Raw genomic sequence first — 54,187 nt, 5'->3', positions numbered from 1 at the left:
CATCTTCGAAAGCCGCCGGATCCTCGAATCCATTGGCTGGGCCGCGCTGCTGCCGCAGATGCTCACCACCCTGGGCATCCTCTTCACCAAGGCTGGCGTGGGCACTGCCGTGGGCACCCTCGCGTCCGGGCTGCTGCCCAAGGGCTCACTGATCGCCGGCGTGGTGGTCTACTGCGTTGGCATGTTCCTGTTCACCGTTCTCATGGGCAACGGCTTTGCGGCGTTCCCCATCATGACCGCGGCGATCGGCTGGCCCGTGCTGGTGGAGACCTTCCACGGAGACCCCGCCATCGTCTTCGCCATCGGCATGCTGGCCGGCTTCTGCGGCACGCTTTGCACGCCCATGGCCGCCAACTTCAACCTGGTGCCGTCCGCGCTGCTGGAAATGGAGAACAAGTACGGCGTCATCGCGGCGCAGGTGGGCACGGCCATCCCGCTGCTGGCGGTGAACATCGCGCTGATGTACTTCCTGGCCTTCCACTAACCCTGCTGTCCACCAACCCTGCTTTCCAAAGGAGCATGATGGACAACGACCTTCGCGCCCAGGCGGCGCCGGACTACGCGGCCGTGGTGCTGGGCAACCTCAGTGAGCCCTTCCCGCACTCGGCCCACCACACCCAGGTCTCCGCCGACGACCGGCCCACGCCCGAGCAGATCCACCCCGCCTTCTACACGTCCTTCGACTGGCATTCCTGCGTCCACATGCACTGGCTCGGCGTCAGCCTGCTGGACGGCGTTTCGTCGCCGGGAGCGTCCGACGGCGGCGCGGCAGCTTGGGTGGATGCCGCCACCGCCGCATCGCTCAGGGCAGCACTGGGAGCCAACCTGAGCCCGGCCAAGCTGGCGGTGGAACGCGACTACCTGCTGGCCAACCCGTCCTGGGAGCGGCCCTACGGGTGGGCCTGGCTGATGCGGCTGGCCGCCACCTGCTCAGCCTCGAACGATGCGGAGATCCGCGGGTGGGGCGCCGCCCTGGAACCGCTGGTGGACGCGGTGGCCGGGTTGAGCGCTGCCTGGATGGCCAAGGCGCAGTACCCCGTCCGGCACGGCCTCCACACCAATGCCGCGTTCGGGGTGGGGTACATGCTGGATGCCTTCCGCTCATTGGGCGGGGTTGATGCCGCGAAGGCGTGCGAGGAAGCCGCGCGCACCTGGTTCGGGAACGACCGTGGCTGGCCGGGTGACTGGGAACTCAGCGGCCAGGACTTCCTCTCCGCGGGCCTGAGCGAGGCGGACCTGATGCGCCGCGTGCTGACGGCTGACGAGTTCGCCGAATGGTTCGCCGCGTTCCTGCCGGGTCTGTCCAGCGATTCGCGGATCCTGCAGCCGGTGGCCGTGACGGATGAGACCGACGGCTACCTAGTGCACCTGCACGGGCTTAACCTCACCCGCGCCGGGCAGGTGGCTCGCCTCATCGCCACGCTTCGCCAAGCCGCCGGCCCGGAGGCTTCCGCCGCCGCGGCGGTGCTGTCCGAGGCGCTGGATCCGCTCCTCAAAGCCGGGTTGTCCGGGCTGGAAAGCGGCGACTTCATGTCCACGCACTGGCTGGCCAGCTTCGCCTGGGACGCACTGGGATCGGTCGCGGCGCTCGACTGAATAGTCGCTGGCCCGACTGCGCCCTCGGGACGGAGCAGTCACACTCTGTCCCGAGGCGCAGTCGCGCTAGTCTTGCTGCACCACGTGCCGAGCGCGTGACCTGGGAGCAGCGGGCAGGGTTGTAATGAGCTGACCATCCACCCGCGAGCCCAAGGAAGCCGATGCGCCAGCACTTCACACCCTGTCCGGAGACCCTGCAATGGTAGGGGAGGCAGCCACCCTTAGGCCCCGGAGGAAGCGGACCAGGCATCCACGGCTGGCGGTGGGGGACCGCGTCCGTTTTGCGGAGGGAACCGTTGCCGGCACCGGCGTGGTGGATGCCGTAACGTCCAACTACGCGATCATCTGGGTGTGGACGGACGATGGCCAGGGCCGGCGCATGTTCCTGCAGGGCTGCGGAAGCATCGTGTCCAGGCTCGAAATGGAACCCACAGCGCAGGAATCTGTCGCGCAGGAAGGCCCGGTCCCGGCTGCCTGCTGACTGCTACCGCCAAACCGGTGAGATCAGCCATTGGTGTTGTCCCCTTCCGGCCAGTACTGCTGAACGCCGTCAACGGCATCCCGCAACCGCCCGCCGTCGAGCATGATGGTGGTTTCTTCCAGGCCGAAGTCCGTCCACTGCGCAACCAGGCGAAGGTCGCCGGCCGGGGGAAGCGGCCACAGCCAGAGCGTGCCGGTGCCGGAGTACTCATCCTCGCCGCCGCTGCCGCCGCCGTTGTTCAGCGCCAGGACGGGTGGCTCGGGCTGCTGATCACGTTCCATGAAGACGTGGGGCCCCAGAGCGCCTGTGCTGGCTTTGGAACCATCGGGGAATTGGACACCGAACAGCTGACCCGTTTGCTGTCCACTGCCGGGGCGGGGGCCCATCCGTGGCTGGAAGAACAGGTGCTGCAGGTCGGCCCAGTCCTCGTCGGATTGCTCGCCCCGGCGGAAGAGCCAGGACAGGTTGAACACGCATCCGGTGGAGAACACGTCCGCGCTTTTGACGGACACCACCATCTCCGGAGTCCGGCTCACGAACTGGCCCAGGTGGACGGCGACCGGCAGTTCGTAGGCCGGGGCGGCGGCCCAGGGCGGCGGGACGTACCTCTGCGACCGTGGCCGGGGTGGCAGGGGAGGGACTGGAAAGTCCTGGAAGAAGGTCATGGTGCTCCTTGGGTCCGCTGGCGGCGACCGACCAGCGGAGCAGCGGCAGCGCCGCCGTGGATCCCCCAATCCGTCCTTACCCGGCCAGTCTAGCCCCGGGGTTTCGCGCGGTCGCCGCGTTGATGATGACCGGCCCACGGATTTCTCGCACCCTTTGGTGGGACAATAGGACAAGGACACTGTCACGATGCCGGTCCGGCACCGGCACGTCCCGCTCAAGAGACCAGGAGGGGATCCTGATGGACCCCACCACTATCGTCGTTATCGTTCTCGTCGTCCTGCTGCTCATCGTGGCGAAGATGTCCATCCGGATCGTGCGCCAGTACGAGAAGGGCGTACTGTTCCGGCTCGGCAGGGTCATCGGCGTCCGGGATCCGGGCCTTCGGCTGATCATCCCGATCGTCGACCGGCTGCCGCTGGTCAGCCTGCGGATCGTGACCATGCCCATCCAGTCCCAGGGCATCATCACCCAGGACAACGTGAGCGTGGACGTCTCGGCGGTGGCCTACTACCGCGTGGTGGACGCCGTGAAGTCCGTTATCGCCATCGAGAACGTGGCCGCGGCCATCGACCAGATAGCCCAGACCACTCTGCGGAAGGTCGTCGGCCGGCACACGCTGGACCAAACCCTGTCGGAGACCGAACGGATCAACGTGGACATCCGGGAAATCCTCGACGTGCTCACCGTCGAATGGGGCGTGGAGGTCACCCTGGTGGAACTGAAGGACATTCAGCTGCCCGAAAGCATGAAGCGAGCCATGGCCCGCCAGGCCGAGGCGGAACGCGAGAAGAGGGCGAAGATCATCGCCGCCGAAGGCGAAGCCATCGCGGCTGCAGCCCTGGGTGACGCCTCCGACACCATGATGGCCCACCCGCTGGCGCTGCAGCTCCGCAACCTGCAGTCCCTGGTTGAGATCGGCGTCGACAAGAACACCACCGTCGTCTTCCCCGCCCCGCTCATGAGCACCATCGGCGAACTCTCCGCATTCCTGGCGCGCGAGAACCAGGCGGCATCTTCAAACGGAAAGGCACCCATCAAAGCGGCCTGACCTTTCAGAGCAGCCGTGGCCGACCGATAAAGTCGTGCCATGACCAATGCTGCTCTGAACACTTCTGCTCTGCGGCCTGTCTACTTCTTGTCAGACAGTACCGGCATTACCGCGGAAACACTGGGAAACACGTTGCTCACGCAATTCCCCGTGGACAATTTTGACCGCATCACCATTCCTTTCATCACCACCCCGGAACAGGCGCGGTCCGTAGTACGCACCATCGACGGCCTGGCTGCCGCAGGGCCCAGGCCCCTGGTGTTTTCCACCGCGGTCAACAGCGAGATACGACAGATCCTGGCCAGCTGCAACGGTGTCATCGTGGACTTGATCGGCACCCACGTGGGCGTGCTGGAACAGGCGCTGGGCACGCCGGCCAGCGGAGAACCGGGCCGGGCGCACGGGCTGGGGAACGCCGCGCGCTACCAGTCCCGGATGGCCGCCGTCGAATACGCGATGGAGCACGACGACGGGCAGAGCCTGCGTGCGCTGGAAAAGGCCCAGGTGATCCTGGTGGCCCCGTCCCGGTGCGGAAAGACGCCCACCACCATGTACCTGGCGCTGCAGCACGGGATCTTCGCGGCCAACTTTCCGCTGGTCGATGAAGACTTCCAGCGGGACGGGCTGCCCAAACCTCTGCGGCCTTTCGTGTCGAAGTGTTTCGGCCTGTCCTCCAACCCATTGCGCCTGAGCCAGATCCGGACGGAACGGCGCCCCAGCTCGCCCTACGCGTCCCTGCGGCAGTGCGGATTTGAGCTGCGCAGCGCCGAGCAGTTGTACGTCTCCCACCGGATTCCGTACCTGAACTCGGCCACCGTCTCTGTAGAGGAAATGGCCGCCACTATCCTTCAGCGGATGAACCTCAAGCACTAACAAAAGTTTTAACAGATGTGGCGTGGGGCACATCATGTGGAAACTGTGCCGGGAACCTGCCACTGTTGACAGGAATTTTCTTCCGGCCGCCCACTACCGTGGGCGGCCGGTCCACGCCTACGCCACCCACTGCAAAGGAGCAGCAATTATGACGACAGACGTTCTCTGGTTCTCTGAACTTGGACTCAAGGACCTGGACAAGGTGGGCGGCAAGAACGCCTCCCTGGGCGAGATGGTGCAGAACCTGACCTCGGCCGGGGTCCAGGTACCCGACGGCTTCGCCACCACGGCGGACGCCTACCGCCGGTTCCTGTCCGACTCCGGCCTGGACCAGAAGATCGCCGACCGGCTCGTCGGGCTCGACACCGACGACGTGACGGCCCTGGCCTCGGCCGGCCAGGAAATCCGCGGCCTGGTCCGGGACACGCCCTTCCTGCCCGGCTTCGAAGCACAGGTCCGCGAGGCCTACCAGCAGCTGGTGGACAAGCACTCCGGCTCCGCGGACCTGTCCTGGGCGGTCCGGTCCAGCGCAACGGCCGAGGACCTTCCCGATGCCTCATTCGCCGGGCAGCAGGAGACGTTCCTGAATGTCCGCGGGATCGAGAACATCCTTCAGGCCATCAAGGACGTCTTCGCGTCGCTCTACAACGACCGCGCCATTGCCTACCGGGTGCACCACAAGTTCGAACACGCCGACGTGGCACTCTCGGCGGGCATCCAGCGCATGGTGCGCTCCGACGTCGGCGCTTCCGGCGTCATGTTCACCATGGACACCGAGTCCGGCTTCCAGGACGCCGTCTTCGTCACCTCCTCCTACGGACTGGGCGAAGCCGTGGTCCAGGGCGCCGTGAACCCGGATGAGTTCTACGTGTACAAGCCTGCCCTGGAAGCCGGCCGCCCGGCGATCCTCAAGCGCGGCCTGGGCGAGAAGGCCCTGCAGATGACGTACACCAACAACAGCGAGATCGGCCGCACCATCGACTTCGTGCCGGTGGAGGCTTCGCTGCGCTCGCGCTTCAGCCTGACGGACGACGACGTGGAGCAGCTTGCGCGCCACGCGGTCGCCATTGAGAAGCATTACGGCCGTCCCATGGACATTGAGTGGGGCAAGGACGGCACCGACGGCGGCCTGTACATCCTGCAGGCCCGCCCTGAAACCGTGCAGTCCCGCCGCGCGCCCGGCAGCCAGAGCCGCTTCCGCCTGAACGCCACCGGCCCGGTGCTCGTGGAAGGCCGCGCCATCGGCCAGCGGATCGGCGCCGGCAAGGTCCGGATCCTCGCCGCCATCGACCAGATGGCCTCGTTCCAGACCGGCGACGTGCTGGTGGCGGACATGACCGACCCCGACTGGGAACCGATCATGAAGCGCGCCTCAGCGATCGTCACCAACCGTGGCGGACGTACCTGCCACGCAGCCATCATCGCGCGGGAGCTGGGGATTCCCGCCGTCGTCGGTACTGGCAACGCCACCGACGCCCTGTCCGACGGCCAGGAAGTCACTGTGTCCTGCGCCGACGGCGAGACGGGGAGCATCTACGAGGGCCTGCTGGACTTCAGCGTGGAGGAAACCGGTGTCACCCACCTGCCCGAGGCGCCGGTGAAGGTCATGATGAACGTTGGCACCCCGGAGCAGGCATTCACGTTCGCGCAGCTGCCGAACCACGGTGTGGGCCTGGCCCGGCTGGAGTTCATCATCAACCGTCAGATCGGCATCCACCCCAAGGCCCTGCTGAACCTGGACAGCCAGCCGGAGGATGTGGCCGCCGACATCCGGGAGCGGATCAGCGCTTACGACAGCCCCCGCGACTACTACATCAAGCGGTTGGCCGAGGGCGTGGCCACCATCGCCGCCGCCTTTGCGCCGGAACCGGTGATCGTCCGGATGTCCGACTTCAAGTCCAATGAGTATGCCAACCTGATCGGCGGCCCGGCCTACGAGCCGCACGAAGAGAACCCGATGATCGGTTTCCGCGGCGCCTCCCGGTACCTGGAGCCGTCCTTCCGGGACTGCTTCGACCTTGAGTGCGAGGCCCTGTCCTTTGTGCGCAACGAGATGGGCCTGACCAACGTCAAGCTCATGATCCCGTTCGTGCGGACCCTTGACGAGGCGCAGGGCGTCATCGAACTGCTCGCCGAGAACGGGCTGCGCCGCGGCGAGAACGGCCTCGAGGTGATCATGATGTGCGAGCTGCCGTCCAACGCGCTCCTGGCCGACGAGTTCCTGGAATTCTTTGACGGCTTCTCCATCGGCTCCAACGACATGACCCAGCTGACCCTGGGCCTGGACCGGGACTCGGCGATCGTGGCCAACAGCTTCGATGAGCGGGACGCGGCCGTGAAGAAGCTGCTCAGCATGGCCATCAAGGCCTGCAGGGCGCGCGAAAAGTACGTTGGCATCTGCGGCCAGGGCCCCAGCGACCACCCGGACTTCGCCGAGTGGCTGGTGAAGGAAGGCGTCAACTCCATCTCGCTGAACCCGGACACCGTGGTGGACACGTGGCTTAGGCTCGCGGGCGCATCGGAGGATGCCCCGGACAGCGTTGCCAACGGCGCGCAAGTTGCCGCCGTAGCCGCCGCAGTCTGACCCGGTAACACTGCTGCTTTAAGGGGGCGGCTCCGTCGCGGCCGGAAGGCCGCGGGGGAGCCGCCCCTGGCGTCTGCAGGACCGGATACTTAAGGCGAGGGCGTCCTGCCGCCTCAGTCCACGCTTGTGCCCGCCAGGATCTGTTCGCGGAGGATGTCCGCGTGGCCGCAGTGCTGGGCCAGTTCGCGCAGCATATGCAGGTAGACCCAGCGCAATGGAAGCGGTCCCCGCCGGTTACCGGCCACTATGTCATCCAGGCCGAGAGGGGCGGCCGCCGCCCGGGACGCGGCGCAGGCGTCCCGGTGGGCTGCCCGGGCGGAATCGATGGTGTCGGCGTCATCCAGCGCGAACGATTCGTCCGGAGTGTTGGGGATGCCGATCTCGCTGCGGGGGCGGCCGGTGAAGGCTTCGTCGAACCAGACCTTTTCGACGAAGGTGGCATGCTTCACCAGCCCCAGCAGGGTGGTGCGGGAAGGAACCAGCCGCCGCCGGGCCTGCTCGTCGGTCAGCCCGTCCAGGCATTCATTGAGGGCGGCGCGGTGCTGGTCCAGGAAGAACTCGAACTGGGCGCGCAGAGGTTCGTTGATGACGTCCTCCATGGAACGGGGGAGGGAAACCATAGGCAGACCCTAGCAACCCGGCCCCTGACGCCTGCGTTATCGCCGCGGTTCCGGCGGCCGGCGGTGCCTGTGGTGGAGCTCGTAGTGGTCGAACACATCGGAGGAACTGCTTCCCAGATGGCCGAACTTCCCGCGCAGCACTTCGGCCAGGTCATCCAGCGCCGCGAAGAGCATCCGCCCGGCGAAGCGGAGTTCGGGATTGTCGCTGCCCTGGGCGTCCGAGGCCAGCTGGTGGGCATAGGTGATGGTGGCGGGAAGCGAGCCCCGTTGCTCCACATCCTGGAAGTAATACGTCTCGTGGAAGGACAGCAGATCGATGCTGACTGACGCCACGTTCTCCGCCATCGATTCCAGCAGCCCTGCTGCATGCCGGGCTTCCAGCGACGCGATGCCTGAGGGCCCTGCCGCTTCCCGGAACAGGTTCAACCGGTGAGCCAGCGTGCGCCGGCGGCTCAGTGCGGGGTAGGTCTGCAGGATCCACGAGACCGTGGCGGTCAGCAGGCCAAAGCCGGCCACGGCCTGGAATGCCATCACCAGCCGAAGCAGCGGGTGTGTGGCCACGATCTCGCCAAATCCGGCGGTGGAGAGGGCCACCAGCGAGATGTACAGTGCCTCAGCGAAGTCCGCCTGCCGGGGCACGTTGGCCGAGTAGGAGAACCCGTCCGGCATATGGGGCAGGTACAGCAGCGCCCAACCCACGGCCGCCAACGCTGCCCAGGCGGCGATGACGGCAGCCATGGCCAGCGGGGCTGCGAGGGGGGAGGCCCCGCCCCTGAGCTTCCTGGACAGCAGCCAGAACCCGCGCATGATGGTCCGGCCCACCGGACCCGAGCCATGAGGGAACAGCAGCGTGTGGAAGACGTCGTTGACCATCAGCAGAATCAGCACGGCGCCAACCGCCGTCAGGAGCGCGTCCTCGAAGTTCATGCCTCATCTTAGGTGCGCAGGACCCTGGCCGGCGGGTGGGCCCGGCACAGGGTACGACGGCGGCATGGGGCTTAGTTGCTGCGCGGGCTTGGGAGCCTCACTGGTTAGGCTGGCGCTATGGACATCCAGCTTCGCCAGGCCACGCCGGAGGACGCCGAGGCCGTGGTGCTCATGCAGACGCAGGCGCACGAGGAGTGCTACCCGCACCTGCTCTCGGTGGAATTCTTCCGCCGCCTCAGGCCCAGTATTCGGGAACGGGTGGAACGCCGGCGTGCATTCCTGGCGCGGATCCTCGCGTGGGATGCCAACAACCATCTGCTGGGCTACGCGGACGCAGGCCCGGGCCGGGAGGGAAGGGAAGGGTGAGCCGGACTTATGGTTATCTTGCCGCGCTGGTCGGGACCATCTGCGTGGCATTCATCCTCTACATGCTCTTCTTTCAGCTGGCGCGGACGGTCCGCAGCGACGTGCTCCAGGGGTTCCTGGTCGGCTTTGGCCTGGCTTTCGTGACCGCCCAGGTCTTCGCCAGGATCAAGTCCCGCCGCGTCAATGGGTGGGTCACGATGCCCGGCCTGGGTGATCCCGGCAATGGGATGATGATGCGTGCTGCGTGCGCGCAGCTGTTCCCCGGCCCAGTGAACACTCCGGAGGAGGCGGTGTACTGGTGGACGAACTCGGATGCAACGGGTGCCGCGCTCAGCGGCCGGAACCGCTACGTCCTCCGGTTCCCGGCGGGCGGCCTGCCGCCGAACGACGCCTTTTGGTCACTGACCATGGGCGACGCCAGAAACCGCTTCGTAGCGAATCCCCTCCGCAGGTACAGCGTGGGCGACCGCTCCGGACTCATGCCCAAGCCTGATGGCTCGATTGAGGTCCACATCCAGACCACGCCTCCGCCTGGGCGCGAATCCAACTGGCTGCCCGCCCCCTCCGGAAAGTTCATTCTCTGGCTGCGTGTCTACGAGCCCGGCCCCGCAGTCCTGGACGGAAGCTATGAGGTGCCAGCCGTGGCCATGGTGGGAGTCACGGAACAGTGAGGGCGGAACATCTTCTGATCTTCGGCCCTGTCATGGCGGCGACCTGGTTCGCGGCCATCTACTTTTGGCCGCGCATGCTCCTGACCGTGTTCAGGCGGGCCATCCTGCGCAAGGGGTTCGGCGACGGGCCCATTCCCGTCAACACCCTGTACACACAGTCCGAGGCGCTTTTCGCAGACCCCCTTCAGGTGCCCGCCGGGGCTTCGAAGCTGGCCTCGGCCGGGGTCAACCGGGACACTCTCATGACCCTGGGCTGGCTGGACCTCGCAAAGGGCCCACTGCTCTTCCACGTGCCGGACATGGCAGGGCGCTACTACAGCGTGCAGTTCACCAACCCGTCCAACAACACCAATTTCGCCTACATTGGCAAGCGCACCACCGGCACCGGAGCAGGGGACTTCCTCATCACCGGACCCGGCTGGACCGGTGAAGTTCCCGGTGGGACGGGGCACATTGCCTCGCCGAACCGTTCCGTGCTTCTCATCGGCCGGGTGCTGGTGTACGACGAAGGCGATCTGGCAGCAGCGCACTCCTTATCGATGCAGATTCGCCTGGCTCCCCTGCCGTAAGTCCTACAGGGTGCGGGCCAGGGCCCGGCCTACTGTCAGCCCGGTGAAGAGGCAGCCGCCCAGGAACGTCCCTTCGAGCGCGTTGTAGCCGTGGGCGCCGCCGCCGCCGAACCCTGCGGCCTCTCCGGCGGCATAAAGGCCGGGAACGGGAACGCCGCTATGACCGAGTGCCTGGCCGTCAAGGTTCGTCTGGATGCCGCCCAGCGTCTTCCGCGTGACCACGTGCAGCCGGACGGCGATCAGGGGGCCGGCGGCTGGGTCCAGGATCCGGTGCGGCTTCACGGTTCGGAAGAGCCGGTCGCCCAGGAAACGCCGGCTGTTGCGGATGCCAGCCACCTGCGCATCCTTGGAGTAGGGATTCCGGACCTCTGCGTCACGCTCCTCGATCTGCCGCCGGATTACTGCATGATCCAGCACCGGCTCGTTCGTCAGCCCGTTCATTCCGCGGACCAGTTCCGCTAGGTTGTCCGCCACCACGAAGTCTGCGCCGCGTTCCTTAAACGCCTCGATGGGGGCACCAGCGCCGCGGCCCAGCCGGGTCCTAAGCAGCAGCCTGAGGTCCCGGTTGGTGATGTCCGGGTTCTGCTCAGAGCCGGAGAGGGCGAATTCCTTTTCGATGATGCGCTGGTTGAGGATGAACCAGGAGTGGTCGTGCTGCTGGAGCTCCGGCGTGGTGCGGAGGAGGCGGAGGGTGCCCAGGGTGTCGTAGCCCGGCAGGCCGGGGGAGGGGAGCCGCCGGCCCAGGGCGTCAAACCACATCGACGATGGTCCGGGCAGGATCCGGATGGCGTGGTCGGGCCAGATGGGGTTCCAATTCTGGATCCCCTCGGTGTAGTGCCACATGCGGTCGCGGTTCACCAGCCGGACCCCCGACTCGTCGGCGATGTCCAGCATCCGCCCGTCCACATGCTGCGGCACCCCGGTGACCATCTTCCGCGGCGGGGTCCCCAGCCGGTCAGGCCACCAGCGCCGCACCTGCTCATGGTTGCCGCCGATCCCGCCGGACGCGACCACCACGGCCTGCGCCCGCAGCTCGAACCCGCCGACAACATCCCGGCTGGAGGACACCCCGCGCGGGGAATCATCAGGAGCCAGCACCGCGCCCCGAACCCCGGTGACCGTGCCGCCGTCGTACGTTAAACCGTCTACCCGGTGCCGGAACAAGAACCGGACGCTGCCCGCCCTGGAAGCCTCCCGGGCCTTGTCCGCGAACGGCTCCGAGACCCCGGTGCCCGTGCCCCACGGAACGTGAAAGCGGGGCACAGAGTTGCCGTGGCCGCCGGCCCGCCCGTCGCCGCGCTCGGCCCAGCCCACCAGCGGCGTGAACCGGATGCCCTGTTCCCGCAGCCATACGCGCTTCTCACCGGCGGCGAACTCCACATAGGCGCGGCCCCACTGCCGCGCCCACTCGTCCTCGGGGTGCGGCCCGGACAGCCGGTCCCACTGCGCGGAACCCTGCCAGTCCTGCCACGCCAGCTCGAAGGAATCCTTCACGCCCAGGCGCCGCTGCATGGGGGTGTCCACCAGGAAGAGCCCGCCCAGTGACCAGAAGGCCTGGCCGCCCAGGTTGGCCTCGTTCTCCTGGTCCACGATGGCCACGCGCTTCCCCGCACGGACCAATTCATTGCTGGCCGCCAGCCCGGCCAGCCCGCCGCCGATGATGATGACGTCCGCGTCCATGCCGTACCTGCCCGGAGTTCGAAAGTTGCTGTGAATACTGGCCCAAGCTATCGCACCCCTGGACTGGTGCCCCGGTTTTCCGGGTCCGCCGCGCAGCCGCCCGCCATCTGGACCAGGGCAAATGTTGGCCGCGTGTCACACTGGCCCAGTTTTCGGGGACAAACGACGGCAGGACCCGCGGATTTTTAGGGCTATGCGGTGAAAACTGGGCCAGTTGGTGCGCCTCACTTAAGCCTGCTCTGCGTGACGCGGTCGGTACGCGCGCTTCCCTACTTGGCCCGCTCGGCGGCGAGGACCAGTTTTTCGAAGGAATCGCTCCAGCCGTCCCGGTGCAGGGCCAGCCGCTCCTCCGTCCGGAACGGCCCCTGCGAGAGCACCACCCGGGTGCCGGTTCCGATACTGGCCAGGGAGAGGTCGACGACGGTCTCCCGGTCGTCCGGCGCCGGTTCCTCCCAGGCGAAGGTGTAAACCAGGCGCCAGGGCGGATCGATCTCCAGGAACTCCCCTGAGAGATGGAATGGCTCGCCTTCCGGCGGGGCCATGCGGAACCGGTAGCGGCCGCCCACCACCAGGTTGACGTCCACTTCGGGGATAGTGAACCCGTGCGGGCCCCACCATGTCGCAAGCCCTTCCGGTTCCGTCAGCAGCCGGAACGTTGCCTCCGGCGGCGACGGCACCCTGCACTCGAGGTTCAGGACCAGGGCGGCTGGTTGCTCACTCATCATCCCACTCTGCCATCCGCGCGCCGCGGGCGGAAAGCAGGGCAGCGGGTGCAGGGCTGACTGGGTTCTGCGCCCTTTCAAGCCGCCTGCCGTAAATTTCCTGCCGCTCGGCGCAGAACTGGTATGTATGCTGATGATCTGCCTGATGATTGCCGAAGGTAGCAGGCCCGGGTTCAACAGGGCCTTTCGCCTCTGGATCGATCAGACATCGACGTCATCGACAAGTAAAGGGAATCATCATGGGCTTCCTGGACCGTGACCACTCCATCGCCCCGCCGGGCTTCAACCGCTGGCTGGTTCCGCCCGCCGCGCTCGCCGTCCATCTCTGCATCGGCCAGGCCTACGCCACCAGCGTGTACAAGACCGCGCTGGTCAAGCACTTCGGCGCCAGCCTGACCGAGATCGGCGTGATCTTCTCCATCGCCATCGTGATGCTGGGCCTTTCCGCCGCGGTCATGGGGACCTGGGTGGACACGAACGGACCCCGCAAGGCCATGTTCACCTCGGCGATGTTCTGGGCGGGAGGGTTCCTGATCGGCTCGCTCGGAATCTTCTCGCACCAACTCTGGCTCGTCTACCTGGGCTACGGCGTGGTGGGCGGCATCGGCCTGGGCATCGGCTACATCTCGCCGGTATCCACGCTGATCAAGTGGTTCCCGGACCGGCCCGGCCTCGCTACCGGCATGGCGATCATGGGCTTTGGCGGCGGGGCGCTCATCGCCAGCCCGGTATCCCAGGCCCTGCTCAAGGCGTACGATCCCAACTCCGGCGCCCAGGGCTGGGTGGCCAGCGGCGACGCCGTGGGGAAGCTCTTCCTGACCCTCGCCGTCGTCTACCTCGCCTACATGCTGTTCGGCGCGTTCACGGTCCGCGTCCCAGCCGACGACTGGCGGCCCGCCGGGTTCGACCCCGCCAAGGTCAAGGCGGCAAAGCTGGTAACCACGGAAAACGTCTCCGCGAAGAATGCCATCAAGACCAGGCAGTTCTGGCTGGTGTGGGTGGCGCTGTTCTGCAATGTCACGGCGGGCATCGGCATCCTGGAGCAGGCCGCGCCCATGATCCAGGACTTCTTCCGGCAGTCCGACGGCAAGTCCCTGGTCAGTGCCGGCGTCGCCGCCGGATTCGTGGGGCTGCTGTCCATCGGCAACATGTCGGGCCGGTTCGCCTGGTCCGCCACCTCCGACGTCACCGGGCGCAAACGTATTTACATGATGTACCTGGGCGTCGGCGCCGTGCTGTACACGGTGTTGGCGTTCGCCGGTTCCACCGCCACTGCCCTTTACGTGGTGCTCGCCTTCATCATCATCTCGTTCTACGGCGGCGGATTTGCCACCGTACCGGCGTACCTGCGGGACCTTTTCGGTACATACCAGGTGGGTGCCATCCACGGCCGGCTGCTTACCGCCTGGTCCGCGGCCGGGGTAGCCGGGCCCTTGATCGTCAACAGCATCCTGGACGCGCAGGGCAAGCCCGGCCAGCTGAATGCCGTGTCCTACCAGCCCGCGCTGCTGACCATGGTGGGGCTGCTGGTGGTGGGCTTCGTCTCCAACCTGCTGGTCAAGCCCGTCGACGCACGGTTCCACGAACGCCGCCCCGAGCGGCACGAATCTTCCCAGGGAGGCCTGAAATGAGCAGCACAGCACACACCCACGGCGCGCACGAACCGGCCCGCAAGTCCACCGGCAGGCTGGTCCTGGCGTGGGTCCTGGTGGGGATCCCGCTGGCCTTTGGGGTTTTCCAAACGCTGACCCAGGTGGCCGCGCTGTTCGGTTGAGCTCCTGCGCGGGGCCGCGCGTCACACTGGCCCAGTTTTGCGGGACCAATGGCGATGGGAGCTGCTGACTTTCAGGATTTCTTTGTGAAAACCGGGCCAGTCCGCGCCACCCCACGTCACGCGAGGCATGCTTTCACGGCAGCGGACGACGCCGGCCCCCGGGTTTCCGGGGCTTGGTCCCAAATGGTGCGCCGAAAGCATGCTCCCCGTGACGCTGGTGGCGAGGGTTTAGGCCGCGGCTTCACCAGCAGGATCCACACCACGGAGTCCACCCATACAACCTGCTCGCCGCTCCGAAGACTAGGTGTACCGCCCCATGCGCAGTTGGATGCAACCGCGCGCAGGGGTGCGACTGGACCCGCCGTGCAGCAGAGCGCGGTAGGCCACGGGAAAGGAACCTGTCCGTGAACGAAAAGAGCCGCAAGGCGCTCATCAGTAGCGTTATTGCCGTGGTGGTGGCGGTATTCATTGCACTTGCCGGCAGCCAGGGCGGATCCAGGATTGGCGGGTTCCCGGTGTTCGCGCTGGGAGTCGCCATTGCGTTCGTTATCCAGTGGCTGGTGTTCATCCCGTCCTACAAGGCGCAGACGGAAAAGTTCTACGACCTCACCGGCGCCCTGACGTACATCTCCATCACGGTGTTCCTGGTGCTGGCCTCCCCGGGTGTTGACGCGCGCGGCATGCTGCTGGCGGCCATGGTGGTCCTGTGGGCCGCGCGGCTGGGCAGTTTCCTGTTCCTGCGCATCAGCAAGCACGGCAAGGACGACCGCTTCGATGAGCTCAAGCCGGACTTCTTCCGCTTCCTGAACACGTGGACAATCCAGGGCCTGTGGGTGGTCCTCACTGCGGCGCTGGCGTGGGTGGCCATCACGTCTGACAAGAAGGTGGGCCTGGACGGGTTCTTCTGGGTGGGCCTGCTGGTGTGGGCCGTGGGCATCACCGTCGAGACCGTGGCGGACCTCCAGAAGAACCGCTTCAAAGAAGACTCCGCCAACAAGGGCCGTTTCATCAGCGCCGGGCTGTGGTCGAAATCCCGCCACCCCAACTACTTCGGTGAGATCACGCTGTGGGTGGGCGTGGCCGTCATCGCGCTGCCCGTCCTGCAGGGCTGGCAGTGGGCGGCCCTGGTCTCCCCGGTATTCGTGGCACTGCTGCTGATCAAGGGCAGCGGCGTGCCGCCCTTGGAGCAGAAGGCGGACAAGAAGTGGGGCGGCCAGGCGGACTACGAGGAGTACAAGAGGAACACGCCTGTGCTGGTACCCAAGCTCAAGTAGGCGCTTCTTCCTGGCAGGACGGACGACGGCGGCACCCGGGTTGGGTGCCCGTCGTTCTGCTTTATAGGGGGTTGCCGGTGTAAGTAGCCCCTAACGCTCGAAGCAGGTACCCCCTACTCGTGACTGCCGTTTGGCCGGAACCTAGAGTCGAAAGACAGTGCGGCCAAGCAGAGGTCTACGTGCTGCACACGTTGCTGGGGACGTTGGGGTTCAACTCCGGGGAGCGACATTGTCAAAGCACAGATTTTTCAACAAAGGTTTACCCGGCGGCGGGGGCGGGTCGTCCCGGCGCGGGAGGTCCGGGGACTTACGGCCCGGGGCGGTGCTGACGGCACTCGTACTGGCAGCTGAGGGCGGCATGGTGATGTTGCCGGCCGCTGCCACCGCGGCAGGTCCTAATTTACCCGCGGCCACGAACTGCACACCGCAACTCCTTCCCGGACTCGGCGGGCGGGGCAGCAACGCCGTCGCCTCGAGCAGCAACGGCCTGGTGGTGGGCCTCGCCGATACCGCCGCGGGCGAGTCGGCACCGGTGCTCTGGCGGAACGGCCAGCCGACGCAGCTTGCGATCCCGCTCCAGGCCGCGGCCCCGACGGCGATTAACGCGTCAGGAGTCGTCGTCGGCACGGGGTATGACGCCACAAACGAGGTGCTGGTGGGTTGGTGGTGGCAGGACGGGCAGTACCATCCGCTCCCGGTCAAGCCCGGAGACGTGGCGATCCCGTCCGCAGTGTCTGACGGCGGGGTCGTTGCCGGTGCACTGGTCGCCGACGAGGAACATTCAGACGGGCCGGGCGCCGACGAAGATGAGCACCCTGCAGTCTGGCCTTCCGTAACCACGGCACCCCACGAACTCACACTGCCCGCCGGTGCGCGGGGCGGACATGCCTTCGCGGTCGGCCCGAACGGCACGGCGGGCGGGGTGGCCCTTGGGGACGACGCCACTCCCGTTGTCTGGGCACCGGACGGCTCTCCGAAGGCACTGCCCACCCTTAGCGGCAAAGGCGGTGTAGTGCTTGGGATCGATTCAACCGGGCAGGCCGTAGGTCAAAGTGCCGTGGCGGACGGAACGCATGCCGTTGCGTGGGCTGCGACTGGCGCCGTCACCGACGTCGGGGCCGCGGCTGCCGATGCCACGTCGAGCGCCGCATCGGCAATTGCCGGCGTGACCGTGGGGGCAGGCAGCTCGAAGTCCGTCCGCGCATCGAGGCCGCAAGCGGTGATTTGGATCGGGAAGAGCGCACGGATCCTGCCCCCGGGATCTGACGCCCAGTTCACCGGCGTGTCCGGGTCCGCGAGCTCGGTTTCAGGCCAGGGTGCCAACGCCGTTGTCATAGGCTTCTCCGCAGCCGACAACGGTCTGCGCCGCGCAACCGAATGGAGCTGCAAGTGAACGCGCACGGGCCCATGCGCCATCCAGTGATTGCGGTGCTGGCCGTCCTGCTGGGCACCGCCCTCGTGCTCGCCAATGTCTCCTTCCTCGGCACGTCGCGCGACTCGCAGGCCTCCGCCGCCACATCGGTGAGCCTGGGGTTCGCCGGCGACACCGGCGGCAACACGGTAACCGGCAAGGTGATCGACGCCGCCCGCAACGCGGGAACCGCCGCATTCTTCAACCTTGGCGACCTCTCCTACTCCCAGATCACCCCGGAAACGGCCTGGTGCAACTTCGTCCAGCAGCACGCTGGAACCATGCCGTATGAGTTCATAACCGGCAACCATGAGGACGACGGACCCGACGGGGTGTGGACCAACTTCGCTAAGTGCCTGCCGGACAAGCTCGGTTCGGTAGGAAACTATGCCCAGCAGTTCTACACCGACTACCCGGCCAGCAGCCCGCTGGTGCGGCTCATCATGGTGTCCCCGAAACTGACATACAGCGGTTCGGGCCTGGACTGGTCGTACAAATCCGGCACCCAGGGCTACAAGTTCGTGACGTCGGCAATTGACTCGGCGCGCGCTGCCGGGATCCCGTTCGTCGTCGTCGGCATGCACATGTACTGCCTGTCCATGGTCAACTACCCCTGCGCCGCCAGCCCGGATCTGATGAACATGCTCGTTTCCAAGAAGGTGGACCTGTACCTGCAGGCACACGACCATGCGTACGCGCGCAGCTACCCGCTGGCGCTCAAGGGCAGCTGCACGGCCATCCCCGTCAGCAGCTTCAACCCGGACTGTCTGGCAGACACGAACCCCACGGGACAGTTCGCCGCCGGGACCGGGACCATCCTGGCCACGGTGGGTTCGGGCGGCAGGTCGATCAACAGTGAAAGCAACACGACGACGGCGCCGTACTTCCAGAGCTTCATGGGCAGCAACAACAACCCCACCTACGGCTTCTTGAACGTGTCGGTGACAAGCACGACTTTGACCGGTTCATTCGTCCGCGCTTCCGGCGGAACCTATACAGACAAATTCACCGTCACCCGTGCGGCGCCTCCGCCAACAACGACACCGCCGACGACGACACCGCCAACAACGACACCGCCGACGACGACGCCGCCAACGACGACGCCGCCGACGACGACGCCGCCAACAACGACGGCAGTCTCGGTCCGGTCCTCCGCAACGGGTTCCGGCGAGCTGACAGCCGCGGGTTCGTACACGGCCGCCCTGCCGGCCGGGTGGCAACCCGGCGATACGGTCTTCCTGTTCTCGCAGGTCACCGTGGCCGCGTCGGCGAACACCACGGCCCCGGCGGGCTGGACTCGGGCGGTGGGTGACTTCACCAGTGCCGGCTCTACATCGGCGCACCAGGCGGTCTGGTACCGCGTGATGCAGGCCGGCGACACCGCACCGAGCGTGTCCGAACCCGCCTCCCGGTACGCCTGGTCAACGGTGGCCGTGCAGGGCGCGAACACGACAACGCCGCTGGACGTCACACCCACCACTGACACGAACAGTGGGGTGGCCTACCCGGATGTCCGGGCTCCGTCCATTACGCCTGTGACACCGGGGTCGTTGCTGTTGACCGCGCACGGCCTGCGGAACTCCACCAACTCGGCCACCACGTCCTTCACGCCACCGGCGGGGACAACCGAGGTGGGTGACGTATCGTCCAACATCGCGGCCAAGTCGAACGCGGCCATCGAGGTTAACTCCCTCGCCCTGACGGATACGTCCGCTACCGGCACCAAGACCGCCACCGCAACCTCGAGCTCCGGCTCGCTGGTTAACCAGACCGGTTCAGCCATCGTCGTCCGCCCGGCGGGTCCGTGAGCGAACAAGGCTGAATGAATGACGACGGCGGCACCCGGCTTGGGTGCCGCCGCTGTGTTTGGGATCTACGGCTGGGAGATGTTGGCCTAGATGCAGGAGTAGTCGTAGTCGAGACCGGACGACACGTACTGGGTCACTGTTACGCGGCTGCCGGGCGTCAAGCCAGAAAGAGAACAGTTCGACTTGGCTCCCCGGAGGGTTCTGGCACCCGCAAGCCAGCTCGGCAGCCCTGCCAGGGAACTGCTGGATGCTACAGTCCCCGCGATGGTCGCCCACTGGGACTTCGTTGAGTAAATCCCGACGCCGGCCTTCTTGCCGTCGGCGTCCGTATGTCCGGCAGTAATGCTCTTGAAGTAGTCCACCATCCCTTCAAGGGTTGCCCGGTTCAGGGCTGTGTTGGTCTGCCAGCTATTGCCCGTCTCCACATCCAGCCACCAAAAATAGTTGCCTGGGTTGGCCACGCCGCGCCTGGCGTCGTCATACGCCTTTGCGTAGCCGTACATGTAGGAGCAGGCGAGGTCGACGGGACCATCCGAAGCGCAGGTCCCATAGGGATTGGTGACCTGTACCCCGAGGTAAGTGTTGGACGAAGGCCACCAGGAGCCCGCATGCCCCGGGTTGGCAGTGTTGACGTACAACGCGACCTTGGGCTGCTTGGTTTGCCCTGAAGAGCGGGCGGCCCAGGCGAGTTGGTCGGAGAGGCAAGGGTTGGTGTTGTTGGCCAGTCCGCCGGTCACGCCCACGATCCCGAAGGCCTGCCCCGTCGGAAGGGACTTATTGCACTGGGGCCAGGAGATGTCGTTGCCCACCGGGTCCTTACTCGGGGATGGCGTTGCGGCCGACACCGGAGCCGTTCCTGTGACCAGCAACCCAAGAAGGGCCACGAATGTGCATGCCGTCTTTACGCCGTTGTAAGCCATGCCCCATGCTAAGTCTGCTCCCGGACATGACACGCCGTTGCCTTCAGTTACTTTGGGCCACGTGGGACCATACTGCATCCGGTCCCGGCCGCAGTATTGGCGCAGGAGTCGGGAAGGATTGGCCCAGTCCGGGCGGAACGGGCATCTTTGGCGGGCGCCGGCGGCTAGGCTCGTCTGTGGCGTCAGCGGCAATGGGGGGCTGACGCCCCTAACTCTTCCTGCACACATAACCTGGGGAACCTGCATGTCCGGCCACACGTCCTTGCCCGCAACAACGCCAGGGTCCGGCTCCCGCTGGGCTGTCGCCGTCGTCCTTTCCGCCCTGCTGGCGCTCTTCACTCCAAGCCTGCCGGCGGTCGCCGCCGATGCCCCGGACAGCACCACCATCCTGGCCGGGTCGGAGGCTCCTGTTGAGGCCGCCGACCTGCTGGCGACCCTCCCCATTAAGGGCCGGGCGCCCAAGACGGGGTACGAGCGCTCGCTGTTCGGGCCTACCTGGGCGGACGTGGACCGGAACGGCTGCGACACCCGCAACGACATCCTCCAGCGGGACCTCACCGAGGTGACCTTCACCAGCACCGTCCCCTGCACCATCAAGACAGGCGTGCTCGCCGATCCCTACACCGGCACCGTCATCAACTTCATCCGCGGCACCACCACCAGCAGTGCCGTGCAGATCGACCACGTGGTGGCCCTCAGCGACGCGTGGCAAAAGGGCGCCCAGCAGCTGACCGCGGAGCAGCGGACGGCGTTTGCGAATGATCCGCTGAACCTTCAGGCCACCGACGGTCCCACCAACCAGCAAAAGGGCGACGGCGACGCGGCCACCTGGTTGCCGTCCGTCAAGGAGTTCCGGTGCGGGTACGTCGCCCGGCAGGTGTCCGTGAAGGCCCGGTACGGCCTGTGGGTGACGCAGGCCGAACACGACGCGATAGCGGGCATCCTGGCCGGCTGCCCCGGCGAACCTGCACCGACCACCGTCGCGCCCGCCGCAGCCAGCACTGCGGTCTACTACGCCAACTGTGCCGAGGTGGTGGCCGCCGGGGCAGCGCCACTGTATGCCGGTGCTGCCGGCTACCGGTCCGGGCTGGACGGCGACGGCGACGGGGTGGCCTGCGAGGGATAGCGGCGGGGTTAGTCCCATGTGAGGCAAACTTGAGACTGCTCCCACGAACGAAAGCAGATTCCCATGATCACCCTTCAGCAGGACGCCGACGGCTTCATCCGGATGAAACGGCACTACCCGGCAAGCGTCCGGATCCGGATCGCCTTCAACGACGGCAGCACCGGCGAGTTTTCGGGCCGGACCCTCAACAACGCCTACGACGCCGCGCTCGCGGAATTCCGGGCCAGGAACGGGCTCGACGCGCGGGGATACAACAGGACCCCTGCAGGCCGCACCAATTCCGGGAACACCGTCGATTTCGTACCCGTACATCCCGGGATGGGGGAGTAGCAGCACGCCATGGCTGATGACGGAGCCTGCCCCTTCGACCGCGCCGTGGTGATCTTCAATGCTGGCCGGGCGGGGATGGGCGCCCGGATCGAGGCCTTGCAGCGGGAGCTGGCTGTGGACCTGCCGGGCCTGCCTGTGGACCTGCTGCCTACCGAATATGCCGGGCACGCCCGTGCGCTTGCGCGGACCGAGGCAGGTCAGGGTGCCCCGCTTATCCTGTCAGTCAGCGGCGATGGCGGGTACAACGACGTGGTCAACGGCGTGATGGACGTTCCCGGCAGCAAGGCCATGTGCTCGGTGATTCCTGCAGGTAACGCCAACGACCACTTTCGAAGCCTGCCGGCCCGAACGTTCACCGACGCCCTCCGGACGGGCGAAGTACGGCACATCGACCTGCTCCGGGTGGCGTTCCGTTCCGGAAGCCGCGAGCAGGTTCAGTACGCGCACTCCTATGTGGGTTTCGGGCTGACGCCCCTGATGGCCATCGGCATCGAAAAGGGCGGCAAAGGAAAAGTCGTCGAACTGATTTCCGTTGCCCGCACCCTCCGTGGCCTGAAGCCGTTCGAGCTGGTGCGGGACGACGGAGCCACCGCCAAGTTCGACAGCCTGATCCTGGCCAACATCTCGCGTATGGCGAAGTATGGAACGGTCAGCGAGTCGCACTACCCGGACGATGGCCGGTTCGAGGTGGTGACGCTGCCCCACGCCGGGCTCATGAAGATGGCGTTGATGACGCTCCGCGCCGTCACCCTGGGACTCGGGCATCAGCCCAGCGTCACAAGCTATGCCTTCTCCACGCGCAACGCTGTTCCATGCCAGATTGACGGCGAGGTGGTCCATATCGAGGCAGGCACCCATGTCCGGGTGGAAAGCGCCATGGGTGCCCTGGCCACTATTTGACCTTCGGACAGGACTGGCTGCGCGTGGACTTCCGGCCGGACGTATCCGGCCGGGAGCGCCTAGGGCTGGTCAGCGCCCAGGGCTGGTCGGAATTACGGCTGGACCGAGTCGAAGAACGTGTAACCAGGGTCCGGCTGGCCCGGCCCGGCCTCATGTGACTTCATCCGGATGAAGTCCAGGTCCTCCTGGCTAAGCGTCGTTTCGCCGTGGGGATCGTCGTTGGCCGGCTGGCCCGTGGCTGCACTGATTTCCGCGGACAGTGTCCGCGGAAGGATCACGCAGCCGGGATTTTCCATCAGCCACTGTGTCACGGGAGAGGGAAGCCGGTTCCATTGGTCGCGGATGCGCAAATCTGTCATGGGGTGCCTTTCGTGGCAGTTGCCGGGGTTTAGTCGAAGGGACACAAGACGCTGCTCCTCGACCAACCCCAGGGCTTCGAGGGGTCGGGGCGGCTGCGGGGAGGAAGCGATCGGATGCCGTTCTGGCCTTTGGTTCGCTCTTGGCCGCCCTCGTCGTTCCAATTCCCTGCAGCGCCGGAGTCGAAGTCGCTCGGTACGGCGCTGGTCAGCAGCCCGGGAGGGCTGCAGGAGGATGGAACTCATTTTCGGGAAACCGGATGTCCAGTCTCGGTGTCCCGGGATGCTTTGAGTCTACGCCTGTTGGCATACGGCGGTGCCGTGCTCGACGGCGGGTGTCCGGCCAGGCGGGCACCGGCGGCTTTGGGAGCCGGTGCGGTCAGCTCCCGCGGCGCGCGGTGGGGGACGGGACGGACCGGAGGTGCGGAAAATCCGCGGGGACCTGCGATTCTTCGGTACGCGCAGAAGGATCCGGACGGCCGAATGACGGACGCCGGCCGGACCGGTAGGCGGAGTCGATGACGGGTTCGAGTTCGTCAAGCACCGTGTGGTTTCCGGGGAGGACCACATGGGCCAGGAATTCCGATTCAAGGGTGGCAATGCCTGCCGCCGCCGCCCCGAGCTTGGCGTCGATGGCCAGGGCCAGGGCATGCCAGGATTTGCGGTTGGCACGTTCGAGGCTCCTGGCGTTCGCTTCATGGAGCCGGCTGTCCGCGATGTCCCCCCGAATGGCCAGGGCGCCTTCTGACTGCAGTATGGGCATGACGATCCGGAACTGCCTCCCGTCACCCCTGAAGGCGACGGCACTCAGGTTCCCCCGGTGGCTGAACACAACGTCCGTTGCACCGTAGGCCGCGAGCGCTTGCTGGATGTGTTTCCGGGAAGCCTCGCTGCTGTAGGAGTCGCCCCGGGTGTAAGGACTGGTCATCTCCCAACTATGCGCCTCCCGGCCTCTCTTTCCTAACGTTGCCCAGTGGTGGCTGGTTGTCCGATGGTGACCGTACCGGCGTCGCCATCAACCGTGACCTGTTGAACGGTGGCCAGCCGCTGCGTCGCCACCCCGGTGCCCAGGACGGCGGGGATGCCGTATTCGCGCGCCACGATGGAGCTGTGGCTCAGCGGTCCGCCCACGTCAGTCACGACGGCGGAGGCCATCGCGAACAGGGGAGTCCAGGCGGGAGTGGTGATGCGGGCCACCAGCACCTCGCCGGGCTGCATGAGGCCGAAATCCTCGGGACCCCGCAGCACGCGGGCGGTCGCGGTGACCCGGCCGGAGCTCGCGCCGGCGCCCTTGATCACGTCGCCGGACTGGTGCTGGGAGCCTGCGGGCATCCATGACCCGAAAGACCGTTCCATCCACCTGCTCTCGGGCAGCATCTGCGGGGCGGCAGCCTTCGCCTGGCCCCGCCACAGCATCTTCCGCTCGTCGACGGCGGCGGCCCGGACGGGCCGGGAAGCTCCGGCGATGGCAGCGCCGCCAAGGGGACCATGCTCGGCGAGGCCGAAGTCGACGGCGGCGCGCAGCTCCTGGTGTCTAAGCCAGAACACGTCCTCCGGTGCGGCGAGCACCCCCGAGGAAACCAGCCGCCGCCCGAGTTCCAGCAGCATCCGTCGCAGCAGCGGCCAGGCCAGTCCGACGTCGGCCAGCGCGTCTTCGCGGGCCGGCGCGGTTTCCTGCGCCCACCGGAGCAGGCGGAAGAACAGGCGACGGCGGCGCGGCCCCAGCCGGGCGGCCATCTCCCGCGTCAGTTCCTCCCGGCGCTCGGTCAGCAGCCGCTGCCGCTCATGCGGATCGGTGCCCTGCCCGCGCAGGTAGAACTTCACCGTCTCCAGCTGGGCGGACGGGTCATCGGCCGGGACGGGGGTGGCGAAATCCAGGTTGTAGACCGCGTGGCCATACAGGTCCAGGTGCTCCTGGAAGGTGAAGCGCCATTCCTGCCAGAGGACGTCGTCCACCCCTTGTGGCGCGGAACCGGTCCGCTGGCACTGGGCGAGTTCCGCCGTCGGCCGTTCCAGCAAAGCCGCAACAAGCCCGGGATCGCTGCGCGCCCACCCTGCCAGGTCGTACAGCGACTTATCCGCCTGGATGGGCTCGCTGTCAAAGCCCAGCAGGAACGACTGGGCCGGGGGATCGCCGTCGCGCCGGACCGCCTTGTCATAGAAGGCGCGGAAGGAGAGCTCGCTCATGGCGGCGAGCGGGATGATGGACTGCACGGCGGTGTAGTAGACGGTGCCGGCGTCCAGGAGGGCCTGCGCGCCGGCCAACAGCCGTTCGCCGCCGAGCTCCGAAGGCGGGGTGGCGGACCAGTCCCTGACCACCCGTTCGTAGCGTGGATGCGAATAGTCGCGCCAGCCGGCGAGGCCCATGTGCGCCTTGCCGCGGAACAGCGCGCCCAGCGCCGGAACCGTCCTGCCCGTCATCCGCACCATGGCCCAGTTGCGGTAGTAGTAATAGGCGTAGCCGTTGATGGTGGGGAACCGCACCTCGCCATCGCGCACTGAGTTCGGGCCCAGCATCTGGTTCATCAGGGCAGACAGCGACCGGGTCACCGAACCGTCGATGAGGTCAGCGAAGAGCGGTGTGAGCGGGTCCGGCATCTGCTCCACGATGCTCGCCCGGAAATACATCCCCTTGGGGTAGGGGACGGGCCATGTGTCCGGGACGTCGGCTGCGGGTTCGGGAAGCGCGGTGATGGGCCGGGACTGCAGCAGGAAGAACCGGCCGCCGGCCCGCGCCCATTCGATGTCCTGCGGTGCCCCGAAATGGTCCGCGCTGCGCTGGCCGTAGCGGGTGAGTTCGGCTGCGGCGGCATCGTCCAGGACAGGCGCACGACGGCGGGCTTCCGCCACCTTTTCCTCGGCCGTTCCGTTCTCCGCGGCCACGGTCATGACGTGCTTGTCGGCTGTGTGCCGGGAGAGGACCCTGCCCGTGGCGGACTCAACCACCAGGTCATCCGTGGTGACCGTCCCGCTGACCACGGCCTCGCCCAGGCCCCATGCGGCGCTGATCACGGACTGGTCGCGGCGGCCGTTCGCAGGGTTGGCGGTGAACATGACTCCGGCCGCGTCCGCCTCCACCATCTCCTGGATCACGACGGCGAGCCGCACCTGGTCAGGCCGCACGCCTTCGCGGGCACGGTAGGCCATGGCGCGGGCCGTCCAGAGCGACGCCCAGCAGTCGATGACGGCGTGCCTGAGCGCCTCCGTGCCGTGGACGTTCAGGTAGGTTTCCTGCTGCCCGGCGAAACTGGCCGAGGCCAGGTCCTCCGCGGTGGCGGACGAGCGGACCGCCACTGCTGTATCCGGGCCAAGGCGTTGATAGGCGGCCTCGAGTTCGGCTTGGATGGCGGCCGGTATTACGCCTTTGCTGAATAGGGTCCGGATCAGGGCGGAAGCGTGCTCATAGTCTTCCGGCGCCGCGTCCGGTTGGAGCGTGGCGAGTTCCTGGATCGCCGCCTCGAGGTGGTTCCCGGCGACGAACTCGGAGTAGCCGGCCGTGGTCAGGACAAACCCCGGCGGGACGGGCAGCCCGGCGTGGATAAGGCCTCCCAGGCCCACAGCTTTGCCACCGGCCTCGGCGATGGCGTCCGGGCCCACATCGCCCAATGCCTTGACGTACGTCATGAGGGTGCGTCCTTGGTGCCCTGTTCCCGGCCGGATGAAGGAAGTTGGTGCGCATCATTCTGGCACCGGCAAAGGAGCTGAGGCTATAGGGGTTTTAGGTGACGGAGGGTAGCTCAGGGATGGCGGCGACGTCGCGGATTATGTGTCCTCCAGGAGCGGGCCCCCGGGCGCGGCGGTGGATGAAGAATTCGGCCACCGCCAGGCTGATCACCCAGGACGCCCCGATCAGCAGCGCCCGGCTGAGCTCGGTGACCGGCCCCACCAAGGCTATCCAGGGGAGGGTGACTACCACGATGGTTCCTTGGGCAATGCCGATGGCGTACGCCCGGGACATCCACTCGCTGTGGCGGACGTAGTTCCGGCGCCGCACCGCGATGAACCCCAGGACGATGAACGCCACCATCGCGGACCCGAACACCAGCCGAAGGACCAGCAGCAGCGGCCCGTCCAGGGGCGGGAGGTCATAGAAAACGGCCATCCACAAGCCGGACAGGGCGGCAAGCAGGCCTGTTGGGGCAAGGATACGGCCCGCGACCTTGTGCCAGCTTGGCCGGCCTCTACGGCCGCGGCGAAGCGGGGGAACGAACTGGAAGGCACCCAGCACCAGGTACACCGTGACTGTTGGGATGTGGACCAGCACGGGAACGGGCGAATCGAAGAACCTGGCGTTCTCCGGTGTTACCTGGCCTCCCGCCAACTGGGTCAGGCGGAGGGAACCGGCGAGGATCGGTACGAGGCTGAGCAGGATCAGGGCGGCTGGAATGAACCAGCGGGCCTTGGGGGCGGGACGGGAGCGGGGAATAGGCGCAATGTTCATGAGTTGGCATCTCTGGTCCAGCCGGTGGCACGTGGCCAGGCTTTGACCTTGGGCTCGATTATTCATGCTGTGGGCTGGGGCTGGATTCCAGCGGAGATGGCCGGAACAACAGCACCCAGCAGCGCCTGTTCATACGGCCTACGCCCAAGGTACTGCACTTGGTTGCGGTAAGCGATAGCCGCTGGCCAATTCCACCGCGTGAGGCCGAGTACCGCAACACATCCGCTTATTGACTGCCGGGAGCCCGGGGAATAGCGTCGGCGTTAGCGGGGTCATCCACCCCGTTTCCACGGGATAAGGGGCCGGATCTGGGCCGCTCCTGCACGGCCAATGAGCCAGGTGAGGAGGATTCTGTGTGGACGCCATCCTGCATCAAACGTGCCCGGGATCCGCGGGCGCCTTCCGCATGGCCGGCCGATCACCGTGTTCGGGATCCAGGAAGGGAAAGATCATGCCGAAGTATCTGTTTGAAGCAACGTACATGGGCCAGGGCATCAAGGGACTCATGCAGGAGGGTGGCACCAGGCGCCGCGATGCGCTGACGGAGGCCTTGAAGTCCGTGGGAGGAACGCTGGAGAGCTTCTACTACGCCTTTGGGTATTACGACGTCCTCGGTGTTTTTGACGTGCCGGATGATGCAAGCGCTGCAGCACTGTCGCTGCTGATCAATTCGAGCGGGAACGTCAACGTCCGCCTGAAGCCGCTCCTGAGCGTGGAGGACCTGGACGAGGCCGCCAAGAAGACGCCGTCCTACCGCGCGCCCGGCCAGTAGACACAGGACAGTAGCGCACACGACAGGAGGGCACCGGACAGTAGCGCACAGGACAGTAGGGGAGTTTGGCACCTTTGCCAGCAGGACGCCGTCGTACATTGCGACGGCGTCCCGCTGGTTTGGCGCGCCCGCGTGAGTCATCACACGTTATTTTGAATAGCTCATGATAAGCCGTAAAATTGGAGACAGGCCACCGTAGCCCTTGAAGGCCGCACCGGTGAACATCCCCGGGCCAGCAGGGCACGCGACACAACGCTACCGCCCTCCTGCTTGAGCGGCACAGGAACCTGAACGGCCCTCATCCTGAAACCCCAAGGAGAACCCATGACTTTGCTGGCTGAACGCCCCGCAACCTCCTCATCCACCATCCAGACCGCTGCCGGCAGCTACGTAAGTCTCCCCGCCGGCAGCACCTCGGCCCGCGCTGAGGGCACCTATGTCACCGTCGCAGGCAGCCGGAACCTGCCCCCCGTTACCCGTGGCAGCTATGTCACGGTAGCCGGCGCTCCCGCAGTTCCCGCCGGCGTCATCGAGGGCAGCTACGTAACGCTTCCCACGGCGGCCTAGCATTCCGGCGTCTTTCGGGGAAAGCACCCGCCTGGCGTAAAAGGAGGCCGACGACGACACTGGGTGTCGCCGTCGGCCTCCTTTTTGGCTCTTGCCAGGTTCTCCGGTGACCGGAGGCTCGCACGGGTAGGATTGGAGGATTGCCGCGGGGGTCGGCAGGATTTTGGGGGAACAACGTGATTTATCTGCCGCTCCGCCGTGCCGCAGGCGCGGTCTCTTCTGCCGGGATGGCACTGCTGGCGGGCGGCGCGCTCTTACTGGGATCCGCCGTCGTGGCCGTTCCTGCCTCCGCGGCCGACCCGAAGGTGATTGACGCCGTTGGACAGCCCGTGGGCGTTGTGTCAGGGCCGGACGGCACGCTGTATGTCAGCGACTACAACTGGAACGGCGGCGTCAACGCCTACAGGCCGGGGGAGACCGTGCCGTACCGCACCATCAAGGCCGGTAGCGGTCCCACCTCGCTGGCTGTGACGCCTGACGGGACGCTGTACGTGGCGCAGAGCGGGGGCGCGCAGTCGGAGATCGGCGTGGTGGCCCCGGGCGCGAACGAAGTTTCCCTGGTGATGAAGGTGTCTGCCGGCACGCACTGGCTGGCCGTGGGGCCCGAGGGTTCGCTCTACGTGGTCAACCCAGAGGAGGACTCCCTATCCGTGGTGAAGCCGGGCGAGGCGTGGGTGCACCGGACCATCCAGGCCGGACCGTATCCGGTGAAGGCGGCCCTAGCCAAGGACGGGACGGCGTATGCCACCAACCAGCTTGCCGGCACCGTTACGGTGATTGCGGCGGGGGCGCCCTGGCCGTCGCACACCATTGATGTGGGGGCCAAGGCCGCTCCGCATGGGATTGCGGCGGCGCCGGACGGGACCGTCTATGTGGCCAACATCTTGACGAATGACGTTACGGTGATCGAGCCCGGCGGCACCACGGTGGTACGGCGGATTCCCGTGGGCACTGCACCGCAGGAGGTGCTGGCCGCTGCCGACGGAACCGTGTACGTGACCGACAGCCTGGACGATTTCGTCTCTGTCATTCCCGCCGGCGCGCGCGCTGCCACGCGCACCATCGCCGTCGGCGATGATCCCGCCAGGATGGTGCAGCGGAGCGACGGCTCTGTGGTGGTGGTGAACAGGCGCGCCAAGTCCCTGACAGTGCTCGACGGCGGACCGGCCGGCACTGCCGCGCCGGTCGCCCCGGGCGGGGAAGAGGAAGCCGTGGGCGACGACGGCGGGTCAGACGGTGCCGTGATTGCCAAGGGTTCCTTTGACGTGGCTCTTCCCGCCGTCGCCGCCGGAGCGGGCGCTTTGTCCCTGGCCGGTGCTGCTGTGCTGGTCGTGGTGCTGCGGCGCCGCAGGAAGGTCAGCGGGGCGGGCGGCTCCGAGGCCTGGGCGCTGGACTGACCTGCACCCTGGGCTGTCATAGATGACCTGAGCCTACGGAGTTTCCCTAAGGCGACGAGGGGAGGTGCGCGCTCAGGAAGAAGCCTCGCTCTCTCGGTCCCCACTCGATGCTTCCTCCGGCGACCTCCACCCTCTCCTTGAGCCCCAGGAGCCCGTAGCCTGACGTGCCGTCAAGATGGTTCTCGGGCCTGCCGCCTCCGTCGTCGGAAATGTTGAGGGTCAGCGTACGGGGTTCCCACCGAAGATCGATGAGCGCATTCGTTCCCGATCCGGCGTGTTTGGAGATGTTCGTCAGCGACTCCTGCACCACGCGGTACGCAGCGTGGCCCACGCTGGGGTCCAGCTTGCCAGCCGGCCCGGAGGCCTTCACAGCCACCTGCACGCCCGCTGAACGGACGGGCTCGATCAACCCATGAATGTCGCTCAGCGTCGGCAGTGGGCTTTGCTGGTCTTCGTCTGATTTCTGGCCGGGCCGCTTCAACAGACTCAGGAGCCGGGCCAGTTCCTGCGTGGCCTCCGTTCCGACGGATTCGATCACTTCCAGGGCCTGGGCGGCACGTCGGGGATCGGTGTCAATAACCCTGCGTCCGCCGGCGGCGTGCAGCATCATCACCGTGACGGCGTGGGAGACGATGTCGTGCAGTTCCGCGGCGATGTGCGCGCGTTCCTGGGCGATGGCAGCTTCAGCCTTGCGCCGGTCTTCCTCCAAAGAGCTGATGCGGAGACGGCTTCGCGCCACAAAACGGCCGAACGCCCACGCCCCTCCCAGCCAAAAGCCCCCGGTACCGATGAACCACAGATCCTCATCAAAGGGCCTGCCGAGTGAAGTGATCAGGACAGGAAAGGCAACTGCGGTAATAAGGGCTGTCAGTGACTGCCGAAGCGGGCGATCGGATGCCACTGCGGCCAGTGCAACCAGGACAGTGGTTATTGGCATGTAAGGGACGCGGTAAAGCTCCGAGAAGGTGAAGTACCCCGGAGTGAGGAAGACAACGAAGATCGCCTGATGCAGCAGGAGCCCTGCGAAGACCATGACCGGGGCGCGGTGCCTCCAAAGGAGTGGGACGAATCCGCCCGCCACGTACATCAAAGCCGCCGCGGCCAGGACTCCCGAGAGCGAACCGGCCGTAGCCGGGAAAAAACTGGCGAGCTCGACGGCAAATGCCAGCAGCACGACGGCGAAGTCTGCCTTCGTGAAACCAGGTGACCGGTTCATCCCCGCCGGACCGGAGTGTGCAACCTTGGACATCGATGATTTTTGGACCATCATCCACCTCGCAACGGGTTCTCAAGAAAGGCTGTGCCTCTGTCCCCAGTGTGCGCCCGGCCAGGACTTTCTTCATCCACCCTCCGTATGAGCGATGGGCTACACCTCGGGGTGGACCATTGCGGTAATCGGTAATGGCGCCAGATTGGACTGCTCAGCCGCGCCCGTCCGGTTTGACCAGGCCCAACCGGTAGGCCGCCGCCACAGCCTGCGCCCTGTCCGCCACGCCAAGTTTCATCAGGATGCGGTGCACGTGGGTTTTCACGGTCGCCTCGCTGAGGAATAGGTTGGCCGCGACCTCGGTGTTATTCATGCCGCGGGCAATCGCGGCGAGCACTTCCCGTTCACGGCGTGTCAGCTCATCCAACTCTGCAGGGGTGGGGTGGAAGGGCTCCGGTCTGCTGGAGAATTCCTCGAGGAGTTTCCGGGTGACGTTCGGGTCCAGCCAGCCGGCTCCCTCAGCCAGGGCACGGATGGCGGATGCCAGGATGCGCGGCGCAGAGTTCTTGAGGATGAAGCCGGAGGCGCCGGCACGAAGGGCGGCATGGACAGCTTCATCCTCATTGAAGGTAGTCAGGATGAGGACCGGGATGGCTTCTGTGCGGCCGGCATTGAACGCTTCGGAGGTGAGGATACGCGTGGCCGCCACGCCGTCCATGACCGGCATGCGAATATCCATCACCACGACGTCGGGCTGCAGCCCTGCGATCACTTCAACGCCGGCCCGGCCGTCACCGGCCTCCCCGACCACCACCATGTCGGGCTCCGACTCCAGCAGCAGCGCCAGTCCTGCCCGGATTAGGGCTTCGTCATCGACAAGCACCACACGGAGGCGTCGGTCGGCGGTGCCGGCCGGCACGGGCGCACCGCTTCGTGTGCCATCCATGAGTGGACACTATCCATCCCCGCATTGAAAAGCCACGGCCAAACGAACCCAGGAGACCGGTCGGGTCTACACCGTGGGATGTAGCTGATGACCGCGCAGCATCCCCTTCTGATGTACGTAGGAATGGCTACCGGGGGTCGACGCGCCACGCCCTGCCGCAACCGACACTTTTATCAACTCCGTGGATAAGAAGGCCAGGGAGTTTAGAACCAAGGAGCCTTCGATGGCTTGGAATTCCAGACAACGAACAGCATGGCTGACCATAGCCACCGCCCTCAGCCTCGGACTTATTGGGACAGCACCCTCCGATGGCGCACCGGAAAGCACAGTACCTCCAGCATCAACTGGGTGGCAGAGCATCCGATGTCAGCAGGATCATGCGGCCATGCCGCTGGAAGGATCACCGGAACTCTGGAAGTTCCGTCGCCTCACCCAAAGATGAGGCAGGAAAGCACCAGCAAGGGAAAGGAATCATCATGAAAACCCGTCCAGACCCAGCAAGCGAAATCCAATCCGGGGGTCGTGGAGGCTCGGTAAGGCCAGCGCCAGGAGGAGCCATCACCGCCATGGACAGGCTCGGAGCTTTCAGCGGCGCCGCATATTTCATCTTGGCGAACGCTGCAATTGCCATCGGCGCAGACCCAGCAACGCCTGATGCGCCAACAGGGCAGCAGAGCCTTGACGGTTTAGCACGCATGGCCGCCAACCCAGCCGCCCAGGCGGCGATGGGCATGGAATTTCTGGCGTTCACGTTGTGGATGGCGTTCGTTGGATACGTTTGCTGGCGGCTGCGGGCTGCCGGCTGGGTGGCGGCAGTCGCCCTCGTCGGCGGTGTTGTCGAGATTGCTGTGAAGTTGGGTTCAGCGGGCCCTCTCATTTCCGGTTATTCGCTGCGTGACCAGATTTCGCCGGAGCAGGCCGCCATTCTCACCCAGATGAACAAGGCAGATTTCATGGTCGGACTCCTGCCGGCCGGCCTGTTCGTGCTTTGCGCCGCCTTTGCCGCCCTCAGGACGAAGGAGTTGGGCCGCGTGCTGGCCTGGTCCGGCATTGTCATCGGGGCGGGCAATATCGTCACCGCGGCGGTCATTGGGGTGAATCTTCCGGAGTCCGGCTTCGCGCCGTCGTTCCTGCTGATCCTGGTGTGGGAGCTGGTCATCAGCCTGCGCTGGGGCTTTGCCCGCAGCCACCCCCGGATTCAGGCAGCCATCAGCCCGGTAAACCCGGCGATCAGCTAAGGCTGCGCCCGTCCACCCAGGAGTGGGCCCGGGCCAGTAGGAGAGTGAGCCACATGGCCAGCGGGCCGCCGTCGTAATGTTCGACGGCGGTTCGCTGGTTGGGCGCCAGAGCCGGCTGGCCTTCGACGACGGCGCTTCAGGAAGTGCCTGCAGGCCGTTGTTGCCAGAGCGCGTCGGTGGCAGGAAGATCGAAAGTGTTGGGCTCCTGCCGGCCAGGCGGGCCGGAAGAACCACGGCACATGCCCAGCCCCTAGACTGAGGTGGCGGTGAGCAGGCCATGACAGAGCACAACCAGCAGCAGCGGCGGCTGAAAGTATCCGACGTCAACGTGGTGAACCACCGGACGCTGCGGAAGGCGCTGGGCGGCACCATCGTCGGAAACACCATGGAGTGGTACGACGTCGGTGTATTCGGCTACCTCATCACCACCATGGGGCCGGTGTTCCTGCCCGAGGCGGACAAGGCAGTGCAGAACCTGTTCCTGCTGGGGACGTTCGCCGCCACGTTTATCGCCCGGCCCCTGGGCGGGATCTTCTTTGGCTGGCTGGGGGACAAGATCGGCCGCCAGAAGGTGCTTGCCATGACGCTGATGCTGATGGCCGCCGCAACGTTCGCCGTCGGACTGCTGCCGGGGTACGAGGTGCTGGGCCTGTGGGCGGCGGTGCTGCTGGTGGCCACCAAGCTGGTGCAGGGGTTTTCCACCGGCGGCGAGTACTCGGGGGCCACTACTTTTGTGTGCGAACACGCGCCGGACCGGCGCCGCGGCTTCTACGTCAGCTTCCTGGACATGGGCAGCTACCTCGGTTTTGCGACGGGCGGGGCGGTGGTGTCCGCGCTTCAGCTGACCCTGGGCCAGGAGCAGATGGGGGAGTGGGGCTGGAGGATCCCGTTCCTGGTGGCCGGTCCGCTGGGTATCGTCGCCGTCTACTTCCGGTTGAAGATCGAGGAGTCGTCCGCCTTCAAGGCCACGCTGCAGGCCGAAGCGGTGGCGGCCAAAAGTCCCGGAGAAGAGCTTCGCCCCGTGGGGCCGGTGGGCATTGTGAAGGCGCACGGGCGGCCGCTCGTGCTGGCCATGATCCTGGCGGCGGCTGCCAATACTGTGGCCTACGCCCTCACGTCCTACATGCCTACGTACTTGACCAGCAACAAGGGGTACGACGAGGTCCAGGGGACGCTGCTGACCCTCCCGGTCCTGGTGGCCATGGCGCTGTGCATCCCGTTCACCGGGCTTCTCTCGGACCGGATCGGCCGCCGCCGCGTGCTGTGGATCGGGGCCTTGAGTACGGTGGTGTTCGCGGTTCCCGCGTTCCTGGCGATAGCGGTGGGCAGCCTTCCGATGACATTGCTCGGCCTGGCCCTGATTGCCTTCCCGGTGGCGTTTTCGGTGCCGAACCTCGCCTCGGCGCTGCCGGCGCTGTTTCCCACCGAGCACCGCTATTCAGCCATGGGCATCGCCTACAACCTTGCAGTTGCCATTTTCGGTGGAACGGCCCCGTTCATCATCGCGGCCCTCATTGGAGTGACCGGCGACGATATGGCGATTGCGTACTACCTCATGGCGGTGGCCGTGGTGGCCGCCGTGGCCATCCGGTTCCTGCCTGAATCAGCCGGGCGGAACCTGCCCGGGTCGATGCCCAGTGTGGATTCGGAGGAAGCCGCCCGGAAGCTGGTGGAGACGCAGGACAACAACCCGTTGCTGGACCTGGACTCGCTGCCGTTCGAGGCCCTGGAGATCGCTCGGGATTCACACAAGGGACGGCCCGGAAGGTGATGTAACGCAGGCACGTACGACGGCGGGACTTGCGTGAGTGCCGCCGTCGCCCGATGGCTCAGAGCTGCTGGCCGGCCCGGATCTGAATGAGGGTGAGGTCCAATAGCGGCGTGGGAACGTTCAGGTCCCTGGCCCTGCATGCGAGGTCGCCGAGGATATGTTCAGCTTCCGACGGCAGTCCGGCGCTGAGGTCCCGGTACAGGGAGGACGTGAAGGCCGATCCCGGTTCGGTGAGTATGCCGACCGCCTGTGCATGAGCGGCGTCGGAAACTGGATGTCCCGCCGCGGCCGCCACCGCTTCGGCTTCACTGATGGCCTCCAGGATCCTCGACTGTCCGCCGGCCTCAAGGGTCCGTCCTACCGGGGCCCGGAACAGGCAGTTGACGACTCCCGCGGCCGCGATGAAGGCCCATTTGTCCCACAGCGCGCCCCTTACGTCGTCCACTACCGAGAAGTCGACGGCGGGCACGTTCAGAGCTTCGGAAACCTCCGGAGGGACAGGGTTTCCGTTCAGCCCGCCAATCATGAGCGAAGTGAGGGGCATCTGCTGGCGGACCACATCGCCGTCGAGTGTCGCGACAATCCGCGCCAGGCCGCCGAGTACCTGCCCGGGGTACTGCTGCTCCAGCCGGTCCACATGGGCCATGCCATTAAGAATCGGAATGATGGCGGTTTCCGGCCCCACGAAAGCGCCGATTTCACCCACAACGCCCTCGAAGGCCGTGGCTTTGACCGTTACGAGGATAAGATCGAAAGTCCCTGACGCGTCCAGCGCGGTGATAGCTTTCACCCGGTGCGTCCGGTCAGCGGTGGGGGAGACGAAGCGGAGCCCGTCGCGGCGAAGGACCTCCTGCTTGCGCGGACGCACCAGGTACGTGACATCCCGCCCCGCTTCCTGCAGGAGCGTACCGAACGCCCCGCCTGTGGCTCCGGCTCCGACGACGAGTATCCGCATGTGAGCATGCCTTTCCGGGTTTGTCGAAAATGTTGACCGGTTTCAGGGTATGCCCGGCGGTCCTTGGCCTACGTGTTCAACTCGGCAGCGGCGAATGACACCGCGAAACGAGCGCACCAGATGCTGACGGAGCTGTAGTCGCCAAGCTCCGCGGCAGCCGGAATCTCATAGTTCTGGTCGCCCTTGTTCGCTTTGAGCGCGCCCAGGTCAAGGTACGCGCCGTCGTCGAAGACGTACCAGCCGTCGAAGCCCTCGATCACTGGGGCGTTGGTGAGCCAAACATGGAGGTCTGGTCCGTCGGACGTATCAAGGCCTTCGAGCCTGAGGATCCGCCTTCCGTCCGGGAGTTCCAGGATCTTCACCGTTCCCGAGCTGGCATGTTCGTGACTGATGAGTTGGCCTTTTGCCAGCTCACGCGGAACTGGGACGGAAGCGACGGCGGAGGGCGCTGCCGAGGGCGCCGCCGACTCGGTGGCAGGCACGCCCGCAGGTGTGGCAGCAGGTGTGGCAGCGGCCGGAACATCCTCGATCACCGTTGAGCTGGTGAAGATGCGCCAGGGCTGGAACAGGTACAGTCCCACGCTAACCGCGATGACAGCCACGAGCAGCACGGCCGGGATGACAACGCGCTTTCTCATACCCCATTAACGTCGGCATAGACGGTGCCGTTCCGGGTCAGGGCGTCGCCCTACGGCTAATCGATCAGCCCGTTCCTGACCGCGAACAACGTGGCACCCACCCGGTTGGTTGCACCGATCTTGGTGTAGATGTGCTCCACGTGGTTGCGGACGGTCTTGCGGGCCAGGAACAGGCTGGCGGCTATCTCGGCCGGAGCCATCCCGCGGCAGAGCATACCGAGGATTTCCACTTCCCTGGGGGTGAGCCCGGCCGGAGAAGCAGGCCGGCGGTGGGGCTGCTGGCCGGCCGCCGTAAGCACGGCGTCAGCAGCCTCGGGACTGATCCGGCCAGCTGAAACCTCCTGCCGCAGCCGTGCAGCTGCCTCGGACGGTCTGAGCGCGGCCCGGTGTGGACGCGGCTCCAGGGAGGCATGGTAGGAATCTGCGGCCGCCAGGATCCGCTGCTTGATCCCCAACTCGGTTCCGCCAATTCCGCGTGGGTAGCCGGACCCGTCCAGCCGCTCATGGTGCAGGCCGGTCAGGGCCGCCTCGCCCTTCAGCCCGGGAACACGGCTGAGGATCCGTTCCCCGAGGTACGGATGCATGTGGATGCGTTCCAGGTCCGCCCGGGAGAGGGGCTCCTTCTTGTCCCACACCTGGTTGGAGACTCCCAGCCGGCCCAGGTCGTGAACCCATCCTGCACGGCGGAGCTCACTGACATCGTCGGCCGGCAGCCCGTGCTCCTCGCCCGCAGCGGCCGCGAGGGCAGCCACGGCGCGGGAGTGTCCAGCGGTATAGGGAGACTTTAGGTCTGCGAAGTCACCGACAGCGCAGAGTACCGCGTCCAGCTGCGGGCCGGACAGCGGAGCGTCGTTGGGAGCCAGGTCCAGGGCCGCCTGCCAGCAGTCGACGTCGAGGAGTCCTTGGGTGAGCGCCGCGGCCTGGTCGATGAACAGCCCGGCCAGGGCCGGATCGAACTGGCTGCCGCGGCGCGCCCGCACCATCGCCACAGCACCGGCCACGCCCTCCTGCCGCAGGAACACCTCCGCCGTGTCCGCGAGATGCATGATCCGCATTTCCAGCGGGATGTCCGGCCCCGCGACGCCCTCCGGCAGGCCCCTGCCGTCCCAGCGCTCAAAGGTGTGGGCAAGCAGCCCTGCCACGCCGCCGTCGAGCCCCACATTGGTGGCCAGCACCCCGGCGGAGCTGCAGTGCGAGGCAATCATGGTCCGCACCGCGGCGCTGCCCGTCGCCGCGAAACGCGTCCAGTGTGCAACGCGGGCGATCGGCGGGAGGCCCGCGCCGGCATGGCTGAACATGCCGGCGTACATGGGCAGTCCGCGCTGGTCGCGGTTGTAGTAATCGGCGCGGAAAGCGATGTCGTCCGTGAACAGCGCTGCCAATTCGAAGGAATCCGCGTGGCAGCCGATCCATGCCACCTGGTTCGCGTAGTAGAGCCTGCCCTGCCCGGCGGCGTCAACTCCCGCTGCCCCGGCGATCCGCAACGCCAGCAGGCAGGAACGCAGCATGTGCTCCATCGGTTGCCCGAGGCCCAGGTCGATGGCGAGGGACAGCGCGGCCAGGACTTCACTGCGGCGGGGTCCAGCCGCTGGCTGCTTCACACGTGCCATTCTAGGGACGCCATCACCCCGGGCAGTAGGGGTCGGCGGGCCGAAGGGACCGGCCCACCGCCGTCATGCCAGCTGGTTCTTTCCGGCGCGTTGGCTGGCGGGTTCCGGCCCAGCCGCACGGGCGGTGGACGGGAACCGCACGCCCACCTGCGCTCCGAACAGTCCACGCTGCGGAAGCCAGAAGTCCGCCAGGTGGTCCTGCACCTCCAGCGCCCCGGGCGTGCCCGCGTCCTCGCCCAGGATGGTTGCCTGGGAATCCGTGACCAGCCACAGCTGCCGGGGCTGGGCCTGGAACGTCTGGCCGTTGGGCACCATCCCGGAGACCTTCATCTTGCCGGCGCCGAGCAGCGGTCCGGCGAATGCTCCCATGGCGTGGAGCACGGGCTCGTTGCGCCACAGGCTTTCGGGCATCCGGACGGCCATGGCGGTCAGCATTGAGGTGGCCGCGGAGGTGCCCAGCTGCAGGCGCCAGTCAATGACGCCCGGAACGGTGATCAGGGCGGTGAAGGGCCCGCCCCACTGGATGTCGACGTCGGTCTCAACAGTGTGGTGCACGGCCGCCCCGAAGTAGCGTGCGCAGCTGAATTCCGGTGCGGTGTTGGCGTAGATGGTCCACTCGCCGCCAGGCGTGCGGTGCCAGACGGAGCGGTAGCCGGGGCCTACGGAGCTCACCGGGAAATCCCGGAAGGCCAGGTAGTGGCCGCTGGTGAAAGGTAACCCCAGGACGGCGTAGCCGGCGAAGTGCTCCGCTGCGTCGTAAGGAAGTTCGGCAAGTGTCGGTGTTGCCTGTGCTGATGACTGCGGCTGGTAGGTGGTCATGGCCGCCTCCTTTTCTCTATGCCCTGAGATTAGGACCGGGCCACAGCATGGGCATGGGGCAACTGCCCCATTTGGCATCGGCTTTTACGCGGCGTCGATGGCTTCCAGCCACTCCAGGAACGTCTGGCGTCCGACGGCGGAGCCCGGCGCCGGGATCAGGCCGCCGTTGCGCATGGCCTTGCCCATGGGGCCGGGCAGGTGCAGCGGAACGATCCGTTTTTTCTGCTGCGTCTTGGCCAGATAGGCCGCGACCAGGCCTTTCAGTTGTTCCGTCCGGGGGCCGCCGAGGTCCGGGATGCGTCCCTGCGGCCCGGCCTCGACCGCGTCCACCAGGGCCGCGGCCACCTCCTTTGCCGCCACCGGCTGGGTGACCATGGTGGGCACAAAGACCAGCGGGCCCACTGAGGCGGCCTTGATGGACATCGGCACGAACTCGTGGAACTGGGTGGACCGGAGGAGGGTCCAGGGAATGCCGCCGTGCCTGACCTCGTCCTCCTGCACCAGCTTCCCGGCGTACAGCCCTGAATTGGCCTTGTCGATGCCCACGATGGACAGCGCCACATGGTGCGTTACGCCGGCCTTCTTCTCCGCCGCCAGCAGGTTCTGGGTGGCGTTGGTGAAGAAATCCACGGCCTTCTTGGTGGACACGGTTTGGATCCCAACGACGTCGATCACGGCTTCGACATTCTGGAGAGCCTGATCGAGGCCGCGCCCGCTGACCAGGTCCACTCCTTCGGTGCGGCTGAGGCTGACCACGTCGTGCCCGCGCTCCCTGGCGATGGTCACCACGTGGCGGCCCACCGCACCTGTTCCCCCTGCAACGGCAATCCTCATGAAAGGAATCCTAAGCCGCTCCTACGACAAGAACCCGCTGCGTTCCACCGCCCTGCTGCTAGGCGTTGTCCGCACCTTCTCCTGTGTCCTCCCACATGACATCCAGATTGTGGAAGATCACGGGTCCGTCGCACAGTTTCGCCATCTTGGCTGCGAACTCCGATGTTTCCGGACGCCCGGAATTCTCCATCGCTGTTTCAAAGGAGTCGAAGTCGACCACGGTGAAGTAGTGCCCCGGATGGTCCCTGTCCGCCGTGGCCACGATGCGGCGGAATGTAGGCAGCGTGGTCCCCTCGGTGCGTGAGGGGCGGCCCAGCTCTTCGATCTCCTTGATGCGGGAAGAGGTGAATTCAATGATCTGCATAAACCCGGCCATGACGGCTCCTCGACGGCGGTGGACGCTGATGCGCTTACGGTAGACCCACTGTCCCACCCGCAAAAGGGGAGAAATGCCCATACTTTGCGGCCACTGGCGTCCCAGAAGCAGTCCATTCCCGGTGACGGGGCTCGACGGCGGTGCTCGCCGCCGTCGGGCGTTACCCTGATTGACTCACGCTGCCGCGGTGGAGGTCCCGGTCCAGCCCATGGGCGTCGGCGAGCTGGGCGAGCAGGACGCCCAGCTGTGCGGCCTGGTCGCCGGTCAGGGGTGCCAGCAGCTCCGCTTCGTGTTGTTCGGCGATCCCGCGCAGTTCATGCAGTACCTGCTGCCCGGCGTCCGTGAGGTGCAGCTCGTAGTTCCGCCGGTCGGTGCTGCTGCGGGTTCTGTCCACCAGCCCGCGGCCCTCAAGCGAGTCGATGAGCGGCACCACGCGGCTGGGAACGATGCCCAGCTTTTCCGCGACGGACCGCTGGCTCAATCCAGGCGCACGGCCCAGCAGGCGGATGACGCCGGCGTCGCCTGGCGTGAGGCCGATCCCACGGGTGCGCTCGGCAAACCGGGAGGATGCCACGGCGCCGAGCTGTGACAGGAGGAAGGCTGTCCGCTTCGACTGGCGCTGGGTGGCTGGGTTCATGGCTCCAGAATACCCCCTTGACAGAATAATTCTCCAGGTGAACCATTTGACTAGTGATGCAATTCCCGTGCAGCCACAGCCTAGTGGAAGGGTGCAGCCATGACTGATCACACAGTTGTAGATGGACGGAGCGCAGCCCGGTCCGGTGGGCCGCATCCCGGGGTGCTTGCCATTGTCAGCTTGGGATTGTTCCTGGCCAGCCTGGCTGCAACTCCCTTGATCACCGGCGGGCAATGGTTCGTTTCCCCGTTCGCACCTGCCGCTGACGCCGCGGGGTTCTTCCGGCATAACGCCACATCCGCGCAAGTGGCGGGCATGTTGCAGTTCGGTTCGGCTGTGCCCCTGGGGATCTTTGCGGCCACTGTCTACGCCAGGCAGCTGCGGCTCGGAGTGCGCGTCCCCGGACCGGCGATCGGCTTCTTTGGCGGCATCGCCGCGGCGGTGTTCCTCATGCTCTCGGGTCTCATCACGTGGCTGCTGGGCCGTCCCGAAGTCGTCGCGGACACGGCCCTTGCGCAGGCGCTCGCCTTTCTCGCCAACCTCACGGGAGGGGTGGGCTTCGTGGTGGGACTTGGCCTGCTGGTGGCCGGGACCGCCGTCCCGTCGCTCATCCTTGGCTTCTTGCCGCGGTGGCTTGCGTGGACCGGACTGGTCATCGCCGCCCTGTCCGAGCTGAGCTTCCTCTCGATGGTCCTCGAACCGCTTCAGTTCCTCCTGCCAGTTGGGCGGTTCGGCGGACTCGTGTGGCTGATCGCCGCCGGTTTCCTGTTGCCCCGCCGGCGTGCTGCAGCGAACCAGGAAGGCCGCGCACAGTGGACGGCGCCGCGATGACGACGGCGGAGCGGGCCATGGTGGGGCGCGACAGGCCGTTGTCGGGCAAGGTGGCGCTGGTCACCGGCGCGAGCAGGGGCATCGGCGCCGCGATTGCTGCGGCCTTTGCCGAGGCCGGAGCGCAGGTGGTCATGGCGGCCCGGGACAGCGACAGCCTGGCCAGGCAGGCGCAGTCGATTCAACGGGTCGGGGGCAGCGCCGTGGTCCTGCCCGTGGATGTGACCAGTGAGGAGTCGGTCAAAGGGGTGCTGGCCGAGATTCGCCACCGGTTCGGGCGGCTCGATGCCGCGGTCAACAATGCGGCCGGTGGTGGGCGGCCGCCGGCACCCCTTGCCGAATGGAGCAGTGTGGAGTTCGACAGCGCCATCGCCGTCAGCCTGCGCGGGGTGTTCCTTTGCCTGAAGTACGAAATCGAACTGATGCTGGCCGGCGGCAACGGCGGAGCGATAGTGAACATGTCCTCCACGGCCGGCGAACAGGGCGTCGCCGGGCTGAGCGGATACGTCACCAGCAAATTCGGTGTAGGAGGCCTGACCCGGGTGGCAGCCCTTGATTACGCCGCCCGCGGTATCCGCGTCAATGCGATCGCCCCGGGGCCGATCCTCACGGACCGCCTCGCCTTGGCGGGGCAGGCAGCGCAGGATCGGGTGGCCGCGTCAGTGCCGGTGGGCCGGATCGGCACTACCGCGGACGTTGCAGCCGCCGCCTTGTGGTTGTGTTCCGAGCAGTCCAGCTTTGTCACGGGTACTGTGCTGGCCGTCGACGGCGGCAGGCTGGCGGGGACTCTGGCGTTCACCGCGGGCAGGTAGGGTCTCGTATTCGTGCAGGGTGTTACCCCGCCACCGGAGTCTTCGCCGCGCGGGACGCCGCCATCCACTCGCTCAGCCACGGCGCCCGGACACTGGAGGTGATCCGGCAGTCGGCCACGAAGGTTCCCTTGGCGCCGGCGTCGATCCAGGCCTGCAGTGCGGACAGGTCGTCAAGGGACCGGATAACAGCGGACTCGGCACCCAACGCCCGCGCAACCCCGCTGAAGTCCACCTCCGGAATCAGCATCGGCTTCTCAGTCAGGCCTTGCGAGCCGTACTGGTGGATCTCTGCTCCGTAGGCGGCGTCGTTGTAGATCACCACGATGGCGCTGCGGGCCGCTCCGATCAGTGATTCGAGGTCGGACAGGCCCATCAGGAACCCCCCGTCGCCCGAGGCGAGCACCAGGGTGCAGCCGTCCTCCACCGCACGGGCTGCCCCCACGGCGCTCGCAAGTCCCAGTCCGATCGACTGGAAGGCGGTGCCCACCATCACCAGGTCCTGCGGCCGCGGGATGTTCCAGTACATGGGCGCCCAGCCAATGAAGTGGCCGCCGTCCTGGACCACCGTGCGGCGCTCCGGAATCACGGGGTCCAGCGCGGTGGCGAGGGCGCGCGGGTCCAGTCGGCCGTCAGTAGTTTCCGCAGAGCCGGCCTCATGTCCCGGTCCGGCAGCCAGACGCTTGGAGGCTTCGGCCCGCCAACCAGCCAGAGCGGCTTCACCGTCCAGCAACGCCAGGAGCCGCGAAGCAGCGGCCTTCGCATCGGCCTGAACGAACAGGTCCACCCGCGGGTTGGTCGGCTGCAGCGCGGTGTCGATCTGGATGACGGTGCTGTCCGGGCCCAGCAGGTGCCCGAACCGCAGGGTGAAGGGGCTCAGGCTGGCCCCGGCCACCAGGACCACGTCGGCCTCGCCCATGAGCCCGGCCGCGGTGTCGGTGCCGAAACCGCCGGCCACGCCCAAGTACCCCTCGCCATTGAGGAGGTTGAGCGCCAGGGCGGTTCCGGCGGTCAGTGCGCCGAGCCGGTCGGCGAGTTTACGGAGTTCCGGGCCGGCGCCGGCGAGGTGCGCACCCCGGCCGGCCAGGATCAGCGGCCGTCTTGCCCCGGCGAGCAGGCGGGACACTTGCCCAAGGTCCGCGCCGCCGTCGTGCGTCACCTGAAGTGCCGACGGCGACGGAAGTTCCTGGTCCTCAGCCTCGAGTGCGGCGAGGTCGTAGGGGATGGCAAGCACGACGGCGGTGCGCCGGGTGAGGGCGTACTCCACCGCCTGCCGGGTGACGGTGCCCGCGGTGTCGGGGGTGACGGTGAAGGTGGCCGCGCCCAGGCCCGCGGCGATGGCGGCCTGGTCCACGTCCCAGGGGCGGGCGCCGCTGGTGGGAGCGTCCCCGGTGACCAGCACGACGGGGATCTGCGCCTGGACGGCCTCGGCCAGGGCGGTGAGCGCGTTGGTGTAGCCGGGGCCGTAGGTGGTGGTGCCGACGGCGAGCCGTCCCGACGCGCGGTAGTAGGCGTCGGCCGCGGCGATGGCGGCTCCCTCATGCCGGACGGGGGTGAAGCGGAGCCCGTGCTTCTCCGCGGCGTCCAGGAAGTAGACGTTGCCATTGCCCATGACGCCGAAGACGTCGCTGACATAGCTGCTGAGAACCTGCGCCACGCGGCCGGAAACGGTGAGAGTAGTCATGCAGGCAGCCTGTGTCCTGCATCTCACATTTGCAATACCGCTGGATTCTGTTGGGACTTTTGGCAGCATGAGCTGCTGGCAGTGACAATCTGCCCATTTTTGGTGCCCGTCACGCGGGTTTACTCCGAAGGCCGCGCTTCCTGCTCGGACAGCCGGCTGATGAGGCCGTCGTAGCGGGGCGGCATGAGTTCCAGGATGGAGATGGCCGTGCTGGTCCGCTCGATCCCGTCGATCTCCAGGATCTCGTTGGTGATGCGGTAGAGGTCAGCCGTGCCGCGGGCCACCACCTTGGCCATGAGGTCCGCGTCCCCGGTGGTGGCGTGCACCTCGATGACCTCCGGGATCGCGCCGAGCCCGTTCTCCACCGAGCCGGTCCTGGTCTGGCTGATGGAGAGGGACAGGAAGGCCATCAGTTCGTAGCCCAGGGCGGCGGGGTCCAGCCTGCGGCTGAAGGAGCGGAGCGCGCCGCTGCGCTCCAGCCGTGCCAGCCGCGCGTGGACGGTGTTCCGTGCGACGCCGAGTGTCCGGGAAAGTGCCAGGGCGCTGGCTTCGGGGTCCTTGTCCAGGGCGAGGATGATCCGGCCGTCGAGGGAATCGAGGGTGCGAGAGTTTGTGATGGTCATATTTTCACCAGAGGTACTAGAAGTTGAGCAGAAGTCCCAAGCACCGGAGCCTACCTTGCATTGTGGTCCGGGTCACTTCCATGATCGGACCTCATGACCAGTGATCAGCTTTTGGCCGTTCCCGAAACTGCGGTGCCCACCCTTCGCGGCGCGGTGACCGGCCTTCCGTCCTACGTCCCGGGCCGGCGCAGCGCCGGCGCGGACATCGCCGCCCTCGCCAGCAACGAAAGCCACTACGAGCCCCTGCCCGCAGCCGTCACTGCGGTGGCCGAAGCGGCCGGCAGGATGAACCGCTACCCGGACATGGCCGCCGTCGAACTCCGCGAACGGATCGCCCAGCACCTGGGCGTCACCGCCGACGAAGTGGCGGTGGGACCCGGCAGCGTGGGCGTCCTGCAGCAGATCATTACCGGACTGTGCGACGCCGGGGATGAGGTGGTGTTCGCGTGGCGCTCCTTCGAGGCGTACCCCATCCTGGTGGAACTGGCGGGGGCCCGCACGGTCCGCGTCCCGCTGGATGCCTTTGAGGGCCATGACCTTGAAGCGATGGCCGCGGCCGTCACCGACCGCACCAAGGTGATCCTGCTCTGCACCCCGAACAATCCAACCGGCGTGCCGATCGGCCATGAGCGACTCGAGGCCTTCCTTGGTGCCGTCCGCTCGGACGTCCTGGTGGTGATTGACGAGGCGTACGTGGAGTACGCCGATGCCGGCAGCGGCCCCGATTCCCTGGCGCTCTACCGCCGGTACCCGAACGTCTGCATCCTGCGCACCTTCTCCAAGGCCTACGGACTCGCCGGCCTGCGCGTGGGCTATGCCGTGGCGTCGCCGGCCATCGCCGAGGGGCTGCGTCGCACCGCCCTTCCCTTCGGCGTGAGTGCGCTGGCCCAGAAGGCGGCCATCGCGTCGCTGGATGCGGGGGAGGAGATGGAGGCGCGGGTTTCGGCCGTCAAGCAGGAGCGAGCCCGGATGGGCGCTGAGCTGGAAGCGCAGGGCCGGAAGCTGCAGCCGAGCCAGGGTAATTTCCTCTGGATCCGGGCTGATGCTGGCCTTCTGGCGAGGCTGGTCGACGCGTTCGACCGCGCCGGCATCATGGTCCGGGCCTACCAGGGCGACGGGGTGCGGATCACCGTTGCCGACCCTGCCTCCAACGACCGCGTGCTCCGGCTCCTCGAAGCCCACGCGGCCTGAAGTTTTATCCCCAACAGTTCCACCTACAACCAAGAGGAATCCCCATGGAACAACAGACAAAGACGTCTGCCCGCCCACTCGGCGCGGCCCTCAAACCCCGGCAGCTCACCATGATGGGCCTGGGAAGCGCCATCGGCGCTGGCCTGTTCATCGGCTCCGGGGCAGGCATCCAGGCCGCCGGCCCGGCGGTGCTGATCTCCTACCTCGTGGCCGGAACGCTCATCATCCTGGTGATGTGGGCGCTCGGCGAAATGGCTGCCGCCAACCCGGACAGCGGTGCCTTCTCCGTCTACACCGCCAAGGCCTACGGGCCGGTCGCCGGCGCCACGGTGGGCTGGCTCTGGTGGCTGCAGCTCGTCGTCGTCATCGCGGCCGAAGCGCTCGGAGCGGCAGGCCTGCTGGCCACCATCTTCCCCGCGCTGCCGGTGTGGCTGATGGCCTTCGTATTCATAGTGGTGCTCACCGCCGTGAACCTGACCAGCGTGAAGAACTTCGGTGAGTTCGAGTTCTGGTTTGCCCTGCTCAAGGTGGCGGCGATCGTCGGGTTCCTGCTGGTTGGCGCTGCGCTACTGTTCGGTTGGCTGCCGGGCGTGCAGTCGCCGGGCCTGGCCAACTTCACCGGAGCCGGCTTCGCGCCGAGCGGTTTCGCCGGGATCGCAACGGCCCTGTTCGTGGTGGCGTTCGCGTTCGGCGGCACCGAGATTGTGTCGGTGGCTGCAGCTGAGACGGCCGAGCCGGCCCGTTCTGTGAAGAAGGCGGTCCGCACGGTGCTTTGGCGGATCCTAGTGTTCTACATTGGCGCCATCTTCGTGATCGCCGCGGTGGTTCCCGTGGGTTCGGCCGGGCTGAAGAGCCCGTTCGCCGCAGTGCTGGAAGCCGCCGGCATGCCCGGTGCAGCCACGGCCATCACCCTGGTAGCTGTGGCAGCACTGCTGTCCGCCCTCAACGCCAACCTCTACGGTGCTTCGCGCATGGCGTTCTCTCTGGCCGAGCGGGGTGAGGCGCCGCGCGTGCTTGCCGCGGTGTCCAAAGCCCGGGTGCCTGTGGTCGCAGTCCTGGCCAGCGTTGCCTTCGGCATTGTCACGGTGGTGCTGGAGCTGGCGTTCCCGGAGAAGGTCCTTCCCGTCCTGCTGAACATCGTGGGCTCGACCTGCCTGCTGGTGTGGACGTCCGCTCTCCTGGCGCAGCTCGCGCTGCGCCTCCGTGCCGACCGCGAGGGAACGGCGCTTCCGCTGCGGATGCCCGGCTTCCCATGGCTGACTTCCCTTGGCCTGCTCATCCTCGCGGCGATCTTCACGGTGGGCTTCATCGGCGAGGATTCACGCCCCCAGCTCCTGAGCACTTTCGGGCTTGTGGCGCTGCTGGCAGTGGGGTGCTGGATGAACCACCGCTCGCGGGAGGTTCCGACCGCTGTTGAAGCAGCTGACGAGATCAAGTCTCAGGTGCTTGTCGACTGAAGTAGACGCGGCGGACCACTTCGCGGCTCCCCTGTACACGAGGGGCGCGTCCGGCTTGGTCCGGGCGCTCCCCTCGGGTTGCCACATAGGAGGGACTGCTTACACTGTGGCAGCCACCGAAGGCTCTGTCTTCTGCACTGGCTCGCGGGCGATCCTGCCCACCAGAACGGGGCCGGCACCGGGACTCTACTTCGTAACGTGAACGACCACTGCCTTGTCGACGGCTTGGTCCGCTCCCGCGTTATCGATTCCCGTAACTGTCCAGTTGCTGAGCAACAGCACGGTCTTGCCGGTGCTTGCGTTGTAAACGATCTTCTTGAACCCCAAAGCGGACAACTCGTCATCGAGTGCCTCTGCGTTCATTCCGGCAACGTTGGCCGGAATCACGGCAGTGGCTGCAGCAACAGGTGCTGGCGCTGGGGCTGCAACGACGGCAGGAGCAACAGGTTCAGCTGTGACCGTCGCCATCGCCATCGCCGTCACTGTTGCTGTGGCGGTCACGGTCGCCGTAGCTGTCTGGGTCACAGTTTGGGTGACGGTGGGAACTGCTTGGGGTGAACCCGAGCAGCTGGAAAGAGCCAAGCACAGGAGCGCGCCGCCCGCCAAAGTTTTGGTGAGTTTCAAACTAATTCCCCTTCTAAATATGATCAAGAATTTGCATGAGCTCACGCGGCGATTTCTCGTCCAGTTATCCGCCGAAGCCTCTGCAGCAAGCTTTCAATTTCAGGCGGATCTACCGTCGGTGCTCAAGAATTAGGAGTCCAATAATGTCCCCCTAGAAAGCATCCAGGGGGACATCTTGGCCAAATTCATATTTTGGTTGCCGATGTCAACATGCTGGCAGCCATGTTGACGCGGAGTTGTGACGGGCCGCTAAAGGCCGGTCGTGCTCACGCCGTACTCGGCCTGCTCCGGCGTGAAGCCGTTGAACATCAGCTGGTCGACCAGATCGCCGCGTGAGAACGAGGTGAACTTAAGGTAGCTCGCGGCTTTCTTGGCGGCCTGCTCGTTCCAGTTGGCGTTCACGCGATCCACAGCCCACGTTGCATCGTCAGTTGAAAACTTGTTGTACTCCAGTTGCCCGATCAGTTCGGTACGCGAGAAAGCGCTGAAGTTGAGGTAGCTCTCGGCTTTCCGCAGAGCGTTTTGCTGGCTGACCGTGCCCTTCTTGGCAGCAGCTTCAGCGTCGGCGGCGGCCTTAGCAGCTGCGGCGTCAGCGGCAGCCTTGGCCTTGGCGGCAGCATCGGCTTCGGTCTTTGCCTTAGCCGCCGCATCAGCTTCAGTCTTGGCTTTCACAGCGGCCGCAGCTTCGGCCGCTGCGACGGCGGGGTCTTTGGTGGGGGTGGGTGCGGCAGACGCGGTCTGAGCTGCGGCGGCCGGCTTGGGAGTGGAAACAGCTGGGGCGGACGAGGGAGCAGAGCTCGCACGGGCCGAGTTGACGACGATGCTAAGGAGGATAACAACGCCGGTGACGATCAGGGCCACCTTCTTGTGCTTGTCGTAACCTTCCAGCGGAAGTCCCTGCTTATCTCGAGTCTTGTTTGCCAGCACCAGGATGAGGTCTACCAGGGCCCAGATGCCAAGGCCGCCGAAGGTGACGAGCTTCAGGATTCCAGTTCCGACCTTGCCCAGGTAGAACCGGTCAACTCCGACGACGCCGAGGAGGAGGGAGAGCAGCCACGTCACGAGGAATGACTTGTTGCTTACCGCCGCCTGACCGTAGCCGTACGTTGGAGGATATGGGGCGATGTAGGGTTGCTGGCTCATAAGAGTCCTTTCATAGGACACCTGACCGACGTGCGATGCGAAGCGTGCGGGGTGGGTGCGGTGATGGACGCAATGAGGGTAAATAAGTCCTGAGCGTCGCCCGCAAACGCGGAATTCCGCGCCAACCGATAGATACAGGCATCTTCGCTTCCCCCATAGCGTCGCGGGCGAAGATACCCGCAAAATAAAAGCTACTTTCTGAGGCTCAAGAATCAATCAATGTTGTCGCAGGATCAGCGCAGCAGTCGGACAGGAAACTACCGATTAAAGACAGAATTATTCGCACTGACTCCAAATAGCCGCGCGTTAGTCAATGCCGGGCTACAGTTTTCTTAGATGTCGGAGTACGCTGACCAAGCAAAAGCATTCAAATATAGGATTGATTCAAATGGGGAACCAATGGGCAAAATGAAGGGCAACCGCCTTAACACGGCTGCAAATGTCGGCACCTTTGTAACTGGCCGCCAGCAGTTGAAGCAGCAGAGGAGCATGGCAGCAGACACTAATGCGCTCCTGCAACAGCAGAGGGCAATGCTGGAGATACAGAAGCAGCAGGCCTATGAGGCCGACTATGACCGGCTGCTGAACCGCACGGATCGGGCTGTGGCCGAGGGGCGTATGACACGAGGCGAGGCGGACTATGCCCTGTTGACGGCCCGCACCGATCGGGCGGTGGCTGAGGGGCGCAAGAACCCCAATGAAGCCTTCCATGAACTCCTTGTCGCCCGCGCTGACCTGGATGTGGCCGAGGGGCGGCGCAGTCGCGACGAGGCGGACGCGCACATAGAGCTCGAGTGGTACAACCATCTCAACCCGGCACCCAAGCCAGGAACCCGAGTTACGCATTCATTCGGTGCCATGCTCACTGCGAGCCTCAACTCCGCGACAGCGGGATGGTACAACAAGGAGCCTGGCGTTGCCCGCCGATGGGACGGGGTGCGATGGACGATGGAGACCATGCCTGCGCCAGCAGCCAAGGAGATTGCCCGCCGCGAATGGCTGTCGGTTACACCTGAAGGACGGGAGCAAAAGTCGAGGACGACAGCTGGAATTTTGGGCATCCTGCTCGGCTTCGTTGGCGCCCACAGATTCTACTTAGGTGACAAGGGGTGGGGCGTTGTGCAGGCTGCCGTGTTCCTCCTGACGTTCGCATTTACCTTCGGGCTTATCGGCCTGTGGGGTGTCATCGAGGGCGTCATGATCCTGTGCAAAGCGAATACTTTCAGCCGCGACGCTTCAGGAGTACCGCTCAAATAGAAGGTTGATCAGCCCTCTCTGCACCACCCTCACCGAGGAAACCATCAACCCGCGCCGCACCGTGCCGCGCGCCATCATGCTGGTGGCCCTGATCGGCGGCGGCATCTTCGTGGCGGTGTCCTACGTGACCCAGCTGGTCCACCCCGGCGGGGTGTTCGAGGACTCGGCCTCCGCGGCCAGCTCCATCGCCCTGCAGATCGGCGGGCAGCTGTTCGGCGCCGTGTTCCTGGCCGGCCTGGTAGTGGCGCAGTTCGCCTCCGGCCTCGCCGCGCAGGCCAGCGCCTCCCGCCTGCTGTACGCGATGGGCCGCGACTCCGTCCTGCCCAAAGCGGTCTTCGGCCGGCTCAGTGAGAAGTTCCACACCCCGGTGGCGAACCTGGTGGTCACCGGCGTTGTGGGCCTGATCGCGATCTTCCTGGACGTGGCCACCTCGACGTCGTTCATCAACTTTGGTGCCTTCACCGCCTTCACGCTGGTGAACGCCTCGGTGGTGTTCCACTATGTGCGCCAGCGCCGCGCCGGGCAGCAGCTGAACCCGGTGTCCTACGTGGTGGTCCCGGTGATCGGCGCGATCATCTGTGCTTACCTGCTCTCCCAGCTGGACAGCAACGCCATTACGCTGGGGGTGTCCTGGCTGGTGCTGGGCGTGCTGGTCCTGGCCCTTATTACCCGCGGCTTCAAAGCCTCGCCGCCGGAGATGACGGCCACGGAGAAGGCGACGGTCGAGGCGGCCGCCTGACCCTGACCGTTTGTACGTGGCCGCGGGGCCGAGGGAAGGAATACTTGTGAGGTTTGCGCTGGGGCAGCTGGAATCGGGCGCCGACATCCGGGCCAACCTCGCCGCGATCGACCGGTTCACCGCCGAGGCAGCGCGCGACGGCGCCGCGCTGGTCGCCTTCCCGGAGTACGCCACTTACGAGAAGAAGAAGGTGGACGCGACGTTCCCCGCGGTGGCCGAGCCGCTGGACGGGCCCGTCTGCCGGGAACTTGCCGATATCGCCCGCCGCCATCGCATCGCACTGGTGGCGGGCGTGGTGGAAACCTCGGAGGAGCCGGGCCGGGCGTACAACACGCTGGTGGCATTCGGGCCCGACGGCGGCCGGCTGGCTTATTACCGGAAGATCCACCTTTTCGACGCGCAAGGCTTCGGGGAATCCACGTTCATCAAGCCCGGACCGTCCACCGCCCCCGTGGTGTTCGAATGCGGGGAGTGGGGTTCGGGCTGATGACCTGCTACGACCTGCGGTTCCCGGAGCTGGCCAGGTCACTGGCCGACGCCGGCGCGGAGGTTCTGCTGGTCTGCTCGTCCTGGGTGCCGGGCGAGCACAAGACGGAGCAGTGGCTGGCGCTGAACTCGGCAAGGGCTATCGAGAACAGCGTGTACGTGGCGGGGGTGTGCCAGGCGCCGCCGGTGTCGGTCGGACGGAGCGTGCTGGTGGACCCGATGGGGGTTGTTGAGGCTGACCTTGGGCTGACGCCGGGTGTGCGGGCGGTGGAGGTTTCGCTTGAGACGGTGGACCGGGTGCGCGAGTCGTTCCCGATGTTCCGGCAACGGCGGCTGTAGGGCCGAGAAAACTAGCTGGCTGCCTTAAGCGCCGGGGGGGCGCGGGTCATAGCGGTAGCTTCGGAAGTGGTAACTGTCGACCTCTAAGTCGGGACGTTTTCACATCACTGCCGTACCAATTATTTCAATTTTTGGGCGTCAGAGCCGGTTCAGCAGCTCTGCCTTCTTTGCGTTGAACTCATCGTCGCTGAGAATGCCCGCGTCTCGCAGGGAGGCGAGTTTGGAGATTACTTCTGTGACATCGGGTGTAGTGATTGCCGCTTGGTCCGCTGGCGGAGTCTTGGTTGGGGCAGGGAGTCGATCCTTGATGATTCCCGATACGAGCGAAAATGCCTGTTCTGTCACTGTGGGTTTCTCCACCGGACCCGGAACGAGCTCCCCTGGCGATGGTTCAGTCGTGAGCGCACGCTGATGTTCAAGCACGAGTTCCAAGTGTTTGAACATCTCGTCAGGCAACTTGATCAGTGAGCGCTTGCCGTCCGCCCAATCGACGCGCACGACGTGAGACGATCCCATGGCGTTGAGCGTCGCGCCGACCGCCGCTGAAGCTGCCTTTCCAAACCGCCCTGGAAGGATGGCTCCGGCTACCGCCTTGCTCACTTCGCCGACGGGGTTGCCCTTCCCGTCCGTGATAACTTCGTCCCACTCGGCGACGTTTTCAGGAGTCAACTTTCGGAACTTGAGCCCTGCTTGCACAACGAGTGTGCTGCCCATTGGGGTGGACACAGTCGCACCTTTGTAATTTCCACCGACGACGCGCCCGTAACCCACCATGGCCATATCCTAACTGTGACCGGAGACAACAGGACGCATTCGTGCAGGAGCGTGCGCCTCAGAGGAGGGCTGCAGGACATCTATCCGTTGCTCTCGCGTAACACATGTCGGGGTGGTGAGGTTCCGGCGGCATGCAGGACCGTTGGTTGGAACCGGACTGCACAGGTACTTTCATCGAACCCTTGACGACAGCAGCCATGTGGCGCTACCTTGAATTCAGGAATTTCCCTGCGCCCTCCCGGCGTGGGGATTCTGTTGTTTAGGCACTTATAAGAATGCCCACGATCTTGGATCTAACCGGTGGATAAGCCGCTTGGATTAGTTTTGGATATTCTCATAGCCTAAATAAAACTCTATACACACAAGTGCCGTCACGGTTTCGTGGCGGCTTCATCTGTTAAAGGAGAAGATTGAAATGGAGAATCTCGGCATTTTTATTGACTACTCAAACGTACATCTGGTGGGACACGGCTTATTCGCACCTAATCTTGACCGTTGGTCCACCCATCTTTCTCCGCAGCTTCTGGCGGGAAAGATCATCGAATCGCGGAAGAACGAATCGCGGCTATCGGGGATCTTCCTTTACCGAGGCAGCCCCGACAGATTCAGGGATCCTGAAGCGACCAAACGGTTCCGGGTTCAGAAGGAACGATGGAGCGAGGACCCATTGTTCCAGGGAACCTATCCGCCAATGGTTTATGGTTCTAACCGCTTGCAGCCCAAGGAAGCTGGAGTTGACGTGCGGCTTGGTCTGGACTTTGTAAAGGCTGCGCGGTCAAAGGAGTTCGACGTAGTCGTACTTTTTTCTGGTGACTCCGACCTGTTCCCAGCAGTAGAGGACGCTGTACGGACCTCGACTCGCGTGGAACTCGCCGCTTGGTCGGACGGCCCATCAACGCCTGGCAATCTCGTGTCCCACCAATCTGTCAAGGCATTTCACATTTGGACTCACAGGCTGAGCGAAGAAGTGTTTTGGGATTGCCAAGACGATATCTCCACCGCCGCCTGATCGACTAGGGAGGAAATATGTACAGGAACTTTGCACCATGCCAAGGGGAGGTGCCTTTTCTCAGAGGACAAACCATGGCTATGACAGATTTAAGGTCCTTCTCAATGGCGAACATGTAACTCGTCCAGTACTTGCCCGTAGGCTCGAGGCTTACGGTGTTCGATTCAAAACCGATGTCACTGGCCGAATCTCCCTCCTTGTCCATGGCGACCTGTCCGGTCAGGCTGTAGCGAACCGCAGACTGGAACTCAGCCAGAAGCTGTTGAACGTGCTGTATGAAGACCACTGTGGTCATCACGTTTGCGTAATCTCGT

Annotated in this window: 57 protein-coding genes (1 of these 57 running past the window's edge); 32 read left to right on the top strand and 25 right to left on the bottom strand. The window is 65.8% G+C overall.

Annotation, left to right across the window (positions count from 1 at the left end; all coding sequences use genetic code 11):
• The 3 genes from Q9R31_RS12330 to Q9R31_RS12320 all read left to right on the top strand — a co-directional run.
• Positions 1–484: the 3' end of a DUF979 domain-containing protein gene (locus Q9R31_RS12330; protein WP_311263019.1), read on the top strand. 488 nt of this gene lie to the left of the window's left edge; only the last 484 of its 972 coding nucleotides appear in the window; the start codon falls outside the window, past its left edge; it ends in the stop codon at positions 482–484.
• A 38-nt stretch (positions 485–522) separates the two neighbouring features.
• Complete coding sequence (locus Q9R31_RS12325) at positions 523–1,596, top strand: DUF2891 family protein (RefSeq protein ID WP_311263018.1); 1,074 nt, start codon at positions 523–525, stop codon at positions 1,594–1,596.
• A 199-nt stretch (positions 1,597–1,795) separates the two neighbouring features.
• Positions 1,796–2,077: a hypothetical protein gene (locus Q9R31_RS12320; RefSeq protein WP_311263017.1), complete on the top strand. Its 282-nt coding sequence runs from the start codon at positions 1,796–1,798 to the stop codon at positions 2,075–2,077.
• A gap of 23 nt (positions 2,078–2,100) precedes the next feature.
• On the opposite strand, the gene Q9R31_RS12315 is transcribed toward Q9R31_RS12320, so the two are convergent.
• Positions 2,101–2,742, bottom strand: coding sequence for a hypothetical protein (locus Q9R31_RS12315; RefSeq protein WP_311263016.1), 642 nt, complete (start codon positions 2,740–2,742; stop codon positions 2,101–2,103).
• 239 nt (positions 2,743–2,981) lie between these two features.
• On the opposite strand from Q9R31_RS12315, the gene Q9R31_RS12310 reads away from it, so the two are divergent.
• From Q9R31_RS12310 to ppsA, 3 genes are all read left to right on the top strand, one after another.
• Positions 2,982–3,791 carry a slipin family protein gene (locus Q9R31_RS12310; RefSeq protein ID WP_311263015.1) on the top strand — a complete coding sequence of 270 codons (810 nt, stop codon included), beginning with the start codon at positions 2,982–2,984 and terminating at the stop codon, positions 3,789–3,791.
• A 39-nt stretch (positions 3,792–3,830) separates the two neighbouring features.
• Positions 3,831–4,664, top strand: a complete 834-nt coding sequence (locus Q9R31_RS12305; protein ID WP_311263014.1) for a pyruvate, water dikinase regulatory protein — start codon at positions 3,831–3,833, stop codon at positions 4,662–4,664.
• Between the two features lie 148 nt (positions 4,665–4,812).
• Positions 4,813–7,248 carry a phosphoenolpyruvate synthase gene (ppsA, locus tag Q9R31_RS12300; RefSeq protein ID WP_311263013.1) on the top strand — a complete coding sequence of 812 codons (2,436 nt, stop codon included), beginning with the start codon at positions 4,813–4,815 and terminating at the stop codon, positions 7,246–7,248.
• Positions 7,249–7,361: 113 nt separating this feature from the next.
• On the opposite strand, the gene Q9R31_RS12295 is transcribed toward ppsA, so the two are convergent.
• Positions 7,362–7,868: a DinB family protein gene (locus tag Q9R31_RS12295; RefSeq protein WP_311263012.1), complete on the bottom strand. Its 507-nt coding sequence runs from the start codon at positions 7,866–7,868 to the stop codon at positions 7,362–7,364.
• Positions 7,869–7,904: 36 nt separating this feature from the next.
• Positions 7,905–8,795, bottom strand: a complete 891-nt coding sequence (locus tag Q9R31_RS12290; RefSeq protein ID WP_311263011.1) for a potassium channel family protein — start codon at positions 8,793–8,795, stop codon at positions 7,905–7,907.
• A gap of 117 nt (positions 8,796–8,912) precedes the next feature.
• Here Q9R31_RS12290 and Q9R31_RS12285 point away from each other — a divergent pair, with 117 nt between their 5' ends.
• The 3 genes from Q9R31_RS12285 to Q9R31_RS12275 are packed head-to-tail and all read left to right on the top strand — an operon-like array spanning position 8,913 to position 10,401.
• Positions 8,913–9,161: a hypothetical protein gene (locus tag Q9R31_RS12285; RefSeq protein ID WP_311263010.1), complete on the top strand. Its 249-nt coding sequence runs from the start codon at positions 8,913–8,915 to the stop codon at positions 9,159–9,161.
• Entirely contained in the window at positions 9,158–9,832 is a 675-nt protein-coding gene (locus Q9R31_RS12280; RefSeq protein WP_311263009.1) for a DUF1214 domain-containing protein, read from the top strand. Before Q9R31_RS12285 ends, Q9R31_RS12280 begins: the two co-directional genes overlap by 4 nt.
• Complete coding sequence (locus Q9R31_RS12275) at positions 9,829–10,401, top strand: DUF1254 domain-containing protein (RefSeq protein WP_311263008.1); 573 nt, start codon at positions 9,829–9,831, stop codon at positions 10,399–10,401. Before Q9R31_RS12280 ends, Q9R31_RS12275 begins: the two co-directional genes overlap by 4 nt.
• A 3-nt stretch (positions 10,402–10,404) precedes the next feature.
• Here Q9R31_RS12275 and Q9R31_RS12270 read toward each other — a convergent pair whose 3' ends face one another.
• Complete coding sequence (locus Q9R31_RS12270) at positions 10,405–12,081, bottom strand: FAD-binding dehydrogenase (protein ID WP_311263007.1); 1,677 nt, start codon at positions 12,079–12,081, stop codon at positions 10,405–10,407.
• Positions 12,082–12,350: 269 nt separating this feature from the next.
• The gene (locus Q9R31_RS12265; RefSeq protein WP_311263006.1) at positions 12,351–12,803 is read right to left on the bottom strand and encodes an SRPBCC domain-containing protein; all 453 of its coding nucleotides are present in this window, start codon (positions 12,801–12,803) and stop codon (positions 12,351–12,353) included.
• Positions 12,804–13,042: 239 nt separating this feature from the next.
• Here Q9R31_RS12265 and Q9R31_RS12260 point away from each other — a divergent pair, with 239 nt between their 5' ends.
• The 5 genes from Q9R31_RS12260 (at position 13,043) to Q9R31_RS12240 (ending at position 19,070) form a co-directional block, all read left to right on the top strand.
• Positions 13,043–14,434, top strand: coding sequence for an OFA family MFS transporter (locus tag Q9R31_RS12260; protein ID WP_311263005.1), 1,392 nt, complete (start codon positions 13,043–13,045; stop codon positions 14,432–14,434).
• A complete protein-coding gene (locus Q9R31_RS12255; RefSeq protein ID WP_311263004.1) occupies positions 14,431–14,577 on the top strand; it encodes a hypothetical protein in 147 nt (48 codons plus the stop codon). Before Q9R31_RS12260 ends, Q9R31_RS12255 begins: the two co-directional genes overlap by 4 nt.
• Positions 14,578–14,981: 404 nt before the next feature.
• Positions 14,982–15,851, top strand: a complete 870-nt coding sequence (locus tag Q9R31_RS12250) for a DUF1295 domain-containing protein (RefSeq protein WP_311263003.1) — start codon at positions 14,982–14,984, stop codon at positions 15,849–15,851.
• A gap of 358 nt (positions 15,852–16,209) precedes the next feature.
• On the top strand, positions 16,210–17,244 hold the full coding sequence (locus Q9R31_RS12245; protein WP_311263002.1) for a hypothetical protein: 1,035 nt from the start codon (positions 16,210–16,212) through the stop codon (positions 17,242–17,244).
• A complete protein-coding gene (locus tag Q9R31_RS12240; RefSeq protein ID WP_311263001.1) occupies positions 17,241–19,070 on the top strand; it encodes a metallophosphoesterase in 1,830 nt (609 codons plus the stop codon). The genes Q9R31_RS12245 and Q9R31_RS12240 overlap by 4 nt, the downstream gene beginning before the upstream one ends.
• Positions 19,071–19,156: 86 nt before the next feature.
• Here Q9R31_RS12240 and Q9R31_RS12235 read toward each other — a convergent pair whose 3' ends face one another.
• Positions 19,157–19,990: a hypothetical protein gene (locus tag Q9R31_RS12235; protein ID WP_311263000.1), complete on the bottom strand. Its 834-nt coding sequence runs from the start codon at positions 19,988–19,990 to the stop codon at positions 19,157–19,159.
• 244 nt (positions 19,991–20,234) lie between these two features.
• Here Q9R31_RS12235 and Q9R31_RS12230 point away from each other — a divergent pair, with 244 nt between their 5' ends.
• The 3 genes from Q9R31_RS12230 (at position 20,235) to Q9R31_RS12220 (ending at position 22,346) form a co-directional block, all read left to right on the top strand.
• Entirely contained in the window at positions 20,235–21,116 is an 882-nt protein-coding gene (locus Q9R31_RS12230) for a DUF1524 domain-containing protein (protein WP_311262999.1), read from the top strand.
• Positions 21,117–21,179: 63 nt separating this feature from the next.
• Positions 21,180–21,446 carry a hypothetical protein gene (locus Q9R31_RS12225; RefSeq protein WP_311262998.1) on the top strand — a complete coding sequence of 89 codons (267 nt, stop codon included), beginning with the start codon at positions 21,180–21,182 and terminating at the stop codon, positions 21,444–21,446.
• Between the two features lie 9 nt (positions 21,447–21,455).
• Positions 21,456–22,346 carry a diacylglycerol kinase family protein gene (locus Q9R31_RS12220; RefSeq protein ID WP_311262997.1) on the top strand — a complete coding sequence of 297 codons (891 nt, stop codon included), beginning with the start codon at positions 21,456–21,458 and terminating at the stop codon, positions 22,344–22,346.
• A 92-nt stretch (positions 22,347–22,438) separates the two neighbouring features.
• Here Q9R31_RS12220 and Q9R31_RS12215 read toward each other — a convergent pair whose 3' ends face one another.
• The 4 genes from Q9R31_RS12215 to Q9R31_RS12200 all read right to left on the bottom strand — a co-directional run bounded on the left by Q9R31_RS12215 (position 22,439) and on the right by Q9R31_RS12200 (position 27,143).
• A complete protein-coding gene (locus Q9R31_RS12215) occupies positions 22,439–22,705 on the bottom strand; it encodes a hypothetical protein (protein WP_311262996.1) in 267 nt (88 codons plus the stop codon).
• Positions 22,706–23,081: 376 nt separating this feature from the next.
• Entirely contained in the window at positions 23,082–23,630 is a 549-nt protein-coding gene (locus Q9R31_RS12210) for a hypothetical protein (RefSeq protein ID WP_311262995.1), read from the bottom strand.
• A 32-nt stretch (positions 23,631–23,662) separates the two neighbouring features.
• Positions 23,663–26,326, bottom strand: coding sequence for a PEP/pyruvate-binding domain-containing protein (locus Q9R31_RS12205; protein ID WP_311262994.1), 2,664 nt, complete (start codon positions 26,324–26,326; stop codon positions 23,663–23,665).
• A gap of 94 nt (positions 26,327–26,420) precedes the next feature.
• Positions 26,421–27,143 (bottom strand): DUF2306 domain-containing protein, encoded by a 723-nt coding sequence (locus Q9R31_RS12200; RefSeq protein ID WP_311262993.1) that lies wholly within the window; start codon positions 27,141–27,143, stop codon positions 26,421–26,423.
• A 451-nt stretch (positions 27,144–27,594) separates the two neighbouring features.
• On the opposite strand from Q9R31_RS12200, the gene Q9R31_RS12195 reads away from it, so the two are divergent.
• The 3 genes from Q9R31_RS12195 to Q9R31_RS12185 all read left to right on the top strand — a co-directional run bounded on the left by Q9R31_RS12195 (position 27,595) and on the right by Q9R31_RS12185 (position 29,879).
• Positions 27,595–27,915, top strand: coding sequence for a GYD domain-containing protein (locus Q9R31_RS12195; protein ID WP_311262992.1), 321 nt, complete (start codon positions 27,595–27,597; stop codon positions 27,913–27,915).
• Positions 27,916–28,239: 324 nt separating this feature from the next.
• Positions 28,240–28,482 carry a hypothetical protein gene (locus tag Q9R31_RS12190; RefSeq protein ID WP_311262991.1) on the top strand — a complete coding sequence of 81 codons (243 nt, stop codon included), beginning with the start codon at positions 28,240–28,242 and terminating at the stop codon, positions 28,480–28,482.
• Positions 28,483–28,658: 176 nt separating this feature from the next.
• On the top strand, positions 28,659–29,879 hold the full coding sequence (locus tag Q9R31_RS12185; RefSeq protein WP_311262990.1) for a hypothetical protein: 1,221 nt from the start codon (positions 28,659–28,661) through the stop codon (positions 29,877–29,879).
• 46 nt (positions 29,880–29,925) lie between these two features.
• Here Q9R31_RS12185 and Q9R31_RS12180 read toward each other — a convergent pair whose 3' ends face one another.
• Together Q9R31_RS12180 and Q9R31_RS12175 are read right to left on the bottom strand one after the other, a co-directional pair.
• Positions 29,926–31,128 (bottom strand): histidine kinase, encoded by a 1,203-nt coding sequence (locus Q9R31_RS12180; RefSeq protein WP_311262989.1) that lies wholly within the window; start codon positions 31,126–31,128, stop codon positions 29,926–29,928.
• Positions 31,129–31,300: 172 nt separating this feature from the next.
• A complete protein-coding gene (locus tag Q9R31_RS12175; RefSeq protein WP_311262988.1) occupies positions 31,301–32,032 on the bottom strand; it encodes a response regulator transcription factor in 732 nt (243 codons plus the stop codon).
• Between the two features lie 566 nt (positions 32,033–32,598).
• Between Q9R31_RS12175 and Q9R31_RS12170 the strand changes: the two genes are divergently transcribed.
• Together Q9R31_RS12170 and Q9R31_RS12165 are read left to right on the top strand one after the other, a co-directional pair.
• Positions 32,599–33,270, top strand: coding sequence for a hypothetical protein (locus Q9R31_RS12170; RefSeq protein ID WP_311262987.1), 672 nt, complete (start codon positions 32,599–32,601; stop codon positions 33,268–33,270).
• A 277-nt stretch (positions 33,271–33,547) separates the two neighbouring features.
• Positions 33,548–35,041, top strand: coding sequence for an MFS transporter (locus Q9R31_RS12165; RefSeq protein ID WP_311262986.1), 1,494 nt, complete (start codon positions 33,548–33,550; stop codon positions 35,039–35,041).
• 58 nt (positions 35,042–35,099) lie between these two features.
• Here the strand turns inward: Q9R31_RS12165 and Q9R31_RS12160 are convergent, their stop codons facing one another.
• From Q9R31_RS12160 to Q9R31_RS12130, 7 genes are all read right to left on the bottom strand, one after another.
• A complete protein-coding gene (locus Q9R31_RS12160) occupies positions 35,100–35,996 on the bottom strand; it encodes a 2-dehydropantoate 2-reductase (RefSeq protein WP_311262985.1) in 897 nt (298 codons plus the stop codon).
• A gap of 68 nt (positions 35,997–36,064) precedes the next feature.
• Complete coding sequence (locus tag Q9R31_RS12155; protein ID WP_311262984.1) at positions 36,065–36,634, bottom strand: DM13 domain-containing protein; 570 nt, start codon at positions 36,632–36,634, stop codon at positions 36,065–36,067.
• A gap of 56 nt (positions 36,635–36,690) precedes the next feature.
• Positions 36,691–38,235 (bottom strand): HD domain-containing phosphohydrolase, encoded by a 1,545-nt coding sequence (locus tag Q9R31_RS12150; RefSeq protein WP_311262983.1) that lies wholly within the window; start codon positions 38,233–38,235, stop codon positions 36,691–36,693.
• Between the two features lie 72 nt (positions 38,236–38,307).
• Complete coding sequence (locus tag Q9R31_RS12145) at positions 38,308–39,063, bottom strand: hypothetical protein (RefSeq protein ID WP_311262982.1); 756 nt, start codon at positions 39,061–39,063, stop codon at positions 38,308–38,310.
• Between the two features lie 84 nt (positions 39,064–39,147).
• Positions 39,148–39,897, bottom strand: coding sequence for an NAD(P)H-binding protein (locus tag Q9R31_RS12140; protein WP_311262981.1), 750 nt, complete (start codon positions 39,895–39,897; stop codon positions 39,148–39,150).
• A gap of 58 nt (positions 39,898–39,955) precedes the next feature.
• The gene (locus tag Q9R31_RS12135) at positions 39,956–40,273 is read right to left on the bottom strand and encodes a hypothetical protein (RefSeq protein ID WP_311262980.1); all 318 of its coding nucleotides are present in this window, start codon (positions 40,271–40,273) and stop codon (positions 39,956–39,958) included.
• Between the two features lie 160 nt (positions 40,274–40,433).
• Positions 40,434–40,910 carry a MarR family transcriptional regulator gene (locus tag Q9R31_RS12130; protein WP_311262979.1) on the bottom strand — a complete coding sequence of 159 codons (477 nt, stop codon included), beginning with the start codon at positions 40,908–40,910 and terminating at the stop codon, positions 40,434–40,436.
• A 99-nt stretch (positions 40,911–41,009) separates the two neighbouring features.
• Here Q9R31_RS12130 and Q9R31_RS12125 point away from each other — a divergent pair, with 99 nt between their 5' ends.
• Complete coding sequence (locus tag Q9R31_RS12125) at positions 41,010–41,741, top strand: hypothetical protein (protein WP_311262978.1); 732 nt, start codon at positions 41,010–41,012, stop codon at positions 41,739–41,741.
• The gene (locus Q9R31_RS12120) at positions 41,723–42,550 is read left to right on the top strand and encodes an SDR family oxidoreductase (protein WP_311262977.1); all 828 of its coding nucleotides are present in this window, start codon (positions 41,723–41,725) and stop codon (positions 42,548–42,550) included. The genes Q9R31_RS12125 and Q9R31_RS12120 overlap by 19 nt, the downstream gene beginning before the upstream one ends.
• 22 nt (positions 42,551–42,572) lie before the next feature.
• Here Q9R31_RS12120 and Q9R31_RS12115 read toward each other — a convergent pair whose 3' ends face one another.
• Together Q9R31_RS12115 and Q9R31_RS12110 are read right to left on the bottom strand one after the other, a co-directional pair.
• Positions 42,573–44,231, bottom strand: a complete 1,659-nt coding sequence (locus Q9R31_RS12115) for a thiamine pyrophosphate-binding protein (RefSeq protein ID WP_311262976.1) — start codon at positions 44,229–44,231, stop codon at positions 42,573–42,575.
• Between the two features lie 119 nt (positions 44,232–44,350).
• On the bottom strand, positions 44,351–44,854 hold the full coding sequence (locus tag Q9R31_RS12110) for an Lrp/AsnC family transcriptional regulator (protein ID WP_311262975.1): 504 nt from the start codon (positions 44,852–44,854) through the stop codon (positions 44,351–44,353).
• A 93-nt stretch (positions 44,855–44,947) separates the two neighbouring features.
• Here Q9R31_RS12110 and hisC point away from each other — a divergent pair, with 93 nt between their 5' ends.
• Together hisC and Q9R31_RS12100 are read left to right on the top strand one after the other, a co-directional pair.
• On the top strand, positions 44,948–46,045 hold the full coding sequence (gene hisC / locus Q9R31_RS12105) for a histidinol-phosphate transaminase (RefSeq protein ID WP_311262974.1): 1,098 nt from the start codon (positions 44,948–44,950) through the stop codon (positions 46,043–46,045).
• 44 nt (positions 46,046–46,089) lie between these two features.
• Complete coding sequence (locus Q9R31_RS12100) at positions 46,090–47,502, top strand: amino acid permease (RefSeq protein WP_311262973.1); 1,413 nt, start codon at positions 46,090–46,092, stop codon at positions 47,500–47,502.
• 186 nt (positions 47,503–47,688) lie between these two features.
• Here the strand turns inward: Q9R31_RS12100 and Q9R31_RS12095 are convergent, their stop codons facing one another.
• Positions 47,689–47,865: a hypothetical protein gene (locus tag Q9R31_RS12095; protein WP_311262972.1), complete on the bottom strand. Its 177-nt coding sequence runs from the start codon at positions 47,863–47,865 to the stop codon at positions 47,689–47,691.
• 91 nt (positions 47,866–47,956) lie between these two features.
• Here Q9R31_RS12095 and Q9R31_RS12090 point away from each other — a divergent pair, with 91 nt between their 5' ends.
• The gene (locus Q9R31_RS12090; RefSeq protein WP_311262971.1) at positions 47,957–48,259 is read left to right on the top strand and encodes a hypothetical protein; all 303 of its coding nucleotides are present in this window, start codon (positions 47,957–47,959) and stop codon (positions 48,257–48,259) included.
• 116 nt (positions 48,260–48,375) lie between these two features.
• On the opposite strand, the gene Q9R31_RS12085 is transcribed toward Q9R31_RS12090, so the two are convergent.
• Positions 48,376–49,269, bottom strand: coding sequence for an Ltp family lipoprotein (locus Q9R31_RS12085; protein ID WP_311262970.1), 894 nt, complete (start codon positions 49,267–49,269; stop codon positions 48,376–48,378).
• A 399-nt stretch (positions 49,270–49,668) separates the two neighbouring features.
• Between Q9R31_RS12085 and Q9R31_RS12080 the strand changes: the two genes are divergently transcribed.
• From Q9R31_RS12080 to Q9R31_RS12065, 4 genes are read left to right on the top strand one after another with little or no spacing between them, the layout of a single operon-like run.
• A complete protein-coding gene (locus Q9R31_RS12080) occupies positions 49,669–50,526 on the top strand; it encodes an NINE protein (protein WP_311262969.1) in 858 nt (285 codons plus the stop codon).
• Positions 50,527–50,530: 4 nt separating this feature from the next.
• Complete coding sequence (locus Q9R31_RS12075; RefSeq protein WP_311262968.1) at positions 50,531–51,265, top strand: APC family permease; 735 nt, start codon at positions 50,531–50,533, stop codon at positions 51,263–51,265.
• A 46-nt stretch (positions 51,266–51,311) separates the two neighbouring features.
• Positions 51,312–51,752, top strand: a complete 441-nt coding sequence (locus Q9R31_RS12070; protein ID WP_311262967.1) for a nitrilase-related carbon-nitrogen hydrolase — start codon at positions 51,312–51,314, stop codon at positions 51,750–51,752.
• The gene (locus Q9R31_RS12065; protein WP_311262966.1) at positions 51,752–52,090 is read left to right on the top strand and encodes a nitrilase-related carbon-nitrogen hydrolase; all 339 of its coding nucleotides are present in this window, start codon (positions 51,752–51,754) and stop codon (positions 52,088–52,090) included. Before Q9R31_RS12070 ends, Q9R31_RS12065 begins: the two co-directional genes overlap by 1 nt.
• Before the next feature lie 138 nt (positions 52,091–52,228).
• Here the strand turns inward: Q9R31_RS12065 and Q9R31_RS12060 are convergent, their stop codons facing one another.
• On the bottom strand, positions 52,229–52,870 hold the full coding sequence (locus Q9R31_RS12060) for an SHOCT domain-containing protein (RefSeq protein WP_311262965.1): 642 nt from the start codon (positions 52,868–52,870) through the stop codon (positions 52,229–52,231).
• Positions 52,871–53,279: 409 nt separating this feature from the next.
• On the opposite strand from Q9R31_RS12060, the gene Q9R31_RS12055 reads away from it, so the two are divergent.
• On the top strand, positions 53,280–53,873 hold the full coding sequence (locus tag Q9R31_RS12055) for an NYN domain-containing protein (RefSeq protein WP_311262964.1): 594 nt from the start codon (positions 53,280–53,282) through the stop codon (positions 53,871–53,873).
• 4 nt (positions 53,874–53,877) lie between these two features.
• Here the strand turns inward: Q9R31_RS12055 and Q9R31_RS12050 are convergent, their stop codons facing one another.
• Positions 53,878–54,168, bottom strand: coding sequence for a hypothetical protein (locus Q9R31_RS12050; protein ID WP_311262963.1), 291 nt, complete (start codon positions 54,166–54,168; stop codon positions 53,878–53,880).
• Positions 54,169–54,187: the final 19 nt, after the last annotated feature.

Source organism: Pseudarthrobacter sp. BRE9, from assembly GCF_031844305.1.
GTDB lineage: Bacteria > Actinomycetota > Actinomycetes > Actinomycetales > Micrococcaceae > Arthrobacter.
Note: the sequence above shows the minus strand (reverse complement) of the source record. Positions and strands in the feature narration are given on the sequence as shown.

Excerpts from the sequence above, each read along its gene's own strand:
- Q9R31_RS12325 (WP_311263018.1), top strand. The coding sequence starts at position 523 with ATGGACAACGACCTTCGCGCCCAGGCGGCGCCGGACTACGCGGCCGTG.
- Q9R31_RS12320 (WP_311263017.1), top strand. The coding sequence starts at position 1,796 with ATGGTAGGGGAGGCAGCCACCCTTAGGCCCCGGAGGAAGCGGACCAGG.
- Q9R31_RS12315 (WP_311263016.1), bottom strand. The coding sequence starts at position 2,742 with ATGACCTTCTTCCAGGACTTTCCAGTCCCTCCCCTGCCACCCCGGCCA.
- Q9R31_RS12310 (WP_311263015.1), top strand. The coding sequence starts at position 2,982 with ATGGACCCCACCACTATCGTCGTTATCGTTCTCGTCGTCCTGCTGCTC.
- Q9R31_RS12305 (WP_311263014.1), top strand. The coding sequence starts at position 3,831 with ATGACCAATGCTGCTCTGAACACTTCTGCTCTGCGGCCTGTCTACTTC.
- ppsA (WP_311263013.1), top strand. The coding sequence starts at position 4,813 with ATGACGACAGACGTTCTCTGGTTCTCTGAACTTGGACTCAAGGACCTG.
- Q9R31_RS12295 (WP_311263012.1), bottom strand. The coding sequence starts at position 7,868 with ATGGTTTCCCTCCCCCGTTCCATGGAGGACGTCATCAACGAACCTCTG.
- Q9R31_RS12290 (WP_311263011.1), bottom strand. The coding sequence starts at position 8,795 with ATGAACTTCGAGGACGCGCTCCTGACGGCGGTTGGCGCCGTGCTGATT.
- Q9R31_RS12285 (WP_311263010.1), top strand. The coding sequence starts at position 8,913 with ATGGACATCCAGCTTCGCCAGGCCACGCCGGAGGACGCCGAGGCCGTG.
- Q9R31_RS12270 (WP_311263007.1), bottom strand. The coding sequence starts at position 12,081 with ATGGACGCGGACGTCATCATCATCGGCGGCGGGCTGGCCGGGCTGGCG.
- Q9R31_RS12265 (WP_311263006.1), bottom strand. The coding sequence starts at position 12,803 with ATGAGTGAGCAACCAGCCGCCCTGGTCCTGAACCTCGAGTGCAGGGTG.
- Q9R31_RS12260 (WP_311263005.1), top strand. The coding sequence starts at position 13,043 with ATGGGCTTCCTGGACCGTGACCACTCCATCGCCCCGCCGGGCTTCAAC.
- Q9R31_RS12255 (WP_311263004.1), top strand. The coding sequence starts at position 14,431 with ATGAGCAGCACAGCACACACCCACGGCGCGCACGAACCGGCCCGCAAG.
- Q9R31_RS12245 (WP_311263002.1), top strand. The coding sequence starts at position 16,210 with ATGGTGATGTTGCCGGCCGCTGCCACCGCGGCAGGTCCTAATTTACCC.
- Q9R31_RS12235 (WP_311263000.1), bottom strand. The coding sequence starts at position 19,990 with ATGGCTTACAACGGCGTAAAGACGGCATGCACATTCGTGGCCCTTCTT.
- Q9R31_RS12230 (WP_311262999.1), top strand. The coding sequence starts at position 20,235 with ATGTCCGGCCACACGTCCTTGCCCGCAACAACGCCAGGGTCCGGCTCC.
- Q9R31_RS12225 (WP_311262998.1), top strand. The coding sequence starts at position 21,180 with ATGATCACCCTTCAGCAGGACGCCGACGGCTTCATCCGGATGAAACGG.
- Q9R31_RS12220 (WP_311262997.1), top strand. The coding sequence starts at position 21,456 with ATGGCTGATGACGGAGCCTGCCCCTTCGACCGCGCCGTGGTGATCTTC.
- Q9R31_RS12215 (WP_311262996.1), bottom strand. The coding sequence starts at position 22,705 with ATGACAGATTTGCGCATCCGCGACCAATGGAACCGGCTTCCCTCTCCC.
- Q9R31_RS12210 (WP_311262995.1), bottom strand. The coding sequence starts at position 23,630 with ATGACCAGTCCTTACACCCGGGGCGACTCCTACAGCAGCGAGGCTTCC.
- Q9R31_RS12205 (WP_311262994.1), bottom strand. The coding sequence starts at position 26,326 with ATGACGTACGTCAAGGCATTGGGCGATGTGGGCCCGGACGCCATCGCC.
- Q9R31_RS12200 (WP_311262993.1), bottom strand. The coding sequence starts at position 27,143 with ATGAACATTGCGCCTATTCCCCGCTCCCGTCCCGCCCCCAAGGCCCGC.
- Q9R31_RS12195 (WP_311262992.1), top strand. The coding sequence starts at position 27,595 with ATGCCGAAGTATCTGTTTGAAGCAACGTACATGGGCCAGGGCATCAAG.
- Q9R31_RS12190 (WP_311262991.1), top strand. The coding sequence starts at position 28,240 with ATGACTTTGCTGGCTGAACGCCCCGCAACCTCCTCATCCACCATCCAG.
- Q9R31_RS12180 (WP_311262989.1), bottom strand. The coding sequence starts at position 31,128 with ATGTCCAAGGTTGCACACTCCGGTCCGGCGGGGATGAACCGGTCACCT.
- Q9R31_RS12175 (WP_311262988.1), bottom strand. The coding sequence starts at position 32,032 with ATGGATGGCACACGAAGCGGTGCGCCCGTGCCGGCCGGCACCGCCGAC.
- Q9R31_RS12170 (WP_311262987.1), top strand. The coding sequence starts at position 32,599 with ATGGACAGGCTCGGAGCTTTCAGCGGCGCCGCATATTTCATCTTGGCG.
- Q9R31_RS12165 (WP_311262986.1), top strand. The coding sequence starts at position 33,548 with ATGACAGAGCACAACCAGCAGCAGCGGCGGCTGAAAGTATCCGACGTC.
- Q9R31_RS12160 (WP_311262985.1), bottom strand. The coding sequence starts at position 35,996 with ATGCGGATACTCGTCGTCGGAGCCGGAGCCACAGGCGGGGCGTTCGGT.
- Q9R31_RS12155 (WP_311262984.1), bottom strand. The coding sequence starts at position 36,634 with ATGAGAAAGCGCGTTGTCATCCCGGCCGTGCTGCTCGTGGCTGTCATC.
- Q9R31_RS12145 (WP_311262982.1), bottom strand. The coding sequence starts at position 39,063 with ATGACCACCTACCAGCCGCAGTCATCAGCACAGGCAACACCGACACTT.
- Q9R31_RS12140 (WP_311262981.1), bottom strand. The coding sequence starts at position 39,897 with ATGAGGATTGCCGTTGCAGGGGGAACAGGTGCGGTGGGCCGCCACGTG.
- Q9R31_RS12135 (WP_311262980.1), bottom strand. The coding sequence starts at position 40,273 with ATGGCCGGGTTTATGCAGATCATTGAATTCACCTCTTCCCGCATCAAG.
- Q9R31_RS12130 (WP_311262979.1), bottom strand. The coding sequence starts at position 40,910 with ATGAACCCAGCCACCCAGCGCCAGTCGAAGCGGACAGCCTTCCTCCTG.
- Q9R31_RS12125 (WP_311262978.1), top strand. The coding sequence starts at position 41,010 with ATGACTGATCACACAGTTGTAGATGGACGGAGCGCAGCCCGGTCCGGT.
- Q9R31_RS12115 (WP_311262976.1), bottom strand. The coding sequence starts at position 44,231 with ATGACTACTCTCACCGTTTCCGGCCGCGTGGCGCAGGTTCTCAGCAGC.
- Q9R31_RS12110 (WP_311262975.1), bottom strand. The coding sequence starts at position 44,854 with ATGACCATCACAAACTCTCGCACCCTCGATTCCCTCGACGGCCGGATC.
- hisC (WP_311262974.1), top strand. The coding sequence starts at position 44,948 with ATGACCAGTGATCAGCTTTTGGCCGTTCCCGAAACTGCGGTGCCCACC.
- Q9R31_RS12100 (WP_311262973.1), top strand. The coding sequence starts at position 46,090 with ATGGAACAACAGACAAAGACGTCTGCCCGCCCACTCGGCGCGGCCCTC.
- Q9R31_RS12095 (WP_311262972.1), bottom strand. The coding sequence starts at position 47,865 with ATGAACGCAGAGGCACTCGATGACGAGTTGTCCGCTTTGGGGTTCAAG.
- Q9R31_RS12085 (WP_311262970.1), bottom strand. The coding sequence starts at position 49,269 with ATGAGCCAGCAACCCTACATCGCCCCATATCCTCCAACGTACGGCTAC.
- Q9R31_RS12080 (WP_311262969.1), top strand. The coding sequence starts at position 49,669 with ATGGGCAAAATGAAGGGCAACCGCCTTAACACGGCTGCAAATGTCGGC.
- Q9R31_RS12065 (WP_311262966.1), top strand. The coding sequence starts at position 51,752 with ATGACCTGCTACGACCTGCGGTTCCCGGAGCTGGCCAGGTCACTGGCC.
- Q9R31_RS12060 (WP_311262965.1), bottom strand. The coding sequence starts at position 52,870 with ATGGCCATGGTGGGTTACGGGCGCGTCGTCGGTGGAAATTACAAAGGT.
- Q9R31_RS12055 (WP_311262964.1), top strand. The coding sequence starts at position 53,280 with ATGGAGAATCTCGGCATTTTTATTGACTACTCAAACGTACATCTGGTG.
- Q9R31_RS12050 (WP_311262963.1), bottom strand. The coding sequence starts at position 54,168 with ATGACCACAGTGGTCTTCATACAGCACGTTCAACAGCTTCTGGCTGAG.